At 67.8% G+C, this 57,671-nt stretch carries 51 protein-coding genes (2 of these 51 cut by a window edge); 21 read left to right on the forward strand and 30 right to left on the reverse strand.

The window, feature by feature from the left end:
• Window positions 1–485: the 3' end of a DUF1611 domain-containing protein gene (locus tag OC372_RS04120; protein WP_029263285.1), read on the forward strand. 673 nt of this gene lie to the left of the window's left edge; 485 of the gene's 1,158 nt are visible here — the last part of the coding sequence; the start codon falls outside the window, past its left edge; its stop codon occupies window positions 483–485.
• Here the strand turns inward: OC372_RS04120 and OC372_RS04125 are convergent.
• The 3 genes from OC372_RS04125 to zapE form a co-directional block, all read right to left on the reverse strand.
• Complete coding sequence (locus OC372_RS04125) at window positions 451–1,032, reverse strand: type II toxin-antitoxin system PemK/MazF family toxin (protein ID WP_262000997.1); 582 nt, start codon at window positions 1,030–1,032, stop codon at window positions 451–453. The genes OC372_RS04120 and OC372_RS04125 overlap by 35 nt on opposite strands.
• 20 nt (window positions 1,033–1,052) lie before the next feature.
• Window positions 1,053–2,291, reverse strand: coding sequence for an ammonium transporter (locus OC372_RS04130; protein WP_029263283.1), 1,239 nt, complete (start codon window positions 2,289–2,291; stop codon window positions 1,053–1,055).
• Window positions 2,292–2,425: 134 nt separating this feature from the next.
• On the reverse strand, window positions 2,426–3,463 hold the full coding sequence (gene zapE, locus OC372_RS04135) for a cell division protein ZapE (protein WP_029263282.1): 1,038 nt from the start codon (window positions 3,461–3,463) through the stop codon (window positions 2,426–2,428).
• 145 nt (window positions 3,464–3,608) lie between these two features.
• On the opposite strand from zapE, the gene OC372_RS04140 reads away from it, so the two are divergent.
• On the forward strand, window positions 3,609–4,502 hold the full coding sequence (locus OC372_RS04140; RefSeq protein WP_262000998.1) for a sulfurtransferase: 894 nt from the start codon (window positions 3,609–3,611) through the stop codon (window positions 4,500–4,502).
• Window positions 4,503–4,521: 19 nt separating this feature from the next.
• The gene (locus OC372_RS04145) at window positions 4,522–4,953 is read left to right on the forward strand and encodes a SufE family protein (RefSeq protein WP_029263280.1); all 432 of its coding nucleotides are present in this window, start codon (window positions 4,522–4,524) and stop codon (window positions 4,951–4,953) included.
• On the opposite strand, the gene OC372_RS04150 is transcribed toward OC372_RS04145, so the two are convergent.
• On the reverse strand, window positions 4,937–6,091 hold the full coding sequence (locus OC372_RS04150; RefSeq protein WP_105710022.1) for an alpha/beta hydrolase family protein: 1,155 nt from the start codon (window positions 6,089–6,091) through the stop codon (window positions 4,937–4,939). The two genes, OC372_RS04145 and OC372_RS04150, sit on opposite strands and share 17 nt — an antisense overlap.
• Window positions 6,092–6,116: 25 nt before the next feature.
• Here OC372_RS04150 and OC372_RS04155 point away from each other — a divergent pair, with 25 nt between their 5' ends.
• From OC372_RS04155 to OC372_RS04170, 4 genes are all read left to right on the forward strand, one after another.
• Window positions 6,117–6,698, forward strand: a complete 582-nt coding sequence (locus tag OC372_RS04155) for a DUF3000 domain-containing protein (protein WP_262000999.1) — start codon at window positions 6,117–6,119, stop codon at window positions 6,696–6,698.
• Window positions 6,691–7,884 (forward strand): ribonuclease D, encoded by a 1,194-nt coding sequence (locus OC372_RS04160; RefSeq protein WP_262001000.1) that lies wholly within the window; start codon window positions 6,691–6,693, stop codon window positions 7,882–7,884. Before OC372_RS04155 ends, OC372_RS04160 begins: the two co-directional genes overlap by 8 nt.
• Window positions 7,885–7,956: 72 nt before the next feature.
• Window positions 7,957–9,162 carry a thiolase family protein gene (locus OC372_RS04165; protein WP_021200670.1) on the forward strand — a complete coding sequence of 402 codons (1,206 nt, stop codon included), beginning with the start codon at window positions 7,957–7,959 and terminating at the stop codon, window positions 9,160–9,162.
• An 8-nt stretch (window positions 9,163–9,170) separates the two neighbouring features.
• Window positions 9,171–11,315: a 3-hydroxyacyl-CoA dehydrogenase NAD-binding domain-containing protein gene (locus OC372_RS04170; protein ID WP_262001232.1), complete on the forward strand. Its 2,145-nt coding sequence runs from the start codon at window positions 9,171–9,173 to the stop codon at window positions 11,313–11,315.
• Between the two features lie 64 nt (window positions 11,316–11,379).
• Here the strand turns inward: OC372_RS04170 and OC372_RS04175 are convergent, their stop codons facing one another.
• From OC372_RS04175 to OC372_RS04185, 3 genes are read right to left on the reverse strand one after another with little or no spacing between them, the layout of a single operon-like run.
• Window positions 11,380–13,002, reverse strand: coding sequence for an FAD-dependent oxidoreductase (locus OC372_RS04175; RefSeq protein ID WP_262001001.1), 1,623 nt, complete (start codon window positions 13,000–13,002; stop codon window positions 11,380–11,382).
• The gene (locus tag OC372_RS04180; protein ID WP_262001002.1) at window positions 12,995–13,900 is read right to left on the reverse strand and encodes a YegS/Rv2252/BmrU family lipid kinase; all 906 of its coding nucleotides are present in this window, start codon (window positions 13,898–13,900) and stop codon (window positions 12,995–12,997) included. Before OC372_RS04180 ends, OC372_RS04175 begins: the two co-directional genes overlap by 8 nt.
• A 1-nt stretch (window position 13,901) precedes the next feature.
• Window positions 13,902–15,341 (reverse strand): FAD-binding oxidoreductase, encoded by a 1,440-nt coding sequence (locus OC372_RS04185; RefSeq protein WP_262001003.1) that lies wholly within the window; start codon window positions 15,339–15,341, stop codon window positions 13,902–13,904.
• A gap of 203 nt (window positions 15,342–15,544) precedes the next feature.
• Here OC372_RS04185 and OC372_RS04190 point away from each other — a divergent pair, with 203 nt between their 5' ends.
• From OC372_RS04190 to OC372_RS04200, 3 genes are all read left to right on the forward strand, one after another.
• A complete protein-coding gene (locus tag OC372_RS04190) occupies window positions 15,545–16,123 on the forward strand; it encodes a TetR/AcrR family transcriptional regulator (protein ID WP_262001004.1) in 579 nt (192 codons plus the stop codon).
• Between the two features lie 47 nt (window positions 16,124–16,170).
• On the forward strand, window positions 16,171–17,571 hold the full coding sequence (locus tag OC372_RS04195) for a glycerol-3-phosphate dehydrogenase/oxidase (RefSeq protein WP_262001005.1): 1,401 nt from the start codon (window positions 16,171–16,173) through the stop codon (window positions 17,569–17,571).
• Window positions 17,572–17,711: 140 nt separating this feature from the next.
• Window positions 17,712–18,407 (forward strand): SPFH domain-containing protein, encoded by a 696-nt coding sequence (locus tag OC372_RS04200; protein ID WP_262001006.1) that lies wholly within the window; start codon window positions 17,712–17,714, stop codon window positions 18,405–18,407.
• Window positions 18,408–18,446: 39 nt separating this feature from the next.
• Here OC372_RS04200 and dxs read toward each other — a convergent pair whose 3' ends face one another.
• From dxs to dut, 5 genes are all read right to left on the reverse strand, one after another.
• The gene (dxs, locus tag OC372_RS04205; RefSeq protein ID WP_105710029.1) at window positions 18,447–20,387 is read right to left on the reverse strand and encodes a 1-deoxy-D-xylulose-5-phosphate synthase; all 1,941 of its coding nucleotides are present in this window, start codon (window positions 20,385–20,387) and stop codon (window positions 18,447–18,449) included.
• A 156-nt stretch (window positions 20,388–20,543) separates the two neighbouring features.
• The gene (locus OC372_RS04210; RefSeq protein ID WP_105710030.1) at window positions 20,544–23,378 is read right to left on the reverse strand and encodes an aconitate hydratase; all 2,835 of its coding nucleotides are present in this window, start codon (window positions 23,376–23,378) and stop codon (window positions 20,544–20,546) included.
• Between the two features lie 153 nt (window positions 23,379–23,531).
• Complete coding sequence (locus OC372_RS04215) at window positions 23,532–24,266, reverse strand: DUF3159 domain-containing protein (RefSeq protein ID WP_029263267.1); 735 nt, start codon at window positions 24,264–24,266, stop codon at window positions 23,532–23,534.
• Complete coding sequence (locus tag OC372_RS04220; RefSeq protein WP_029263266.1) at window positions 24,263–24,850, reverse strand: DUF3710 domain-containing protein; 588 nt, start codon at window positions 24,848–24,850, stop codon at window positions 24,263–24,265. The genes OC372_RS04215 and OC372_RS04220 overlap by 4 nt, the downstream gene beginning before the upstream one ends.
• Window positions 24,847–25,317 (reverse strand): dUTP diphosphatase, encoded by a 471-nt coding sequence (gene dut, locus OC372_RS04225; protein ID WP_029263265.1) that lies wholly within the window; start codon window positions 25,315–25,317, stop codon window positions 24,847–24,849. Before dut ends, OC372_RS04220 begins: the two co-directional genes overlap by 4 nt.
• 12 nt (window positions 25,318–25,329) lie before the next feature.
• On the opposite strand from dut, the gene OC372_RS04230 reads away from it, so the two are divergent.
• Window positions 25,330–25,794 carry a DUF3093 domain-containing protein gene (locus tag OC372_RS04230; RefSeq protein WP_029263264.1) on the forward strand — a complete coding sequence of 155 codons (465 nt, stop codon included), beginning with the start codon at window positions 25,330–25,332 and terminating at the stop codon, window positions 25,792–25,794.
• Between the two features lie 75 nt (window positions 25,795–25,869).
• Here OC372_RS04230 and OC372_RS04235 read toward each other — a convergent pair whose 3' ends face one another.
• Window positions 25,870–26,163 (reverse strand): DUF4193 domain-containing protein, encoded by a 294-nt coding sequence (locus tag OC372_RS04235; protein ID WP_029263263.1) that lies wholly within the window; start codon window positions 26,161–26,163, stop codon window positions 25,870–25,872.
• 196 nt (window positions 26,164–26,359) lie between these two features.
• Between OC372_RS04235 and sepH the strand changes: the two genes are divergently transcribed.
• A complete protein-coding gene (gene sepH, locus OC372_RS04240) occupies window positions 26,360–27,403 on the forward strand; it encodes a septation protein SepH (RefSeq protein WP_262001007.1) in 1,044 nt (347 codons plus the stop codon).
• Window positions 27,404–27,450: 47 nt separating this feature from the next.
• Here the strand turns inward: sepH and OC372_RS04245 are convergent, their stop codons facing one another.
• Window positions 27,451–28,572: an alkaline phosphatase family protein gene (locus tag OC372_RS04245; RefSeq protein ID WP_262001008.1), complete on the reverse strand. Its 1,122-nt coding sequence runs from the start codon at window positions 28,570–28,572 to the stop codon at window positions 27,451–27,453.
• Window positions 28,573–28,616: 44 nt separating this feature from the next.
• Between OC372_RS04245 and OC372_RS04250 the strand changes: the two genes are divergently transcribed.
• Window positions 28,617–31,058 carry a DNA topoisomerase (ATP-hydrolyzing) subunit A gene (locus OC372_RS04250; RefSeq protein ID WP_262001009.1) on the forward strand — a complete coding sequence of 814 codons (2,442 nt, stop codon included), beginning with the start codon at window positions 28,617–28,619 and terminating at the stop codon, window positions 31,056–31,058.
• A 59-nt stretch (window positions 31,059–31,117) separates the two neighbouring features.
• On the opposite strand, the gene OC372_RS04255 is transcribed toward OC372_RS04250, so the two are convergent.
• Window positions 31,118–33,244: a type IIA DNA topoisomerase subunit B gene (locus tag OC372_RS04255; protein WP_374956807.1), complete on the reverse strand. Its 2,127-nt coding sequence runs from the start codon at window positions 33,242–33,244 to the stop codon at window positions 31,118–31,120.
• A 181-nt stretch (window positions 33,245–33,425) separates the two neighbouring features.
• On the opposite strand from OC372_RS04255, the gene OC372_RS04260 reads away from it, so the two are divergent.
• A complete protein-coding gene (locus tag OC372_RS04260) occupies window positions 33,426–33,644 on the forward strand; it encodes a hypothetical protein (protein ID WP_029263258.1) in 219 nt (72 codons plus the stop codon).
• 6 nt (window positions 33,645–33,650) lie between these two features.
• Here the strand turns inward: OC372_RS04260 and OC372_RS04265 are convergent, their stop codons facing one another.
• Window positions 33,651–34,691 (reverse strand): alanine racemase, encoded by a 1,041-nt coding sequence (locus tag OC372_RS04265; protein WP_105710034.1) that lies wholly within the window; start codon window positions 34,689–34,691, stop codon window positions 33,651–33,653.
• Window positions 34,688–35,392: an alanine racemase gene (locus OC372_RS04270; RefSeq protein WP_262001010.1), complete on the reverse strand. Its 705-nt coding sequence runs from the start codon at window positions 35,390–35,392 to the stop codon at window positions 34,688–34,690. Before OC372_RS04270 ends, OC372_RS04265 begins: the two co-directional genes overlap by 4 nt.
• A gap of 80 nt (window positions 35,393–35,472) precedes the next feature.
• Between OC372_RS04270 and OC372_RS04275 the strand changes: the two genes are divergently transcribed.
• Entirely contained in the window at window positions 35,473–36,489 is a 1,017-nt protein-coding gene (locus OC372_RS04275; protein ID WP_029263255.1) for a sugar-transfer associated ATP-grasp domain-containing protein, read from the forward strand.
• A 63-nt stretch (window positions 36,490–36,552) separates the two neighbouring features.
• Here the strand turns inward: OC372_RS04275 and OC372_RS04280 are convergent, their stop codons facing one another.
• From OC372_RS04280 to OC372_RS04290, 3 genes are all read right to left on the reverse strand, one after another.
• A complete protein-coding gene (locus OC372_RS04280; protein ID WP_029263254.1) occupies window positions 36,553–37,248 on the reverse strand; it encodes a coenzyme F420-0:L-glutamate ligase in 696 nt (231 codons plus the stop codon).
• Window positions 37,245–38,483: an RNA polymerase sigma factor gene (locus OC372_RS04285; protein WP_029263253.1), complete on the reverse strand. Its 1,239-nt coding sequence runs from the start codon at window positions 38,481–38,483 to the stop codon at window positions 37,245–37,247. The genes OC372_RS04280 and OC372_RS04285 overlap by 4 nt, the downstream gene beginning before the upstream one ends.
• Window positions 38,484–38,651: 168 nt before the next feature.
• A complete protein-coding gene (locus OC372_RS04290) occupies window positions 38,652–39,593 on the reverse strand; it encodes a proteasome assembly chaperone family protein (protein ID WP_262001011.1) in 942 nt (313 codons plus the stop codon).
• Window positions 39,594–39,707: 114 nt separating this feature from the next.
• Here OC372_RS04290 and OC372_RS04295 point away from each other — a divergent pair, with 114 nt between their 5' ends.
• The 3 genes from OC372_RS04295 (at window position 39,708) to sucB (ending at window position 44,388) form a co-directional block, all read left to right on the forward strand.
• On the forward strand, window positions 39,708–41,180 hold the full coding sequence (locus OC372_RS04295; RefSeq protein WP_262001012.1) for a leucyl aminopeptidase: 1,473 nt from the start codon (window positions 39,708–39,710) through the stop codon (window positions 41,178–41,180).
• Between the two features lie 3 nt (window positions 41,181–41,183).
• Window positions 41,184–42,557: a dihydrolipoyl dehydrogenase gene (gene lpdA / locus OC372_RS04300; RefSeq protein WP_262001013.1), complete on the forward strand. Its 1,374-nt coding sequence runs from the start codon at window positions 41,184–41,186 to the stop codon at window positions 42,555–42,557.
• 67 nt (window positions 42,558–42,624) lie between these two features.
• The gene (gene sucB, locus OC372_RS04305) at window positions 42,625–44,388 is read left to right on the forward strand and encodes a 2-oxoglutarate dehydrogenase, E2 component, dihydrolipoamide succinyltransferase (protein WP_262001014.1); all 1,764 of its coding nucleotides are present in this window, start codon (window positions 42,625–42,627) and stop codon (window positions 44,386–44,388) included.
• A gap of 13 nt (window positions 44,389–44,401) precedes the next feature.
• Here sucB and OC372_RS04310 read toward each other — a convergent pair whose 3' ends face one another.
• Window positions 44,402–45,901 (reverse strand): hypothetical protein, encoded by a 1,500-nt coding sequence (locus OC372_RS04310; RefSeq protein ID WP_262001015.1) that lies wholly within the window; start codon window positions 45,899–45,901, stop codon window positions 44,402–44,404.
• 164 nt (window positions 45,902–46,065) lie between these two features.
• Here OC372_RS04310 and OC372_RS04315 point away from each other — a divergent pair, with 164 nt between their 5' ends.
• On the forward strand, window positions 46,066–46,776 hold the full coding sequence (locus OC372_RS04315; protein ID WP_105710038.1) for a DUF4191 domain-containing protein: 711 nt from the start codon (window positions 46,066–46,068) through the stop codon (window positions 46,774–46,776).
• Window positions 46,777–46,836: 60 nt separating this feature from the next.
• Here OC372_RS04315 and OC372_RS04320 read toward each other — a convergent pair whose 3' ends face one another.
• Window positions 46,837–48,024: a RimK family alpha-L-glutamate ligase gene (locus OC372_RS04320; protein ID WP_029262827.1), complete on the reverse strand. Its 1,188-nt coding sequence runs from the start codon at window positions 48,022–48,024 to the stop codon at window positions 46,837–46,839.
• A gap of 20 nt (window positions 48,025–48,044) precedes the next feature.
• Between OC372_RS04320 and OC372_RS04325 the strand changes: the two genes are divergently transcribed.
• On the forward strand, window positions 48,045–48,536 hold the full coding sequence (locus tag OC372_RS04325; protein WP_029262828.1) for an ATP-dependent zinc protease: 492 nt from the start codon (window positions 48,045–48,047) through the stop codon (window positions 48,534–48,536).
• A gap of 9 nt (window positions 48,537–48,545) precedes the next feature.
• Here the strand turns inward: OC372_RS04325 and OC372_RS04330 are convergent, their stop codons facing one another.
• A complete protein-coding gene (locus OC372_RS04330; protein WP_029262829.1) occupies window positions 48,546–48,974 on the reverse strand; it encodes an RDD family protein in 429 nt (142 codons plus the stop codon).
• 146 nt (window positions 48,975–49,120) lie between these two features.
• On the opposite strand from OC372_RS04330, the gene glnA reads away from it, so the two are divergent.
• A complete protein-coding gene (glnA, locus tag OC372_RS04335) occupies window positions 49,121–50,545 on the forward strand; it encodes a type I glutamate--ammonia ligase (RefSeq protein WP_029262830.1) in 1,425 nt (474 codons plus the stop codon).
• 70 nt (window positions 50,546–50,615) lie between these two features.
• On the opposite strand, the gene OC372_RS04340 is transcribed toward glnA, so the two are convergent.
• The 7 genes from OC372_RS04340 to OC372_RS04370 all read right to left on the reverse strand — a co-directional run.
• On the reverse strand, window positions 50,616–51,506 hold the full coding sequence (locus OC372_RS04340) for a hypothetical protein (protein WP_029262831.1): 891 nt from the start codon (window positions 51,504–51,506) through the stop codon (window positions 50,616–50,618).
• Entirely contained in the window at window positions 51,503–51,940 is a 438-nt protein-coding gene (locus OC372_RS04345; RefSeq protein ID WP_262001016.1) for a hypothetical protein, read from the reverse strand. Before OC372_RS04345 ends, OC372_RS04340 begins: the two co-directional genes overlap by 4 nt.
• Window positions 51,941–51,969: 29 nt before the next feature.
• Window positions 51,970–52,266, reverse strand: coding sequence for a hypothetical protein (locus OC372_RS04350; protein ID WP_262001017.1), 297 nt, complete (start codon window positions 52,264–52,266; stop codon window positions 51,970–51,972).
• Window positions 52,267–52,410: 144 nt separating this feature from the next.
• Window positions 52,411–53,727 carry a hypothetical protein gene (locus OC372_RS04355; RefSeq protein WP_262001018.1) on the reverse strand — a complete coding sequence of 439 codons (1,317 nt, stop codon included), beginning with the start codon at window positions 53,725–53,727 and terminating at the stop codon, window positions 52,411–52,413.
• 215 nt (window positions 53,728–53,942) lie between these two features.
• Window positions 53,943–54,668, reverse strand: coding sequence for a helix-turn-helix domain-containing protein (locus OC372_RS04360; RefSeq protein ID WP_262001019.1), 726 nt, complete (start codon window positions 54,666–54,668; stop codon window positions 53,943–53,945).
• Window positions 54,669–54,802: 134 nt separating this feature from the next.
• Window positions 54,803–57,106 (reverse strand): arylsulfatase, encoded by a 2,304-nt coding sequence (locus tag OC372_RS04365; protein WP_262001020.1) that lies wholly within the window; start codon window positions 57,104–57,106, stop codon window positions 54,803–54,805.
• A protein-coding gene (locus OC372_RS04370) for a tyrosine-protein phosphatase (protein ID WP_262001021.1) crosses the window boundary here: on the reverse strand, window positions 57,103–57,671 show its 3' portion. It continues 274 nt past the right edge of the window; 569 of the gene's 843 nt are visible here — the last part of the coding sequence; its start codon lies off the right edge, out of view; its stop codon occupies window positions 57,103–57,105. Before OC372_RS04370 ends, OC372_RS04365 begins: the two co-directional genes overlap by 4 nt.

Raw genomic sequence — 57,671 nt, forward strand, 5'->3', positions numbered from 1 at the left:
GCTACGGCGTCGCGCTCGACGCACTCGTCCCGCAGTTCTGCTCGGGCGAGGTCGAGAATCAGGTGGTCGCCGCGTACGAGGGCGAGCACCCCGACGTGATCATCGTCGAAGGCCAGGGCGCGCTCAGCCACCCGGCCTACATCACTTCGGCGCACATCCTCCGCGGCAGCCAGCCCGAGGCAGTGATCGTGCAGCATGCACCTGGTCGCACGGTCCTGGGCGACTTCCCGATGGTCGCGATGCCGACCGTCACGAGCGAGATCGCTCTGATCGAGGCCTTCGCCGACACCCGCGTGATCGGGGTGACCGTGAACCACGAGAACCTCTCCGCGGATCAGCTGGCCGGAGCGATCGACGAGATCGAGCTCGACACGGGCCTCCCGGCGACAGACCCCCTGACTCGACCGCTGTCCGAGCTCGTCGAGATGGTCCTCCAGGCATTCCCCGCTCTCACCCCGCGACAGACCACCCGTACAGCCGCGTGAGAGCGGCTCCGACCCGGTCGTAACGGCGCCTGTCGAGGACGGCGGCCTCCCGCCGCAGTCCTCGCTCGTGCACGCTGTACAACTGCTCCACGTCGACCCACGACTCACGCCCCTGCGAATCCCACGCCCCCGTGCCGATCGACAGGTAGTCGCGATCGCGGTCATGCGGCTTGCTCGTCATGCGCACGGCATACACGCGGTCCGCCGATTCGCGTCCGATCACGAGAACGGGGCGATCTTTGCCGCGTCCGTCGTTCTCCTCGTACGGGACCCAGGTCCAGACGATCTCGCCCGCATCCGGAGCTCCGTCCCGCTGGGGTGAATACGCGACCTGGAGGTCGCGGATCCGGCTGGGATCGATGCGCACGGTCGCGGTGCCACGCTCCTGCGCCGGCCCCGACGAGGTCGCGGCGCCGGTTCGCTCCTGCGCTGTGCGCAGACGCGCGTCCGGGCGTCTCGGATCTGTCGTCCGAGACGCCCGGCCGGACCCCACTGCCTTGAGCAGGATGTCCACGAGTGCTGTCAGGATGCCGTTGGTCTTGCTCACACGGTCACCCTAACCGCAGATCATGCGTCGGCGAGTGCGTAGCCCTCCTCGCCGTGCACGACCTGGTCGACACCGGCGATCTCGTCCTCGTTCGTGACACGGAATCCGATCGTCTTCTCGATCGCGAAGCCGATGATGAAGGCGACCACGAAGGAGTAGATCAGGACACCGAGCGCCGCGATGACCTGCACCGCGAGCTGACGGGCGTCGCCACCGACGAACAGGCCGGTCTCGCTGGCGAAGAAGCCGAGGTACAGGGTGCCGATGAGTCCGCCGACGAGGTGGATGCCGACCACGTCGAGCGAGTCGTCGAAGCCGAGACGGAACTTCAGTTCGATCGCGAGGGCACAGACCACACCGGCGAGGGCGCCGAGCAGCAGTGCCCAGCCGGGCGTCAGGTTGGCACACGCCGGGGTGATGGCGACGAGACCCGCGACCGCACCGGAAGCAGCGCCGACCGACGTGGGCTTGCCGTCCTTGATCTTCTCCACCAGGATCCAGCCGAGGATCGCTGCAGCCGTGGCACCGAGGGTGTTCAGGCCGATGAGTCCGACGCCGCCCATGTCCTCCGCCAGCCACTCTGCACCGGCGTTGAATCCGAACCAGCCGAACCACAGCAGTGCGGCGCCGAGCAGCGTCAGCGGCACGTTGTGCGGCTTGAGGATGCCCTTCTGGAAGCCGATGCGCTTGCCCAGGACCAGCGCAAGGGCGAGGGCGGCCGCACCCGCGTTGATGTGCACCGCGGTACCACCGGCGTAGTCGATCACGCCGATGCCGCTGTCCTCCCCGAAGAGCGTGGTGCCGAGGTTCATGATCCAACCGCCACCCCAGACCCACGCGGCGACCGGGAAGTAGCCGACCGTGGCGAAGATTCCGGCGAAGATCAGCCAGCTGCCGAACTTGGCGCGGTCCGCGATCGCGCCGGAGATCAGCGCGACGGTGATGATCGCGAAGGTCGCACCGTAGGCGACGCCGAGGAGGGCGACATTCGATCCCTCACCGGACGCCAGGCTGGAGAGCCCGAAGTCGGCGAACGGGTTGCCGGCGAAGGCGGTCGGGCTGTCGACGGCGCTCATCGAGAAGCCGAAGAGAATCCACAGCACGGCGACAAGACCGATCGAGCCGAAGCTCATCATCATCATGCTGACGACGCTCTTCGCCTTGACGAGACCGCCGTAGAAGAAGGCGACGCCGGGCGTCATGAGCAGGACCAGCGCTGTCGCGGTGATCGCCCACGAGATGTTGCCGGGAGCATCCATAGGAAAACCTCACATCCGAAGTAATTGAGAGCTTCAGTGTGACGACGCGCCGTTTCGCGCATGCGTGAGGTTTGTTTCCCCGCTGTTACAGGGCTGCCCCGGGTGTGAACATCGCGTTACGCGGGCCTTAGGGGTTACGCAGAATGCGTCAGGGCGTTGAGCCGAGAGACCGCTCGCAGGTACTTCTTGCGGTATCCGCCGGCGAGCATCTCGTCGGAGAACACCGAGTCGAGTCCCAGGCCGGTCGCGATGATCGGTATCTGGGCGTCGTATACGCGGTCCACGAAAGCGACGAACCGCAGAGCCTCGGACTGGTCCGTGAGTTGACGCACGCCGCGCAACCCGACCTGGCCGAGCCCCTCGATGAGTCGGATGTAGCGCGACGGGTGCACCTGGGCCAGGTGGCGGATCAGGTCGTCGAACCGGTCGTCCGACGCGGCGCTCCCCTGACCGGCCGCGGCCGATGCGGCCTCATAGGCGTCGTCATCGAGCACCACGGCGTGACCGTCGAGCGCGCGCTGACGGAAGTCGACCCCATCGATGCGCAGCGTCTGGAAGCTGTCGGACATGGCGTGGATCTCGCGGAGGAAGTCCTGCGCCGCGAAGCGGCCCTCACCGAGGGCGTTCGGCGGGGTGTTGGAGGTGGCGGCGAGGCGCGTCCCCGTCGGCACGAGTTCGCCGATCAGCCGGGTCATCACCATCGTGTCGCCCGGATCGTCGAGCTCGAACTCGTCGATGCAGAGGAGGTCGGCGCCCTTGAGCAGGTCGACCGTGTTCTTGTAGCCGAGCGCCCCGACCAGTGCGGTGTACTCGATGAACGAGCCGAAGTATTTCCGACGTGCCGGCATCGCGTGATAGATGGATGCGAGCAGGTGGGTCTTGCCGACTCCGAAACCGCCGTCCAGGTAGACGCCCGGCTTGAGCTCGGGTTCCTTCTTCGCGCGGCTGAAGAATCCGCCGCGCTTGACCGGGGCTCCCCGACCGGAGAAACGCATCAGCGTCTCCTTGGCCTCCTCCTGGGACGGATAGGCGGCATCGGCCCGGTAGCTGTCGAACGTCGCCGTGTCGAACTGGGGCGGCGGCACCAGGCTCGCGAGCATCTCCGGTCCGGTGACCGTCGGCTGACGATCGGTGAGGTGCACGATTCCGGTGCGGCTGGTCGGGTCGGTCATCACAGTCCTGAATCGGGTGCTCGCCTGTGTCGAAGTCTTACGAATCGGGCGCAGGGTGCTCGGCGGGGATCTATCGTCGAAGGGACGGATCAACACTACGCCGTCTGCACCCGCACCCTCGTCCGCTCAACGCTTCGGAGACCCCATGGCCATCGAGTTCGATTCCTCCTCCCCCAAGTTCGCCGAGTACGCCGAGCCCGGCCGACTCGTCACCACCCAGTGGCTCGCCGAACGGCTGGGAACGCCGGGGCTCGTGGTGGTCGAGTCCGATGAGGACGTGCTGCTGTACGAGACCGGCCACATCCCCGGCGCGGTGAAGGTCGACTGGCACACGGAGCTCAACGATCCCATCGTGCGGGACTACGTCGACGGCGAAGGCTTCGCCGCGCTGCTGAGCCGCAAGGGCATCTCGCGTAACGACACCGTCGTCATCTACGGCGACAAGAACAACTGGTGGGCTGCGTACGCCCTGTGGGTCTTCTCACTCTTCGGCCACGAAGACGTCCGTCTGCTCGACGGCGGCCGCGACCGCTGGATCGCCGAGGGTCGCGAGCTGACCCGCGAGCCCGCGAACCGCCCGGCGACCGAGTACCCCGTCGCGGAGCGCGACGACTCCGTCATCCGCGCCTACAAGGAGGATGTGCTCGCGCACATCGGCAACCCGCTGATCGATGTGCGCTCGCCCGAGGAATACAGCGGAGAGCGCACCACGGCTCCCGCCTACCCCGAGGAGGGGGCGCTGCGCGCCGGTCACATCCCCACGGCGCAGAGCGTGCCGTGGGCGAAGGCCGTGGCCGAGGACGGCGGATTCCGCAGCCGCGCCGAGCTCGACGCCATCTACCGCGAGGGCGCCGGTCTCAACGACGGCGATGACGTCGTCGCATACTGCCGCATCGGTGAGCGCTCGAGCCACACCTGGTTCGTGCTCAAGCACCTGCTCGGCTTCGAGAACGTGCGCAACTACGACGGTTCCTGGACGGAGTGGGGCAGCGCCGTTCGGGTGCCGATCGTCACCGGCGCCGAGCCGGGATCCATCTGAACGTGGGACAATGACAGGGATGAGCGCGAGCGAAGTTCCTGAGGCACTGGCCGAGATCCGAGACGGTTTCCTGGAGACCCCGGAGTCCGATCGGCTCCTGCTGCTGCTCGAATACTCGGACGAGCTCCCCGACGTGTCCGACGAGGTCGCCGCGCACCCCGAGATGTACGAGCGGGTCGCGGAGTGCCAGTCCCCCGTGTACATCCACGTGGAGGTGGACGACGACATCGTCACGATGCACGCCACGGCTCCGCCGGAGGCTCCGACCACGCGCGGTTTCGCGAGCATCCTGGTGCAGGGCCTCACCGGACTCACCGCCGACGAGGTGCTGGCGATCCCGAACGACTACCCGCAGTCGATCGGTCTGACCAAGGCGGTCTCCCCGTTGCGGATCGGCGGCATGACGGGAATGCTCATGCGCGCGAAGAACCAGGTCATTCAGAAGCGCTGAGCCCCTGTGCATCCAGCCAGTCGGTGATCGCCGTGCTCCACCCGGTCTCGTCGTAGTTCCAGAGCTTGGTGTGCCGCGCGACGGTGAACCTCGGCATCGTGACGAGGTCGGGGCGTGCCTCCTGCAGCGCGTGCGAGGAGTCGGCGGGAACGAAGCCGTCGTCGTCGCTGTGCAGGATGAGGATCGGTGCGGTCAACTCATCGGCGCGGGCGACCATGTCCAGCCGGTCGAACAGGATCGGCTCATCGGCTCCGCTCAGGCGTGCGGTGAGCGGAGATTGCAGGGCGCCCATCGCGAGGGCCGGCAACGGTGCGCGCACTCCGGCCATCCGAGCTTGGAAGCGCAGCACAGTCCGCCAGTCGACGACAGGGGACTCGAGGATGATCCCCGCGATGCGGTCGCGATGCCCGGAGGTGACTGCGGCCTGCAGCGAAACGGCGCCGCCCATCGACCACCCCATCAGGATCACGCGCTCCGCGCCGTGTCGGAGCGCGTAGGCGATCGCGGCATCGACATCCCGCCATTCCGATGCGCCCAGCGCGTAGGCGCCGGCCCGGGTGCGGGGCGCCTCGCCGTCATTGCGGTACGACACCACGAGGTTGGGCAGACCGGCCGCGTGCAGCACCGGCACGGCCCGCAGGCACTCCGCACGCGTGGCACCGCGCCCGTGCACCTGGATCACCCAGGTCGATGACGACGCAGGGAAGTACCACGCGGGGCAGGGGCCCGCAGGAGAACCGATCAGTACGTTCTCCCAGCGCAGATGAAGCTCACTGGGCGACGAGTAGTAGTACCCGCTGAACGAGGCTGCGCGGTCCACCCGGGAACCCGGCTCGATCTGCGTGAGCAGCTTGCGGCGCACACTCTTGCCGTCGGCACTGAGCACGGCGCCGAGTTTGACGTAGCCATAGGTGCCGGTGGTGAAGAGTCCGTACCGGCCGGGCAGCTCGGTATCGAGGGTGCGCTCCAGCTCGATCGTCTGGGCTCCCGTGTCGACGGCCAGGATCTCGGTGTCCGTCGGGCGGCGCATGGGCGTGACCACCCGCCGGGCGACGGCGAACACGAGAAATGCGAACGCCGCTCCGAAGGCGAGCAGGGCAGGGACAAGGAGCGTAACGGCGTGCCTGAGACTCTTCATCGCTTCCTGACTCTAGCCTGTTGCCGTGACCGCACACCCCGAAGCCGGGACACCCTTCGACAGCGCTGTGGCTGAGCTGCGCGAGACCACGTTCCGCGATGACATCACGGTGCGCGAGATCGCCACCCCCCAGGGCCTCGCTCCGTTCGCCCTCGCGCTCGCCGCGCACGTCCGGCCGGAGGACCACGGGGAGTCCGTTTACGGCACCGGCCGATTCGTGCTGCTGCACGATCCCGACGAGCCGGGCGCGTGGGGAGGATCCTGGCGCATCGTCATCTTCGCGCAGGCGCCGCTCGAGACCGAGATCGGCACCGACCCTCTTCTGGCCGACGTGACGTGGTCCTGGCTGGTCGATGCACTCGACTCGCGCGATGCCGTCTATCACTCGGCATCGGGCACCTCGACGAAGACTCTGTCGAAGGGTTTCGGAGGGCTCGCCGTCGAAGGCGACGGTGCCCAGATAGAATTACGGGCGTCCTGGACTCCGGAGGGCCCGTTCCGACCGCACGTCGAAGCATGGGCCGAGCTGGTCGGAATGCTGGCGGGGCTTCCGCCCGGCTCCGAGGGCATCGCCGTGATCGGCGCGCGAAAGGCTGTACGTGACTGAATACTCCGTGATCTCGGATGCCGAGGAGTTCCGCGCGGCTTGCGCCGTGCTCGCCGCCGGCACCGGCCCCGTCGCCGTGGACGTCGAGCGTGCGTCCGGTTTCCGCTACTCGCAGCGGGCCTACCTCGTGCAGGTCTTCCGCCGCGATGCGGGCGTCTTCCTCTTCGACCCGCCGGCGATCGGCGACTTCGCCCCGCTCCAGGAGGCGATCGGCGACGTCGAGTGGGTGCTCCACGCCGCGAGCCAGGACCTGCCGTCGCTGCGCGAGCTGCACCTCGAGCCGCCGGTGATCTTCGACACCGAGCTGGCCTCCCGACTGCTCGGCCATGAGCGCGTCGGACTCGGCGCGGTCGTCGAGGACACGTTGGGCATCGTCCTCAAGAAGGAGCATTCGGCATCCGACTGGTCGACGCGTCCGCTGCCGGACTCGTGGCTCGAGTACGCGGCTCTCGACGTGCTCCACCTGATCGATGTCCGAGACGTCCTCGTCCAGGAGCTCGAGGAGCAGGGCAAGACCGCTTTCGCCGCCGAGGAGTTCGCCGCGACCCTCGCCCGGGCTCCGAAGCCGCCGCGCGAGGATCCGTGGCGTCGACTCAGTGGACTGCACCAGGTGCGCGGCTCCCGCAATCTCGCCGTGGCCCGCTCCCTCTGGCAGGCCCGAGAGGCCTACGCGCAGGCTCAGGACGTCTCTCCCGGCAGGCTCGTGCCCGACCGCTCGCTGGTCGCGGCTGTCATGGCGAATCCGACGTCGAAGCAGGCGCTCGCCGGAGTCAAGGAGTTCCAGGGCCGCGCCAGCCGCAGCCAGCTCGACCGCTGGTGGCAGGCGATCGTCGACGGCCGCGCATCGGAGGATCTGCCCCGCGAGCGCGTGCCGAGTGACACCCTTCCGCCCCCGCGTGCCTGGGCGGACCGGAATCCGGAAGCCGATGCCCGCCTGAAGGCCGCGCGTCCGGTCGTCGAAGCGGTTGCCGAAGAACTGGGGATGCCCACCGAGAACCTGCTCACGCCCGAGTACCTGCGTCGCGTCGCGTGGGATCTTCCCGGTGAGACTCCGGAAGAGATCTCCGCAGCACTCGCGACCCTCGGAGCGCGCCCCTGGCAGATTGCACAGACTGCACAGAAGATCGCGGACGCCTTTGTAGAGGCGGCGCAATCGCCCGACACCACCCCGGCGGACGCTTCGTAGGTTCGATCCAACCGATTCCTCCCTGTTTCGCGCGCTTCATAGACTGAGGCCACGCACTAACTTGGAGGCAGAGTGGCCGAGATCTCGGACGTCTTCTTCGTCGATGGAGTACGCACCCCTTTCGGGCGCGCCGGCGAAAAGGGCATGTACTGGAACACCCGCGCGGATGACCTCGCCGTGAAGGCGACCATCGGCCTGATGGAGCGCAACGCTGCCGTCCCGGCCGACCGCATCGACGATGTGGCGATCGCCGCGACGAGCCAGACCGGCGACCAGGGGTTGACCCTCGGTCGCTCGGTGGCGATCCTCGCGGGGCTGCCGCAGACCGTCCCCGGACTCGCCGTCGAGCGCATGTGCGCCGGCGCGATGACCAGCGTCACCACGATGGGCGCCTCGATCGGCGTCGGCATGTACGACTTCGCCCTCGCCGGCGGTGTCGAGCACATGGGTCATCACCCGATCGGGGGCAACGCCGACCCGAACCCGCGCTTCGTCGCGGAGAAGATGGTCGATCCCGGCGCGCTCAACATGGGTGTCACCGCCGAGCGCATCTTCGACCGTTTCCCGCACCTCACCAAGGAGCGGTCCGACCGGTTCGGCATGCTCAGCCAGCACAAGGTGCAGGCCGCCTACGATGCCGGCAAGATCCAGCCCGACCTCGTGTCCGTGGCCACCAAGGGTGCCGACGGCGCCTGGGGTCTTGCCACCGAGGACGAGGGTCGTCGCCCGCAGACCACCATGGAGGACCTCGCGGCGCTGAAGACGCCGTTCCGTCCGCACGGGCGCGTCACCGCGGGCACCTCCTCCCCGCTCACCGACGGCGCGACGATGTCGCTGCTCGCCGGCGGCGGCGCGGTGAAGGAGTTCGGACTCGCGCCGAAGATGCGGATGGTCTCGTTCGCCTTCGCCGGTGTGCAGCCGGAGATCATGGGCATCGGCCCGATCCCGTCGACCGAGAAGGCCCTCAAGAAGGCCGGTCTGACGATCGCCGACATCGGCCTGTTCGAGCTGAACGAGGCGTTCGCCATCCAGGTGATCTCGCTGCTCGACCACTTCGGCATCGCCGACGACGATCCCCGCGTGAACCAGTGGGGCGGCGCGATCGCGCTCGGGCACCCGCTCGCGGCATCCGGTGTGCGTCTCATGATCCAGCTCGCGGCGCAGTTCGCCGAGCGCCCCGACGTCCGCTACGGTCTGACCGCGATGTGCGTCGGCCTCGGCCAGGGCGGTTCGGTCATCTGGGAGAACCCGCACTACGACGGCAAGAAGAAGAAGTGAGCGCGAACGTGACGAACTACGACGACATCGACTTCTCCCCCATCCAGGCGCTCACCGAGGGCGAGGTCATCACGCAGTCGCCTGTGCGCGACATCCGACTGGCCTCGGGCAAGGTACTAGCCCTGATCACGCTCGACAACGGTCGGGACCACACGCGCCCGAACACGCTGGGGCCGGCCACTCTCACGCAGCTGGGCGAGACCCTGGACGGTCTCAAGGCACGTGCGGCGAACGGCGAGATCCAGGCCGTCGGCATCACCGGCAAGCAGTACATCCTCGCGGCCGGCGCCGATCTGTCCGACATCAGCAAGGTGGGATCGCGCGACAACGCGCGCCTCATCGCGCAGCTCGGCCACAAGGTGCTCGGCAAGCTCGGTGACCTCGGGGTGCCGTCGTTCGCCTTCGTGAACGGCCTCGCCCTGGGCGGCGGCCTGGAGATCGCGCTGAACTCCAGCTACCGCACGGTCGATTCCTCCGCCGCGGCCGTCGCACTCCCCGAGGTCTTCCTCGGCATCATCCCCGGCTGGGGTGGCGCCTACCTGCTGCCGAACCTGATCGGCATCGAGAACGCCCTCGAGGTCGTCATCTCGAACCCGCTCAAGCAGAACCGCATGTTGAAGCCGCAGCAGGCGTTCGATCTGGGCATCTTCGATGCGATCTTCCCCGCGGCCAACTACCTCGAGAACTCGTTGTCGTGGGCGGATGCGGTCCTCGGCGGCAAGAAGGTCGAGCGCAAGAACGAGCCCGGCAAGATCGAGCGCCTCACCAAGTGGCCGATCGCCATCAAGATGGCGCGCGGCATGCTCGAGTCGAAGATCGGCACCGTGCCCAAGTCGCCCTATGCCGCGCTCGAACTGCTCGACAAGGCGAAGAGCGGCACCCAGGCCGAGGGCTTCGCCCGTGAGGACGAGGCTCTCGCCGAACTCGTGACGGGCGACCAGTTCGCCGCGTCGATGTACGCCTTCGATCTGGTGCAGAAGCGGGCGAAGCGACCCGTCGGCGCTCCCGACAAGCAGCTCGCGAAGAAGGTCACCAAGGTCGGCATCATCGGCGCCGGCCTCATGGCGAGCCAGTTCGCGCTGCTCTTCGTGCGCAAGCTCCAGGTGCCCGTGCTCATAACCGACCTGGACCAGGCGCGCGTCGACAAGGGCGTCGCCTACATCCACGAGGAGATCGGCAAACTCGAGGCCAAGGGTCGTCTGGACTCCGACTCCGCCAACAAGCTGCGCGCCCTCGTCACCGGCACCACCGACAAGAGCCTCTACGCGGACTGCGACTTCGTGATCGAGGCCGTGTTCGAAGAGGTCGGCGTCAAGCAGCAGGTGTTCGGGGAGATCGAGCAGATCATCGCCGAAGATGCCATCCTCGCGACCAACACCTCGTCGCTGTCGGTCGAGGAGATCGGCTCGAAGCTCGCACACCCCGAGCGTCTGGTCGGCTTCCACTTCTTCAACCCCGTCGCGGTGATGCCGCTGATTGAGATCGTGAAGACGCCGACCACGTCGGAGGCGGCGCTGTCGACGGCGTTCGTCGTGGCGAAGAACCTGGGCAAGAACGCGGTCCTCACCGCTGATGCGCCCGGGTTCGTCGTGAACCGCCTTCTCGCCAAGGTGATGGGCGAGGCCGCTCGTGCGGTCTACGAAGGCACTCCGATCGCGGATGTCGAGAAGGCCTTCGGTCCGCTCGGGCTCCCGATGGGTCCGTTCCAGCTGATCGACCTGGTCGGCTGGAAGGTGGCCGCTCACGTCCAGGACACGATGGTGCAGGCGTTCCCCGACCGGTTCTACGCGAACGAGAACTTCCACGCTCTCGCCGAGCTCGACGCGGTCGTGGAGAAGGACAAGGGCGGGCGCGTCATCGGCTGGACCAAGGAGGCCGAGAAGGTGCTGAAGCCCGCCGTGGGCAAGTCTCCCGCTTCCGCGGCGACGATCCTGCAGCGCGTGCAGGACGGCCTCGCACAGGAGATCAAGCTGATGCTCGACGAGGGTGTGGTGCCCGAGGTCGAAGACATCGACCTCTGCCTGATCCTCGGTGCCGGCTGGCCGTTCATCGACGGTGGTGCGTCGCCGCATCTCGACCGCGAAGGTGCTTCCGAGCGGGCCTTCGGCGGCTCGTTCCACACGCCGCAGATCCGGGGCGTCGAGCACCGCTGATCATCATCCCCGAAGGGGCCGCATCGGGAGATGCGGCCCCTTCGTCGTCTCCGGAGGCAGCCGCCTACGGCGACGGGCGGGTATCCGCTTCGCCGCGACGCGGCCAGTACGACAGAGCCCGTTCGGCCAGAGCGGTGATCGTGAGCGAGGGGTTCACGCCGGGGTTCGCCGGCACAGCCGAACCGTCGACCACGTGCAACCCCGGATACCCCCAGACGCGGTGATAGGGATCGACCACGCCGTCTTCGGGCGCAGCAGAGATCACCGCACCGCCGAGGAAATGCGCGGTGAGCGGGATGCCGAAGACCTCCGGCCAGGATCCGCGTGCCTCCGCCGGCTCTCCCCCCTCCTGCTCGACCCGGGCCGCAATCGCCGCAGCGGCGCTGTGCGCTTGAGGGAGGTAGCTCGGATTCGGCTCGCCGTGTCCCTGTGCGCTGGTCATCACGAGTCGACCGAAGCGCCTGCGCAGGGACAGGGTCAGAGAGTTGTCCGCCGTCTGCATCACGAGCGCGATGATTCCGCGCTCGCTCCACCGTCTGAGGTTCCCGAGACGGAACTGCCGTACCGGAGAGCGGAGCACCTGTGTCATGAGGCTGCGCAGACGCACGCCGAGGCGACGATCGCCGGGGACGAGTACGGTCGCCAGCGCACCCATCAGGTTCGAACCCGGGCCGTAGCGGACGTTCTCGACGTGGGTGCGCTCATCGACGTGGAACGAGGTGGTGATCGCGATGCCTCGCGCGAGCTGCAGGGATTCGGGAACCCTCGTCGCCACCGCACCGTCGAGTGCTTCCGAGTTGGTACGGGTGAGACGCCCCAGGGCATCGGAGAGGTGTGGCAGCGCGCCCGACGCCTTCATCCGGTGCAGCAGCTGTTGCGTGCCCCAGGTTCCGCCGGCGAACACGACCTGCTCTGCCGTCACCGTCCGGCGCGCGCGACGGAACCAGGCACCGCTCTGCTGCGTCGTGACCGCGAAACCGCCGCCGGGGAGTTCACGCACCTCGGTCACCGTGCGCAGCGCCTCGATCGCGACGCCTCGACGCTCCGCGAGAGCGAGGTAGTTCTTCATCAGCGTGTTCTTCGCGCCCACGCGGCAGCCCACCATGCAGTTGCCGCAGAGTGTGCAGCCGGTGCGGTCCGGTCCCTGGCCGTCGAAGAACGGATCGGGCGCACGCTCCCCCGGCTTCCCGAACCACACCCCGACGGGGGCATGCCGGAAAGTCGAGCCGACCCCCAGATCCTCGGCAGCCCCGGCCATGATCCGCTCGACAGGTCCGGTGTGCGGGTAGTGCTCCACGACGCCGAGCATCCGCTTCGCTGTGACGTAGTGCGGCGACAGTTCCGACTCCCACTCAGCGATACCCCGCCACTGCACGTCCTGGAAGAAGGCGGGGCCCGGCTGATAGAGCGTGTTGGCGTAGTTGAGCGACCCGCCGCCCACGCCCGCACCCGCCAGGATCATCACGTGGGGAAGGCGATGGATGCGCTGCACGCCGAAGCATCCGAGCATCGGCGCCCACAGGTAGCGACGCAGATTCCAGCTCGTCTTCGCGAAGTCCTCGTCCTCGAAGCGGCGGCCGGCCTCGTAGACGCGCACCCGGTACCCCTTCTCCGTCAGTCGCAGCGCGGCGACGGACCCGCCGAACCCGGAGCCGACGATCACGACGTCCTCGTCGAAGTCAGCCATCGCTCTCCCCCGGGACCAGCATCGTCAGCGCTCCGGGCAGCACCGCGATCGTGCATTCATCTTCACCGATCCGCTCACCGTCGGCGTAGACCACGAGGCCGGGCGCCGCGACCGTCACGGTGCGTGCTCGGCGATGGACGACCTCCGGTCGACTCAGATGCGTCCCCCGCAGCAGCAGCGGAAAGAGCCGCAGCAACCGCAGTCGGCCGAGCGGAGCGACGTGCACGATGTCGAGCAGCCCGTCGTCCGGCACTGCGCCCGCGCAGATCGGCATCCCGCCACCGTAGCTCGATGTGCTGCCGACGGCGATGAGCGTGCCCGACGATCGCGTGGGCTTTTCGCCGTCGACGGCGAGTGTGAAGTCCATCGGTCGCAGACGCACGAGTTCGATCAGCAGCGCGAGGTAGTAGCGCGGTGCACCGTGAGGCCAACGGAGCCGGTTGGTGCGGTCGCTGACCTTCGCATCGAATCCCAACGCCGCGATCGTGAGGAACTTCCGTCTTCCACCTGTCGTCGTGACCTCACCGACGTCTATCCGTCGCGGCACGCCCCTGAGTGCGAGCTCCGCGGCGGCAGCAGCATCGTTTCGCGGCAGTCCGAGAGCACGTGCGAGGTCGTTCCCCGTGCCGGCCGGAATAAGGACCACCGGGACGGCTGACGCGCACACCGTGTCGAGAATGCCCGACAGCGTGCCGTCGCCGCCGACCACCACCAGTGCACGCGGATCGTCCACCAGAGCTGCGACGGCGAGCCGGGCGGTATCGGCCGCGGACGCGCCCGCGTAGGCACGCACCTCGGCACCGCGATCTCGGAGGTGCAGGACGGCGGCGTCGGCTGCTCTCCCGCCCCGGCCCTTGCCGGAGAACGGATTCGCGAGCACCGCGATGTGCGCGGCCACGTCAGTCGTTCCGATCGAGGGGGATCACGGCGCCGGGGTTCAGGATGCCCGCCGGGTCGAGCTCGCGTTTGATCGCCGAGAGGATGCGCATACCGGTCTCACCGATCTCCTGACTCAGCCAGGGGGCGTGATCCCGACCGACCGCGTGGTGATGGCTGATCGTGCCGCCGGCGGCGATGATCGCGTCGCTGACGCGCGCCTTGACGGGTTCCCACGCCCCGAGCGGATCGGCCCGGACGCCGGCGAGCACCGTGAAGTAGAGCGACGCTCCCGTCGGGTAGATGTGCGACACGTGGCACATGACATACGATTTCGCCCCGGCCGCGGAGAAGCCGCCTTTGAGCGCCGTCTCGACGGCTGACCGCAGCGTCTGCAGATTCGTCCAGGTCGTCGCGGTCTCCAGCGTCTCGCAGAAGACCCCGGCGTCGAGCAGTGAATCCCGCAGGTAGGGACCATCGAACCGGCCTTTCAGCCAATCCTCCGCCGGGCCCGTCCCCGACGAGATGCCACCGGCGGCAGCGAGGTGCGCGCTGACACGGGTCCGGCGTTCATCGATCCCCTCGCCCTCGTACACGGTGACGACGCTGGCGCCCTTCGCGAGGACCTTCCCGATCTTGCCGACCTGGGCGAGGCTCACTGCCGTCTCCGCCTCATCGGACAGCCGGATGACCATGGGGCCGTTGCCCTGCTGCGCCACTCGCCGCAGACCCTCGACCCCGCTGGTGAAGTCGGGGAACGACCACGACTCGAACACGCGCTCGCGCGGGATCGGATGCACCCGCACCCGCACCTCGGTGATGACACCGAAGATGCCCTCCGACCCGAGGAACACCCGGATCAGGTCGGGCCCGGCGGCGGAACCCGGCGATCGTCCGAGCTCGATGTCGCCGGTCGGGGTCGCCACTCTGATGCCGGTCACCATGGTGTCGAAGCGGCCGTTCCCCGCCGAGTTCTGTCCCGACGAGCGTGCGGCGGCGAAGCCTCCGATTGTCGCGTAGCGGAAGCTCTGCGGGAAGTGTCCGAGTTCGAGCCCGTGCGCGGACAGCAGCGCTTCCGCCTCCGGCCCCGTCGTCCCCGCAGCGAGCACGGCCTCGCCACTGACCTCGTCGAGCCTCACGAGACCACTGAGACGCCGGAGGTCGAGGCTCACGACCGCATGATGCGCTCCCCGCTCCGGGTCGAGTGCGCCGACAACGCTCGTACCGCCGCCGAACGGGATGACCGCGATCCCCCGCGCGACCGCGACGTCGAGACACGCCCGGACCTCGTCGTGATGGGCGGGACGAACCACCGCATCCGGGGCGTCTTGATCGGGCTCACGGCGACGGAGGAGGTCCGGCGTCGAACGCCCACCGGCATGACGGATCCGTGCCTCTGTCGTGACGTCGACGTGCGCGGGGCCGACAGCTGCGGACAGTGCGGCGTGGTCCTCAGCGGTCAACCGTGATGGCGCCAACCGCACGTCCTCGATTTCGACGGCCGCTGCAGGTCTGCGTACGCGTCCCAGCAGTATCGGCAGCAGTGCGCGCACCGGCAGGGGAAGTTCTTTAGCCTTGGCCGGATCGCCCCAACCGTTCCATCTCATCGACGGGTCCGCATCGACCCTGCCATTGTCTTGGCCCATGCGTTACAGTGTGACACATCATGGAAGAACGTCAACCTTTGTGGGACGCGACGCAGACGAGGATCCTCGATGCCGCCGACGCGCTGATCGAGCGCCGGGGCGTGCACGGCGTCACGATCGCCGAGCTCGCCCGGCGCGCCGATCTCAGCCGTCCGACCATCTATCGCAACTGGAGCGATGCCGACGATGTCGTCAGAGCAGCTCTGCTGCGCCGGGTCGACGGCATACTCCGGACCTTCTCGGCCGATGCGCGTACGAGGACCGCTCTCGTCGACGACGTGCTGCGTTTCACGACGCTGTTCCGGAACGACACCCTCTACAGGCGTCTGCTCGCCGACGAGCCCGAAGCCTTCACGCGGTACACCCTGCAGCGGGTCGGATCCAGCCAGCGCCTGATCCTCGGATGGCTCGCCACCGCCATCGACGCCGCACAGACCGAGGGCTCGGTGAGACAGGGCGCACCGCAGGAGATCGCGGTCATGCTGTTGCTGATCGCGCAGTCCGCCGTCCTCTCCCACGCAACAGTGGCCGACCTCATCTCGGAAGACGCGTGGGAACGTGAGCTACGAGCCGCACTCGACGGACTGCTCCGCCCATGACCGGGCATTCATCCGCGCTCAATGTCGCGCGACGGAGGATCGATCTCATGCACGCGGCCGATGAGCAGGTCGACGTGCTCGTCGTCGGAGGCGGGATCACGGGCGTGGGAGCCGCACTCGACGCGGCATCCCGCGGCCTCAGCGTGACACTGATCGAAGCCGAGGACCTTGCCTTCGGGACCAGCCGTTTCAGCTCGAAGCTCGTGCACGGCGGCCTGCGCTATCTCGCCACGGGTGACGTCGCGACTGCGAGGGAAAGCGCACACGAGCGCCATCTCCTCATGACCACGATCGCCCCGCATCTGATCCGCCCGCTCGGGCAGCTCCTGCCCTTCTCCCGCGACGTGACGTTCCGGCAGCGCACCGCGGGAGCCGTCGGCATGGGAATGGGCGATCTGCTCCGGATGCGGGCACGCACACCCCGCTCGGTGCTGCCTGCCCCTACCCTCGTGACGGCACGCACGGCCCGCCGGCTCGTGCCCGCTCTCGATCGTCATGGTCTGCGCGGGGGAATGCTGTCCTACGACGGTCAGCTGGTCGACGACGCGCGCCTCGTGGCGACCGTGGCCCGCACGGCCGCGGCCCTCGGCGCCCGCATACTCACGCGGGTTCGAGCCATGACCCTGCACGGAGACGGTGCCGCCGTCGAAGAAGCCATCACGGGCGAGCGGTTCGAGATCCGCGCCCGTGCCGTCGTCAACGCGACGGGTGTCTGGGCCGGTGCGCTCGACGAGGCGATCGGCGTGCGTCCGAGCCGGGGAACCCATATCGTGCTCGATGCCGCCGACCTCGGGATCTCGTCGACGGCACTCACGATTCCGCACGAGGGCTCGATCAGCCGCTACGTCTTCGCGCTGCCGCAGGCGTACGGCCGCGTGATCGTCGGGCTCACCGACGAAGACTCTCCCGGTGCCGTGCCCCGAGTCGCTCAACCGACCGAGCCGGAGATCGACTTCCTGCTGAGAAGCCTCAACCGCGTGGTCACGGCACCGGTCGGACGTGATCGGGTGCGTGGCGCGTTCGCGGGTTTGCGGCCGCTGGTCGACAGCCGCACGGCCTCCACCGCCGACGTCTCGCGCAGGCACCTGGTGACGACATCCGCTTCAGGCTTCGTCACCGTGCTCGGCGGAAAACTGACGACCTATCGACGTATGGCCGAGGATGCCGTCGATCTCGTCTCCCGGACCCGCGGCCTCCAGGCGGCACCGAGTCGGACGGCGTCGGTGCGGCTCGTCGATCGCGTGGTGCCCGACTCCGGAGAGCCGCTCGACGACGCGACGGGGCTGACCACCGCCGAGGTCGAGTTCGCCGTGCGGGTCGAGGGGGCGATGACCGTCGACGATGTCCTCGACCGCCGCACGCGGGTCGGCCTCGTGGACGCCGATCGCGCACGCTGTCATGCCGGGGTCGAGGCCGTCGTCGCCCGTACCGTGGCCGACCTCATCTGAGCCTGTCCCCGGGCGGCTCCGAGCCGCCGCGTATCCACCGCACAGCGACCCGGAGAACGCGTGGCGAACAGCGCATGAACTCCCCCGAACCCTGGCGCCCGATGGCGCGCCGGCACGCCGCGACCCGGCACAGTGGTGTCATGGACATGCTCTTCACGATGCTGGGCGGCAAGGGGATGTCAGGGCTCCTGAAGACCGGCACAGCGGTTCTCACCCTGCTCCTGGTCCTTCCCGCGCTCCTCAAGCTCTTCGTCGTCACGGTCGATGAAGGCTGGGCCGCGATCCGGACCCGAAACGGCAAGCCCATCATCCGCAACCGTCCGCAGCGCCGTCCGACCGCTCGCGGCGGGGCTGTCGGGGAGGTCGTCGTCCTCGACCCCGGCTCACATGGCGCTTTCCCCCTGTTCTACTGGTATCGACTCATCGATGTGCGCTGCCGGGCGACCGACCTGCCCGTCCGCGAGATGGGCGGTGCGAGCGGACACCAGCATCGCGTGCACGCGTCGTTCGAATGGCGCCCGATACCGACGGGACGCGATCTCCGGGTGTTCGAGCTCGACGTCGTGAACGTCAAGGAGCGCGCCTCGAACATCGTCGGGGCTGCCCTGCGAGACGTGATCCGGGGCCTCGACGGCACGGAGCTGCCGCACAACGACGAGATCAACGCGCGCGTGATCGCAGCCAGCGCCGAGGAGATCCGTCGCGCCTGCGGGGTGGAGCTCGTGCGCGTGATGGTCACCGGCGACGCGTTGACCGACGGATACCTGATGTCGACGGCGCTCCGCGACGTGGATCGCGGCGCGCAGGCCGTCGCCGCACTGCACGCCCTGAACTGACGCTCCCCCTCGATTCGGACCGGCGGGTCCTTCAGCGCATCAGTGGCGTTCGTGGAGGGGCAGGTCGATCGTCCCCGTCTCGCCCGCATCCCGCGCCTTCGGGATCCTGGTACCGAGCACCTGCGACACGATGTCCTGGGCGATCTTCGGCGCCGTGAGTCCCGCATCCGCGAGGATCTGGTCCCGAGAGGCGTGATCGATGAACTCGTCGGGCAGGCCGAGCTCGTCCACCGCCGTGTCGATGCCGGCCTCACGCAGGACCTGACGCACCCGCGTGCCGATACCGCCGACGCGGATACCGTCCTCGAGCGTGATGACGAGTCGGTGGTGGGCCGCCATCTCGATGACGGACGGTTGCACCGGGATCGCCCAGCGCGGATCGATCACGGTGGCCCCGATGCCCTGCGCCCGAAGACGCTCTGCGACGTCGAGCGCGAGTTCGGCGAACGGGCCGATGGCGACGATCAGCACGTCCTCCGACTCCCCCCGGGCGAGCACGTCCACACCGTCTTTCAAGCGCTCGATGGCGGGAAGGTCGGCGGCGACCTCACCCTTCGGGAACCGGATGACCGTCGGCGCGTCGTCGACCTGAACGGCCTCGCTCAGCGCTTCGGTCAGACGCGCGCCGTCCCTGGGAGCGGCGATGCGGATGTGCGGGACGATCTGCAGCATGGCGAGATCCCACATCCCATGGTGGCTCGGACCGTCGGGGCCGGTCACGCCGGCACGGTCGAGCACGAAGGTCACGCCCGCACGGTGCAGTGCGACATCCATCAGCACCTGATCGAAGGCCCTGCCCATGAACGTGGCGTAGAGCGCGACGACGGGGTGCAGTCCGCCGTACGCCAGCCCAGCGGCGGAAGCCACCGCGTGCTGCTCGGCGATCCCGACGTCGTACACGCGATCGGGGAACCGCTCGGCGAACGGGGCGAGGCCCGTCGGTCGCAGCATGGCGGCCGTCATCGCGATGACATCGCTGCGCTGCTCCCCCACCGAGACGAGGGCGTCCGAGAACACGTCGGTCCAGCCGCGACCGCCGGAAGACAGCGTCTCACCCGTCGCGGGGTCGATCTTCCCCACCGCATGGAACTGGTCGGCCTCGTCGTCTCGGGCGGGCTGGTACCCGCGTCCCTTCTCGGTGATCGTGTGCACGATGACCGGGGCGCCGTACGACTTCGCCAGCTCGAGCGTCTCGAGCAGGGCGGGGAGATCGTGTCCGTCGATGGGACCGAGGTACTTGATGTCGAGGTTGGAGTAGAGCGCCTCATTGTTGGTGAAGCGGGAGAGGAAGCCGTGGGTTCCGCCGCGAACCCCGCGGAACACCGCCCGGCCCACGGGACCGAACGCACGGAACAGGCGGTCGGAGCGCTGGTGCAGATCCTTGTATGCCGCTGCAGTGCGCACGCGGTTCAGGTACCGCGACATCCCGCCGATGGTGGGCGCGTATGAGCGACCGTTGTCGTTGACGACGATCACGAGGTTCCGGTCGTTGTCATCGGAGATGTTGTTCAACGCCTCCCACGTCATTCCGCCGGTGAGGGCCCCGTCCCCGACGACGGCGACGACATGTCGATCCGCGCGACCAGTGGCGGTGAGTGCGCGGGAGATCCCGTCCGCCCAGCTCAGCGAGCTCGAGGCATGCGACGACTCCACGACATCGTGCGCGCTCTCGCTGCGCTGCGGGTAGCCGGCGAGGCCTCCCCGCACGCGTAGGCCGGAGAAGTCCTGGCGACCCGTGAGGAGCTTGTGCACGTAGGACTGGTGCCCCGTGTCGAAGATGAACGGATCGTCCGGAGACGAGAAGACCCGGTGCAGGGCGATCGTCAGTTCGACGACGCCCAGGTTCGGGCCGAGGTGACCGCCGGTCTGCGAGACGTTCTCGACCAGGAATGTGCGGATCTCGGAGGCGAGCTCCTCCAGTTGAACGGTCGATAGCGCGTCCAGATCACGGGGTCCTGAGATGCTCGGAAGAATGGGCATCTGCGCCTCCTCACAGGCTTCGCCAGAAGCGCCCGACGAGGGTGCGGACGCCCGTCGATCCTACCGCGCCAGGTGGGGAGAACCCGGTGAGCGCCGCCCCCCTTGACATGACGAAGGGACTCCGATCCATGGATCGGAGTCCCTTCGTCTGTGCGATCAGACCAGCGAACGCAGCACGTACTGCAGGATGCCGCCGTTGCGGTAGTAGTCCGCCTCACCGGGTGTGTCGATGCGGACGACCGCGTCGAACTCGACCGGCTGCTTGCCTTCGGGCGAGTTCTCGCTCGGGGTGGCCGTGACCTTGACCGTCTTGGGCGTGACACCGTTGTTGAGCTCTTCCAGCCCCGTGATCGAGACGATCTCGGTGCCGTCGAGGCCCAGCGACTCCCAGCTTTCGCCGGCGGGGAACTGCAGCGGGACGACGCCCATGCCGATCAGGTTCGAGCGGTGGATGCGCTCGAAGCTCTCGGTGATGACCGCCTTGACGCCCAGCAGGCTCGTTCCCTTGGCCGCCCAGTCGCGCGACGAACCGGAGCCGTACTCCTTGCCACCGAAGATGACGAGGGGCGTGCCCTGCTCCTGATAGTTCATGCTCGCGTCGTAGATGTACGACTGCGGGCCGCCCGGCTGCGTGAAGTCACGCGTGAAGCCACCCTCGACGACCTGTCCGTCGTTGACGGCCGCGACCATCGCGTTCTTCAAACGGATGTTCGCGAAGGTTCCGCGGATCATGACCTCGTGGTTGCCGCGACGCGAACCGAAGGAGTTGAAGTCCTTGCGATCGACGCCGTGCTCCGTGAGGTACTGGGCCGCCGGCGTGCCGGCCTTGATGTTTCCGGCGGGCGAGATGTGGTCGGTGGTGACCGAGTCACCCAGAGTCGCCATGACACGTGCGCCCTCGATGTCCTTCACCGGGGTGAGCTCCATCGTCATGCCCTCGAAGTACGGCGCCTTGCGGACGTAGGTCGAGTTCTCGTCCCACTGGAAGATCGCGTCATCCGGCGTGGGCAGGCTGCGCCAGCGCTCGTCGCCGTCGAAGACCGTCGCGTACTGCTTGATGAACTGCTCGCGCGAGATCGAGGAGTCGACGAGTTCCTGCACCTCGGCCGGAGTCGGCCAGATGTCCTTGAGGAAGACGTCTTCACCGTCGGTGCCCTTGCCGAGCGCGTCGTTCTCGAAGTCGAAGTGCATCGACCCGGCCAGCGCGTAGGCGATGACCAGCGGCGGGCTGGCGAGGTAGTTCATCTTCACGTCGGGGCTGATGCGCCCCTCGAAGTTGCGGTTGCCCGAGAGGACAGCCGTGACGGCGAGGTCGTGGGAGTTGATCGCCTCCGACACCTCTTCGATCAGAGGACCGGAGTTGCCGATGCAGATCGTGCAGCCGTAGCCGACCGTGTAGAAGCCGAGGCCCTCGAGGTCCTTGTCCAGGCCGGACTTCTCGTAGTAGTCGGTGACGACCTTCGAGCCGGGGCCGAGCGTGGTCTTGACCCACGGCTTCTGCTTCAGGCCCTTCTCCAGCGCCTTGCGTGCGACGAGACCGGCGGCGATCATCACCGACGGGTTCGACGTGTTGGTGCACGAGGTGATGGCGGCGAGCGTGACGGCGCCGTTGTCGAGGATGTACTTCTCCCCCGACGGCGTCGTGACCGGCACGGGCTTCGAGGCGTTCGCCGGAGCGCCGCTGTTGATGTGCACCGGACGCGTGGTCGGCTCCTCTTCGCCGGGGACAGAGCCCGGGTCGGATGCCGGGAAGGAGTGCTTCGACTCCAGGTCGACGATGTCGTCGGAGGTCGACGCCGTCGTGTAGCCCAGGATGTCGTGCTCGAACTGGGCCTTCGCCTCGGAGAGGAGGATACGGTCCTGCGGGCGCTTCGGGCCGGCGATCGACGGCACGACGGTGCCGAGGTCGAGCTCGAGGTACTCGCTGAAGGTCGGCTCGACGCTCGCGTCGTGCCAGAGCTTCTGCTCCTTGGCGTACGCCTCGACCAGCGCGACGGCCTCTTCGCTGCGGCCGGTCAGGCGCAGGTACTCGAGGGTCACGTCATCGATCGGGAAGATCGCCGCCGTGGAGCCGAACTCGGGGGACATGTTTCCGATGGTGGCGCGGTTCGCGAGCGGCACAGAGGCGACGCCCTCACCGTAGAACTCGACGAACTTGCCGACCACGCCGTGCTTGCGCAGCTGGTCGGTGATCGTGAGCACGACGTCGGTCGCGGTCACGCCGGCGGGGATCTCGCCGGAGAGCTTGAAACCGACGACACGCGGGATCAGCATCGACACGGGCTGGCCGAGCATGGCCGCCTCGGCCTCGATGCCGCCGACACCCCAGCCCAGCACGCCCAGGCCGTTGACCATGGTGGTGTGCGAGTCGGTGCCGACGCAGGTGTCGGGGTATGCGCGGAGCACGCCGTCGACATCGCGGTCGTAGATGACCTTGGCCAGGTGCTCGATGTTCACCTGGTGGACGATGCCGGTTCCGGGCGGGACGACCTTGAAGTCGCTGAAGGCCGTCTGGCCCCAGCGCAGGAACTGGTAGCGCTCGCCGTTGCGCTCGTACTCGATCTCGACGTTGCGCTCGAGGGCGTTCTCCGAGCCGAACAGGTCGGCGATGACGGAGTGGTCGATGACCATCTCGGCGGGCGAGAGCGGGTTGATCTTGTTCGCGTCACCGCCGAGGGCCGTCACGGCCTCGCGCATCGTGGCCAGGTCGACGATGCAGGGCACACCGGTGAAGTCCTGCATGACCACGCGCGCGGGCGTGAACTGGATCTCGGTATTGGGCTCTGCCGCGGCATCCCACGAACCCAGCGCCTCGATCTGCGCCTTCGTCACATTCGCACCGTCCTCGGTGCGAAGCAGGTTCTCCAGGAGGACCTTGAGACTGAAGGGGAGCTTCTCGAAACCGGGCACCGTGTCGATGCGGAAGATCTCATAGTCGGTGCTGCCGACTGTCAGGGTGCTCTTGGCACCGAAGCTGTTCACCGTGGACACGAATCCGTCTCCTTCTATTCGGATGGGAGCGACAGGCGCCTCCATCTTGCTCGCCAGCGAGCCCCTGCGGCTAGCAAGGCGGACCTAACCAGTCTGCTCCGCGCAGCTCACCGGCGAAAGCCTGCGATTTATCTTGATGTCAAGATAAATCTATCATGCCTCGGCGGCGTCTTCGCGCGACGGACCACGCGGATGGAGAGCGCGTACGACGAGCCAGGTGACCGCGATCAACGGCGCGAAGAGCGGGAGGCCCATGATGAGCTTGAGCGTGCCGAGTGCGGTCACATCGCCTGCGAGGTACAGCGGGAGCTGCACGGCGAGTCTGGCGAAGAACAGCGCAGCCCACGCGATCCCGAGCCAGAAGTAGGCGCGGCGCTTGCGCCGATCGTTCCGCCAGGTGGTGCCCTCCCCCATCAGGAAACCGACCGCGAGGCCGATCAACGACCACCCGATCAGGGCCGACACGAGGATGACCGAACCGTAGACCGCGTTGGTGATGAGACCCGGGACGAAGTTGTCTGCTCCGCGACCGGTCCACAGCGCGAGCGCAGCCGCGGCGGCCGCGGCGACGAGTCCGCCGATCGCCGCGGAGGGCGGCGACTTCTGCACGAGGCGGACGATCGTGAAGACCGCAGCGAGGCCGACCGAGATACCGAGCGACAGGATCAGCGGCTCGGGGCGGATCGTGAAGATGATCACGAAGGCCAGGCTCGGCAGCACCGATTCGAGGATGCCGCGGACCCCGCCGATCGCCGACCAGACGACCTTGTGCGTGCTGGCGGTCTCCGCCGGGTCGAGCCCGGCACGGCGGGCGGCGCTGCCGAGAGCCGCCCCGAGGATCTCGGAGGTGCTCTTCTCGCGTTCCGGGTCGGGTTCTGGGACGCTCACGCGGAGCCCGGGGTCGCCGGCATCTTGAGTGGGATCAGATCACGCGGGGGCATCGGAGAGCCACCGCGGACGACGACGATCGAGCGGAACAGATCCTCGACCTTGGCGCCGGCCTCGGGATCCGACGCACCCGCTCCGCCGATCACGCCGCGAAGGAACCAGCGGGGACCGTCGATGCCGATGAATCGGGCGAGGCGCAGTCCGGAACCTTCGCTCGCGGTCGCCGGGACCTCGGCGAGGAGCTCTTTGCCCAACGGGCCGTCGCGTTCTTCGACGCGGCCGCCCTGCGCCTTGACCTGGTCGCGTAGCTGCACGCGCGTCTCATCCCACAGTCCGCCGGAGCGCGGCGCCGCGAACGGCTGCACCTGCAGCGAGGATTCCGCATAGTCGAGGCCGACGGCGACGATGCGCTTGGTCTGCTCTTCCACCTCGAGCCGGAGGTTCAGCCCCTCGCGTGGAAGGATCTTGATCCCGCCCAGGTCGATGTACGGGCGAACCGGGTTCGCCTCGGAGTCGTCGAAAGGTCCGTCGGTGCCGCGGTTCGCGGGTGCCGACTTGGAGGGGGTCGCGTTGTTGTCAGTCATCTGTTCTGTCCCGCTTCGTTCTGCGTGAGCCCCGCCTGGTACCCGGTGGAGCCGAAACCGCCGGCGCCGCGGACGCTGTCCGGCAGCTCGTCCACCGAGATGAACGTGGCGCGTGTCACCGGCATGATGATCAGCTGCGCGATGCGATCGCCGACGGCCACATCGTACGCGCTCCTGTTATCGGTGTTGATCAGGCTCACCTTGATCTCGCCCCGGTATCCGGCGTCGACCGTCCCCGGCGAGTTCACGATCGAGATCCCGTGCTTGGCGGCCAGCCCGCTGCGCGGAACCACGAAAGCCGCATAGCCGTCGGGAAGCGCGATCCTGACTCCGGTGGCCACGAGAGCGCGCTCGCCCGGTTCCAGATGCACGGCCTCCGCCGCGACCAGATCGGCGCCGGCGTCGCCCGGATGCGCGTATCCGGGCACCACTGCAGCGATAATGGGGACATCAACGGAATCGGTCACCCCATGAGGCTAATGCAGAACCCCGCCACAGACGCACGTGTCCGCTATCGCGAACGACTCTCTCCCAGCCTCTGGCTGCTGGTCACCGTCGCGGTCGCAGGACCGATGGTGTCTCTCGTCTTCGTGCCCATCGGGTCGACCGTCGCGCTCATCGTCGGCGCCGCCGTCTCCGCGCTCCTGGTGCTCGGCTTCATCGCGGCGACGCCGGTCGTGTCGGTGGAGGGCCGCATCCTGCGCGCCGGTCGCGCACACATCGATGTCGAGCACCTCGGCGAACCGCTGGCGCTCGTCGGCGAAGAAGCCCGACAGGCACGCGGTCCCGGTCTCCCCGCACGCGGCTGGCACCTGATCCGCGGCGGGATCGACGGAATCGTCGTCGTTCCGAATCTCGACGCGGACGACCCGGTCGACACGTGGAGCATCTCGACCCGAACGCCGGACCGACTCGCGGCGGCCATCCGCGCTGCCCGTTCCTGACGGGCCCGCCCGCATACGACAGCGCGCCCCTGACCGAACGGTCGGGGGCGCGTGAGACGTCGCTCGGAGGACTGCTTACGCAGCGCACTCCTTGCAGATGGGCCCGGATGCGCCCTCGTGGTCGAGCTGTGACTGGTGCTTCACGAGGAAGCAGCTCATGCACGTGAACTCGTCCTGCTGCGCGGGCAGCACGACGACGTCGAGCTCGAGGTCGGAGAGGTCGGCACCCGGAAGGTCGAAGTTCGACGGGTTGTCGGAGTCTTCGTCCCCGCTTGAGCCGGAAGATTTGTCCGGCACACGCTCCTTGAGGGCTTCGATCGACTCGGAGTCGTCTTCGCTCTTTCGGGGGGCGTCGTAATCGGTTGCCATGCGGTAGATCTCCACTTTCATGGTGCGAGTGGGTGGTGCGCCGTCGGGTATCGGCGGCCATAGTTTGCACGACCCGGAGACATAACGCAAATGCGGTCCGTGCGACAGAGCAAACTCACGGCACGCCCAGGGTATTCCCGGCCCAGACGCCGCATGCGTGACACCATGAACGGACACCCATCAGAGGGGCATTCGCATGGAAAACGTCACCATCGTCGGCACAGAAGCAGGAGTCCTCGTACTCGCGACCGAGTCGGGCGAGCGGTTCTCGCTGCCCATCGACGACGTGCTGCAGCGTGAGATCCGTCGCGCCACCCGCCAGGCAGAGCCCACCGCGCAGAAGCTCGCCGCGAGCCCGCGCGAGATCCAGGCGCAGATCCGCGCCGGACTCACGGCTCCCGAGGTCGCCGAACTGCTGGGAATCAGCGTCGACGACGTCGCCCGCTTCGAAGGTCCGGTCCTCGCCGAGCGCGAGCACATCATCGGCCAGGCACTCGCGGTTCCCGTGCTGATCGGCAGCGAGGTCGAACCAGACGCCCAGCCGACCTTCGGCGTCGCGGTCCGCGCGAAGCTCGCCGAGGTCGCAGCGACGGCGGAGCGGTGGGCGAGTTGGAAAGAGGATTCCAGCTGGACGATCAAGCTCGAATTCACGGCGAACGACGTCGACCACGATGCCCGCTGGAGCTTCGACCCTCGCCGCAGCGCTCTCTCGCCGCTGAATGCCGACGCCACCCAGCTCTCGCGCCAGGGATCATTGCCCGAAGGGCTCATCCCGCGCCTTCGTGCCGTGGATGCGGAACGCACCAACTCCCCCTACAAGGACGAGAGCCGGTTCGACTCCGGCGCCTTCGGTCCGCGTCTGCTTCCGGCGCCGGAAGCGGAGTTCGAAGACCCCTCGCTCCCGGAGCGCTCCGACATCGCCGCGCAGGATGCCGCCATCAAGCGCGCGCCTTCCGCGCAGAACACGAGCCCCGAGACCGCAGACCTGCTGGAGGCGCTCCGTCGCCGTCGCGGTCAGCGCGAGACCGCTCCGCTACTCGACGAGCCCGACGATGACGAGCACTCCGACCCGATCTCGCTGTTCGACGCCCTCGAGCAGCCCGATGACGAGCCCGAGCCGGCGCAGCCTTCGGCCCAGGCCGCCCCTTCCGACGCCGGCGACTCCGGCGGTCGCCGCCGCCGCCGCAATGCCATGCCTTCGTGGGACGAGATCGTCTTCGGAGCTCGCACCGACGAGTGAGCGGCGCCGAGGAGTGACGGCTCCTCTGCCGGTTCGCGCTGGCAGCGTCAGCGCGCGAACGCGCCGAGCCTGATCAGGGGCACCTGCCGCTCCTCGGGCGTGAGCGCTCCGTGCTGCCCGATCATGCCGCGCCCGCGCTGGTCGGCCGCAGTGCCGTCGTAGAGGGCCCAGGTGCCGCGGGCGATGGCGAGCAGGTCGCCGATCCGTGCCGACGCTGCTGCGGTGACAGTCGCGCCGAACAGTCCGCCGCGGGTGGCTTCCTCGCGGGTGACGACGTCGGCGACCCCCTCCAGATCCGCCCGCCACCGAGCAGAGACCGCCGCGGCGTCGGCATCGGGGTCGAGGTAGACGTGCAGCATCCGCGGCTCGCCACCGACGTGATGCACGCCCCGCAGATGCGACTCTTCCAACACGACCTGGCGATCCGCTCCGACGTCGACCATCCCGTGGTCCGACGTGACGAGCACCCCGACGGCCGGTGGCACCCGCGTGGCCAGAGCGGCATCGATGTCCTCGAGCGCCGCGACCCACTCGCGAGACGCGATCCCGTGCTTGTGGCCGGCCTTGTCCACCTCGGGCAGATAGCAATAGACGAGGGATCCCGGGTGGGTCTGGGCGAGCGTGTACGCGGCTTCGATGCGCGCTGCCGCCGTGGTCGCGGCGACGAACTCCGCGCCTCGGAGCGTGGCTTTCGTGAATCCACTGTGCGCGTATCCGGCGAATCCGACCGCGAAGCTCTCGTGTCCGTCGCGACCTGCCCGTTCGAAGATGGTCGGCACCGGCTGCCAGGTGAGTGGGTCGATCCCGTCGGTCTCCCAGCCGCTGAGCTGATTGACGAGCACGTCGCGGCTCACATCGAGCACCCGGTAGCCGACGAGGCCGTGCTCCCCCGGCCACACTCCCGTGACGATGCTGGTGAGTGCGGCGGCCGTGGTCGAGGGGAACACCGACTGCGCGACATCCTTCTTCGCCATGCCGGCCGTCAGCGTGCGGGCGTGACCAGCATGTGCGCGGAGGCTGATCGCCCCGAGACCGTCGACGACGACGAGGACGACGGAGCCCGCACGCGGAAGCACCTCGGATCCGCCTCGGAGCGCCGCGAACAGGTCGTCCGCCACCCCGACGACGCTCCGGGCGCTGGGCGACGCGGACGGTAGCATGAGGGACATCCGAGCCAGTCTGACACAGGCTCCCGTACGCCCTCAGGAAGTCCATGCCGAAAACCCCGCCGCCCGAGCCCGTCGAGGAGCGCATCCAGGACATCGATCTCTCCGCCGAGATGCAGGGTTCGTTCCTCGAGTACGCGTACTCGGTGATCTACTCACGCGCTCTGCCCGATGCCCGTGACGGTCTGAAGCCGGTGCAACGCCGCATCCTGTACCAGATGGCCGAGATGGGGCTGCGCCCCGACCGCGGCCACGTCAAGAGCGCCCGTGTCGTGGGCGAGGTGATGGGAAAGCTCCACCCTCACGGCGACTCCGCGATCTACGACGCGCTGGTTCGTCTCGCGCAGGAGTGGGCGCTGCGTGTGCCCCTGATCGACGGCCACGGCAACTTCGGATCCCTCGACGACGGTCCGGCGGCTGCGCGGTACACCGAGGCCAGGCTTGCCGCGGCGGCGCTCGCCCTCACCGAGAACCTCGACGAAGATGTCGTCGACTTCATCCCGAACTACGACGGTCAGTTCCAGCAGCCGGCTGTGCTGCCGGCCGCGTTCCCGAACCTCCTCGTCAACGGCGCCAGCGGTATCGCCGTGGGCATGGCTACGAACATGGCGCCGCACAACCTCATCGAGGTCGTGGCGGCCGCGACCCACCTGCTCGAGAACCCGGATGCCACCACCGAGGAGCTGATGGAGTTCGTCCCCGGTCCCGATTTCCCCTCGGGCGGCATCCTGATGGGTCTCGACGGCGTCAAGGACGCGTACGCGAACGGACGCGGAGCGCTCAAGGTCCGCGGTAAGACGTCGATCGAGCCCCTGGGTCCGCGGCGCACCGGGATCATCGTCTCCGAGCTGCCCTACATGGTGGGCCCGGAACGCCTGATCGAGAAGATCCGCGACGCCGTGCAGGCGAAGAAGCTGCAGGGGATCAGCGACGTCACCGATCTGACCGACCGCAACCACGGGCTTCGCGTCGCGATCGGCGTCAAGACCGGGTTCGACCCGAACGCGGTCCTCGAGCAGCTGTACCGCCTGACCCCGCTCGAGGACTCGTTCAGCATCAACAACGTCGCACTCGTCGACGGCCAGCCGCGCACCCTCGGCCTGAAGGAGATGCTGAGCGTCTACGTGGGCCATCGCCTCGAAGTGATCACGCGGCGGAGTCGCTACCGCCTCGCGCGCCGCGAGGAACGTCTTCACCTCGTCGAGGGCTTGCTCATCGCGATCCTCGACATCGACGAGGTCATCCAGGTCATCCGCTCCTCCGACGACTCGGAGCAGGCGCGCACACGTCTGCGCTCGGTGTTCGATCTGAGCGAGCTGCAGGCCGAGTACATCCTCGAGCTTCGACTGCGTCGCCTGACCAAGTTCTCACGCATCGAGCTCGAGACCGAGCGCGATGCGCTGCTGGCGGAGATCGCCTCGCTCCGTGAGCTGCTCGGCAGCCCGGTGCTCCTGCGCGGCGTGGTCGCCAAGGAGCTCGATGCTGCGGCCGATGCCTACGGCACACCGCGCCGTACGCTTCTGATGAACGCCGCTCCGCCGAAGCCACGAGCGACCAAGGGAGCGGTCGATCTGCAGATCGCCGACGCCCCCACGGTCCTTGTCCTCTCCACCACGGGCCGCGCCGTGCGGGTCGACCTCGGTGAGGGGCAGGAGCTCACGATTCCGGCACGCCGCAGCAAGCACGACGCGATCCTGACGACGGTCGAGACGACGGTCCGCGCGGAGATCGGGGCTCTCACCAGCCTCGGCCGTGTCGTGCGCTTCTCCCCCGTCGACCTGCCCTCCGTCCCCGCGACCTCCGTCCAGCTCGCTGCGGGGACACCGCTGCGTGACTACCTCGGGATCACGACCAGGAACGAGCGGATCCTCGGGTTCGTGCGTTTCGACAGCGAGACGCCGATCGCCCTCGGGACGGCGCAGGGAACGGTGAAGCGCATCGTCCCGTCGTCGCTGCCGGTGCGCCCCGACCTCGAAGTCATCGGCATGAAGCCCGGCGACACGGTCGTGGGAGCAGCGGAGGCCCGCGACGACTCCGATCTCGTGTTCGTCACGAGCGATGCCCAGCTGCTCCACTTCCCCGCCGCGAACGTGCGCCCTCAGGGAGCACCTGCGGGCGGCATGGCCGGGGTCAAGCTCGGCTCCGGTGCGACCGTGCTGTTCTTCGGCGTCGTCGACCCCACGGCGGAGGCCGTCGTGGCGACGGTCTCCGGTGGCGAGAGCATCCTGCCCGGCACGGACCCGGGACGTGCGAAGGTCTCGGCCTTCACGGAATACCCGGCGAAGGGCCGCGCGACGGGCGGCGTGCGCGCGCACTCGTTCCTGAAGGGCGAAGATCGGCTCACCGTCGCCTGGGTGGGACCGAACCCCCCGCTGGCTGTCGACCCGACCGGTGCCGTGCGCAAGCTCCCCGAGTCCGGAGCACGACGTGACGGCTCTGGTCAGCCCATCGACGGCGTGATCGGCAGCATCGGCCGCACGCTCGTCTGAGAACGGGAGGGGGCCGCGGATGTCCGCGGCCCCTCTCCCGTTTCTTCACCCGATCGGGGTCAGGCGTCGATCGATTCGCGCGACAGCCGGTCGGACGAGTCGATGATGAACTCGCGGCGCGGGGCCACCTCGTTGCCCATCAGGAGCTCGAAGACACGGCCCGCGGCCTCGGCATCCTCCATGCGCACCCGACGCAGCAGACGGCCGGAGCGGTCCATCGTCGTGTTCGCCAGCTGTTCGGCGTCCATCTCACCGAGACCCTTGTAGCGCTGGATCGGCTCGTGCCAGCGTTTGCCGGCCTTGCGGAGCTTCGTCAGGAGCGCGTGCATCTCCTGCTCGCTGTACGTGTAGATCGTCTCGTTCGGCTTCGACCCCGGGTTCATCACGATGACCCGGTGCAACGGCGGTACGGCGGCGAACACGCGACCATCCTCGATCAGCGGTCGCATGTAGCGGAAGAACAGCGTCAGCAGCAGCGTGCGGATGTGCGCGCCGTCGACGTCGGCGTCGCTCATCAGGATGATCTTCCCGTAGCGAGCGGCGCTGAGGTCGAACGTCCGCCCGGAACCGGCACCGATCACCTGGATGATCGAGGCGCACTCGGCGTTCGACAGCATGTCGCCGACGGAGGCCTTCTGCACGTTGAGGATCTTTCCTCGGATGGGCAGCAGCGCCTGGAACTCACTGTTGCGCGCGTTCTTCGCGGTACCGAGGGCCGAGTCGCCCTCGACGATGAAGAGCTCGCTGCGGTCCACCTCGTTCGTTCGGCAGTCGACGAGCTTCGTGGGAAGAGTCGACGACTCGAGGGCGTTCTTGCGGCGCTGCGTCTCCTTGTGAGCTCGCGCCGATACGCGCGCCTTCATCTCGGAGACGATCTTGTCGAGCAGCTGCGCCGCCTGGTTCTTGTCGTCGCGCTTGGTCGAACTGAAGCGCTCCCCCAGGTCCTTGCGGATCACCTGGGCGACGATCGCGCGCACCGCCGGCGTGCCCAGGATCTCCTTGGTCTGGCCCTCGAACTGCGGCTCCGGGACGTTGACCGTCAGGACCGCCGTGAGACCGGCCAGGACGTCGTCCTTCTCGAGCTTGTCGTTACCGACCTTGAGGCGGCGCGCATTCTGCTCGACCTGGGCTCGCAGCACCTTCAGGAGCTCCTGCTCGAAACCCTGCTGGTGGGTTCCGCCCTTGGGCGTGGAGATGATGTTGACGAACGAACGGACGCGGGTGTCGTAGCCGGTGCCCCAGCGCAGCGCGATGTCGACGGCGCACGTTCGCTCCACCTCGGTGGAGACCATGTGCCCGTCGGCCTGCAGCACGGGAACGGTCTCCTTGAACGTTCCCTCCCCCTGGATGCGCCAGGTGTCCGTGACAGGAGGATCGGTCGCCAGGTACTCGACGAACTCCGAGATGCCGCCTTCGTACAGGTAGGAGGTCTCGACGGGGCCGAGCGTGGTGGTCTCACCGTCGGAATCAGGGATCGGGACGACCTGACCGGCAGCGCGCTCGTCCTTGACGACGATCTCGAGCCCCGGAACGAGGAAGGCCGTCTGGCGCGCCCGCGTCTCGAGCTCCGCGAGTTGGAAGGCCGCATCCTTCGTGAAGATCTGACGGTCGGCCCAGTAGCGCACGCGGGTCCCGGTGACGCCGCGAGGCGCCTTGCCGATGACGCGGAGCTCGCTGTTCTCCTGGAACGGTGTGAACGGGGCGTCGGGGCGCTTCTCTCCCGAATCCTTGAAGATGCCGGGCTCGCCGCGATGGAACGACATCGCATAGGTCTTCCCGCCGCGATCCACCTCGACGTCGAGGCGCTCCGAGAGCGCGTTCACGACCGATGCGCCGACGCCGTGCAGACCACCCGATGCGGCGTAGGAGCCACCGCCGAACTTCCCGCCCGCGTGCAGCTTGGTGTAGACGACCTCGACGCCGGTGAGGCCGGTACGCGGCTCGACGTCGACGGGGATGCCGCGGCCGCGATCATGGACCTCGACGCTGCCGTCGGCGTGCAGGATGATGTCGATCTTCGTGCCGTTGCCTGCCACCGCCTCGTCGACGGAGTTGTCGATGATCTCCCAGAGGCAGTGCATGAGGCCCGGCGAACCGTTCGACCCGATGTACATGCCCGGGCGCTTGCGGACAGCTTCGAGCCCTTCAAGCACCTGGAGATGGTGGGCAGAATACTCGGCATTCACAATCTCTGAGTCTATTCTCGCGACCTGCGCTCCAGCCGCAGACACTCCCCGCGCGCGTCCAGTCCGTTCCCGTCCCGTACGCGCTGAGCGAAACACGCCGCAAACCGGGCATGCACACAGGTGCAGCGTGGTTGTATTGACCAAATCAGCAAGCGAAGCCGACACCCGAGGAGGCACCGAGATGAATGCAACGACCGAACGTGACACCTCCACCATCGAGTTCCGTCTGACGGCCATGGATCGTTGCGATTCCTGCGGCGCTCAGGCGTACATCGCCGCCGAGGTGAACGGCTCCGAGCTCCTGTTCTGCGCCCACCACGGCCGCAAGTACGAAGAGAAGCTCCGCAGCATCGCGACCAGCTGGCACGACGAGACAGCACGCCTGATCCAGGCCGTCTGACGCCCGTCAGTCCTGTACGACCCGGCGGACCCGAGCGGTCAGCCGGGTGAGGATCTCCTCGCCCACCGTGTCGATACGCTCAGCGAGAGTGGTTGCCGACGATTCTCCGCGCTCACCCGCGCCGAACAGGGTGACCTCGTCCCCCACCCTGAGGCCCGGCCACCCGGCGACGACCGACGTCGTCTGATCGACGGCCATCAGATTCCGGGCACCGTCCGGCGTCCCCACGTCGACACCCCTGAGGGTCGAGGGGAAACCGTCGAAACTGCCGATCGAGATCACGGCGTCGCCTGCGTCGACATCGACCACGGTCGCCACCAGACTCGCCACCGGACGGACGCCCGGCAGCTCAGGGCCGTCGGCGGAACGGATGCCGTAGCAGAACGCTCCGATTCGCGACACCGTGCCGCGCATCTCGGGACGCCACCAGGATGCCGCTGAGGCCGTCAGGTGCAGCGAAGCGGGGACCGGCCCCGACTCCCCCACGACGCGCACCGCGTCCAGGAACACCTCTTGCGCATCGTCGTCCTCCTCGTCGCTCGCCTCGGCGATGTGACTCCACACGCCATCGAGCTCGAGGAGTCCTGCGCGCTCCGCCGCCCGGGCCTCCGCCACCGTCGCGGCCCAGTCCTCCGGCAGGATCCCGTTGCGGTGCAGCCCCGTGTCGATCTTCAGGTGCACGCGCGCACACACGCCGAGGGCTTCGGCGCGGGTGATGATCCGCCGCAGGTAGGCGGTCGTTCCCACTCCGAGATCGATCTGCTGCAGGAGGGCGTCGTCGACCTCAGCATCCGTCGATGTCGCCCATGCGAAGATCCGCGCATCCCCGCCGGCGATGCGTCGAACGCTCAGCCCACCGGCGATGTCGTAGCTGCCGAACCGCTCGACGCCTGCCTGGACCGCCGTCTCGACGGCCCACGCGAGTCCGTGTCCGTATGCGTCGTCCTTGAGCACGAGCATGAGGGCCGACGGCGCGATCCGCGTGCGCACGGCCTCGATGTTCGTGCGGAAGACGCTGCTGCTGACGCGCAGCTCCGGGCGGCTCATGCCTCCCACCCCCGAACCGCGTGTGCACCGGCCACCGTGACGAGCTCCGCCGCCGCCATCCGGGTGACCGCGCTCCATCGGGCGAGTCCGTCCGCAGCGGTGCCGTGTCCACCGAAGTAGGTGACCTCCGCGCCGGCTTCGACTTCGGAGCCGGCGAGGTCGACGACGCAGACATCCATGGCGACGCGCCCGATGATGGGTCGCGCGACACCGTCGATGTCGACGAGCCCCTGGTTCCCGAGCGCTCGCACGATGCCCTGTGCGTAACCGCCCGTCACGAGCGCCACCGTCGTGTCTGCGGACGCGCGGTAGGTGTAGCCGTACGAGACTGCGTCGCCGGCACGAAGGCGCTTGGTGGACAGCACGCGGCCGGTGAGGCGCATCACGGGCTCCGTCACGAGGACGCCTGACTCATCAGGAAGTCCGTACAACAGAGTCGGATCGATATCGGCGTCGCCGGAGGTCACCCCGACGATCCCCTCCAGACGCAGCGCCTCGACCTCTCCGTCGGCGTCGACCAGCACCTGCTCCGCGCCGGCGGCGGTCACCGCCTGAGCGACAGCGAGCACGCCGTGCCCCCAGGCATCGCGACGCAGATCGGCGACGCGCCCGCCGGCGATCACCGCCGCTGACGCCCCTGCAGCCAGGGCAGACCGGGAGATGATCGCTCGCGGCAGGGCGCTGGAAGTCGTCTCACACACGTCCTCCACCCTAGCTTCCGACTCCCAGGTGGACCTGCGCGGCCCCCGTAGACTGGTGGAGACCCCGACCCTGGAGCCATATGTCTCGTCTTTCCCTCACGCCCCGCATCCGCTACCTGCTGGGACGTGCCCGCCGCATCGATGTCGGATCGGTGGTGGAACGAGCGAAAGAGGCTTCGGAGCAGCACCACAAGGCCGTACCCGGCATCATCGTCGACATGCTGTGGTCCGCCGCCCGTCACAACGTCGGCTTCCAGGACTACATCGACTACGACTTCGCCATGCTCACCAAGGCCGAGCGCGAGACCTACATGACGCATCCGGTGTCGAACCAGCTCTCGCAGCGGTACGACCACCCGGACTACCGCTGGATCTTCCAGGACAAGGTCGAGTTCGACAAGCAGTTCTCCGCGTTCCTGAAGCGCGAGTGGATGGTCGTCGAAGAAGGCAACGCCGACGCCGTGCGTGAGCTCACCCAGCGCCTCGGCACGATCGTGACGAAGGAGCCGGTGGGGCAGGCCGGCACCGGAGTGCACCGCTACCACGCTGCCGACATCGAGGACTGGAACGAGTTCCACCGCGGACTGCTGGAGCGCGGCGAACTGCTCATCGAAGAGGTCATCCGTCAGCACGACGCCCTGGCGGCCGTGTGCCCCGGCACCGTGAACACCACCCGTATCACCGCGTTCTTCGACGGCGAGAAGGCGCACATCCTCGCGATGGCGCAGAAGTTCGGCCGCGGCGAGGTCAGCGATCAGATGACCTTCGGCGGCTTCTACACGATGCTCGATGAGAACGGCCACGCCGTGGGAGCCGGGTACGACTCGCACGGGCACGTGCACGAGACGCACCCCGACTCGGGTTTCCGCATCGCCGACTTCCAGTTGCCGTACATGGACGAGGTGCGGGCATTCATCGATGAGGTCGCCCGTGTCGTGCCGCAGGTGCAGTACGTCGGCTGGGACATCGTCGTGTCCCCCGACGGCCCCGTGCTCGTCGAGGGCAACTGGGGCGCCGGCGTCTATGAGAACAAGCCCAGCGTCACCGGCATCCGCACCGGTCACAAGCCCCGCTATCGTGAGGTCATCGGCTTCTGAACCATGAAGAGAAAGGCCCCGGATGCTCGAGCATCCGGGGCCTTCTTCGTGAGTTCCGAGAGATCAGATCGCGCGGACGATACCGAGCGGCGTGGACTCGAGGCCCTGGCCGAGCGGGTTGTCGCCGAGGATCTTCACCAGGCGGCGCTCACCGTCTTTGTCGAGCGTCGAACCGAGGATGTTGCCACCGAGATCGTTGATGTCGACCACGGCGACCTCCGCGTGACCGCCGACGAGCTTCTTGAGGCGGGCCGCGACACCGTCGGGATCCTTCGGCCCGAGCACGACCGCCTCGTTGTACGGCGGGATCGTGTGCTTGGTCGGTCCGTCGATCGCGCGTGCCTTATCGCCCGCGATGCGATAGAAGTCTCCCCGGCGACCGAACGCCTTGGTGACCGCCGCCACGGCCGAAGCGAAGAGGATCCGCGGCGTACCGCACTCCCGCAGCGCCATCTCCATCGTCTCCGGCATGCCGAGCCCGATGCCGTACGGCGTGCGTGTGACGTACTTCGACAGGAACAACGCGAGCTTGCGCGGCTTGATCTCATCGAGACGGTACGACCGCCCCTGCGTGATCGCCACGATCTTCTCGGTCACGAACAGCAGGTCGCCCGGCTGCACCGCGTCCTTGGCGTACTCGGTGATGATCGCATCGAGGTCGTCCTCGGGCATGACCACGCGAGTGCGCAGCGGGATGCGCGCATAGTTCTTGCCGTCGACGCTCGCCTCGAGAGCCTTGCCGTCGTTCGCCTGGCTCATTCGAGGTAGTCCCGCAGGGACTGCGAACGGCTCGGGTGACGCAGCTTCGCCATCGTCTTCGACTCGATCTGGCGGATGCGCTCGCGCGTCACGCCGAACGTGTCACCGATCTGGTCGAGGGTCTTCGGCTGACCGTCGCCCAGGCCGAAGCGCATGCGGATCACGCCTGCTTCGCGCTCGGAGAGCGAGTCGAGCAGCTGTTCCAGCTGACGCTGCAGCATGGTGAATCCCACGGCGTCTGCGGGGACCACGGCCTCGGTGTCCTCGATCAGGTCGCCGAACTCGCTGTCGCCGTCCTCACCGAGCGGAGTGTGCAGCGAGATGGGCTCGCGGCCGTACTTCTGCACCTCCACGACCTTCTCCGGCGTCATGTCCAGCTCGCGGCTGAGCTCTTCCGGAGTGGGTTCGCGACCGAGGTCCTGCAGCATCTGACGCTGCACGCGGGCGAGCTTGTTGATGACCTCGACCATGTGCACCGGGATGCGGATCGTGCGGGCCTGGTCGGCCATGGCACGGGTGATCGCCTGGCGGATCCACCAGGTGGCGTAGGTCGAGAACTTGAAGCCCTTGGTGTAGTCGAACTTCTCCACAGCGCGGATCAGCCCGAGGTTGCCCTCCTGGATCAGATCCAGGAACTGCATGCCGCGGCCCGTGTAGCGCTTCGCGAGGGAGACGACGAGACGGAGGTTGGCACCGAGCAGGTGGCTCTTCGCGCGCTGGCCGTCGCGGGCTACCCACTGCAGGTCGAGTCCGAGCTGGCTCGTCTTCTCGGCCGCCGTCATCGCCGACAGCTTCTCTTCGGCGAACAGACCCGCCTCGATGCGCATGGCGAGCTCGACCTCTTCGGCCGCGTTCAGTAGCGCGACCTTTCCGATCTGCTTCAGGTAGTCCTTGACGGGGTCAGCCGTCGCACCGGTGATCTGCGTCGAGTAGACCGGGACGTCTTCATCGTCGTTCGACGAGATGACGATCGCGCCGGTCGGCAGCGGCTCGGTGAACTTCGGCTTGGCGTCTTCGTCCTCGTCGTCGTCGACAGCGGCCACGGCAGGAGCCTCGTCTTCTTCGACGACGTCCTCGGCCTTCTTCTTCTTGACGGGGGCGCGCTTTGCGGCAGCACGCTTCGCCGCGCTCAACGGCGCGGGCTTCTCGGGCGCATCGGCCTCGACCGGAGCGTCGGCGGTCGTCTCTTCGGCAGCCTTCTTCGTCCGGGTGTTCTTCGTCGTGGCAGGAGTCACGTTTCGCCTTTCACGGAGCTGCTGTGTAGCCCCGGGACATTTCGGACACTAGTAAGACCCTTGTCAAGTCCAGCGTTCGAAAACACTGATTGACAACGGGTCAGAGTCCTAGTATCGCACACGTGTGGCGATGCGGACGCATTCCGACGAAGTTCTGCCGTATCGATCTCACCCGCGACCGGGCTTGTCCTCGTCGCCGGAGGGACGAGAGGCGAGATAGCGCTCCAGCTCAGCCGCCAGTTCATCGGCGCTGGGCAGGTCGCGCTCGCTGAATCCGCCCTCGTCGTAGGAGTCGTCGTCGGGGTTACGCCCCGCCATATAGGCGTCGTATCGGCGCTCGAGGTTGTGCAACATCTGCTGCAGCTCGTCGTTCCCGGCGACCTGCTCCCCCACTCGGGTCAGGTAATCCTCGCGCCGCTCCTGCACCGCGTCGAGCATGAGCACCAGGCCCGTCGAGGCCATGAGCTTCTCGGCGGCGGCGATCACGGCATCGGGGTTCTCCGTCTCCGCGAGATAGTGCGGCACCAGGAGCACGAATCCGACGGCACGCTCGCCGCGTTCGATGAAGCGGTACTCGAGCAGGTGTCCCGCGGTGGCCGGCACCTGTGTGCGCGGCCTCCACACCGAATGCGCAACCGTGAGGTCGCGTCGGTTGCCACTCACCGTCGTGCCGATCGGACGCGTGTGCGGCACCGGCATGGCGATCGAGTGGACCCAGTGGAGCCCGGAAACCTCGAACTCCGCGGCCAGATCCAGCACCGTGCTCGCGAACGCGTTCCAGGCGAAGTCCGGCTCATAGCCGGCGAGGAGCAGGAAAGGCCGATCCAGGGCATCCGTCGCGAGGGAGAGCTCGAGCCGGGGCGGACGGAACTCGGTGAGGTGGTCCTGATCGAAGGAGATCACCGGACGGCGTGCGCGATAGTCCAGCAGAGCGTCGTTGTCGAAGACGACGACCGGCTCGGGCGACGCGGTCTCACGCAGGTGGTCGATGAGCCCGGAGACAGCGCTGCCCGCATCGGTGAAACCGGTGAGGAGAACCACCAGGGGCAGGCCGTGCGGCACTGTCGGCGCATTCGCGACACGTTCGTGGATCTCACCGGAGAAGGGCATGCCTCCATGCTACGAGCAGGTCCGGATACCGGGGCGCGACGCATCATGCTGAGAGCGAACACTCCCATGGGCGGCGGACGACCATGCTGCGGCGAAGATCCTAGGATGGAAGACATGACGCTTCCCGTGCTCTCGCACACCACCGCTCAGTTCCCCGGAAGCGCTGCAGATGCCGCAGTGCTCGTCGTCGCCACTCTTCCCGAGTCTGCGGAATCGCTGTCCGCCTACCCCGGCCTGGCGGACGCGCTGGCCGGCATCGGATTCACCGGCTCCGCCGGATCATTCGCCCGTGTGCACCTCCCCGAGGTCAGCACCTTGCCGTTCGCGGTCGTGGGAGCAGGCGACAAGCCCGATGCCGCCGCCGTGCGCAATGCGGCCGGCACCGCGCTGCGCTCCCTCACCGGATTCGACCACGTCGCGCTCGGTCTCGCCGACGGCCTCGAGGGGTTCGCCCCTGCAGCGGCCGAGGGCGCGGTCCTCGGCGGCCACCGCTTCGACGGATACCGTTCCGAGAAGGGCAAGACCCGCGCCACCGCGGTCACCCTCCACGCGGTGCTCACTGATGAGGAGGCAGCCCATGCCCAGACCATCGGCGATGCGGTGGCGCTGATCAAGGACCTCGTCAACGTGCCTGCCGAGTGGCAGAGCCCTGCGCAGCTCGCGCAGAGTGCCGCCGACAGCGTCGCCGACCTCGACGTCACGGTCGAGATCCTCGACGAGAAGGAGCTGGCGGAGAAGGGCTTCGGAGGCATCCTGGGCGTCGGACAGGGCTCCGACCGACCGCCGCGGCTCGTGCGCCTCGACTACTCCCCCGCGGGTGCGAATCGACACATCGCCCTCGTCGGCAAGGGCATCACATTCGACACAGGGGGACTGTCCCTGAAGCCCGCGGCGTCGATGGTCGGGATGAAGTTCGACATGGCGGGAGCGGCCACGTCTCTCGCGGCGCTCCGCGCGATCGCCGCGCTGCAGCTGCCGGTGCGCGTGACGGCGTGGCTCTGCATCACCGACAACATGCCGTCCGGGCGAGCACTCCGTCCCGGCGACGTCATCCGCATCCTCGACGGCACGACCGTCGAGGTCCAGAACACCGATGCCGAAGGCCGCCTCGTCCTCGCCGACGGCCTGGTCGCGGCGAGTCGCGAGCAGCCCGACGTGATCATCGACGTCGCCACTCTCACGGGTGCGATCGTCGCCGCCCTCGGGCACCGGCACACGGGCGTCTTCGGCGACGACGACACCGTCGCCGAGTTCCTCGCCGCCGCCGAGCAGGTCGACGAGCCCGCCTGGCACATGCCGCTGCCGAGCTACATGGAGGAGTCCCTCGAGTCGCCCATCGCCGACCTGCAGAACGCGAACATGGGTGACCGGATGGGAGGTGCCTCGTTCGCCGGTCTGTTCCTGCGCCGTTTCGTCGGCCGCACTTCCGAGGCCGAGGACGCCCCGCGCATCCCCTGGGTCCACCTCGACATCGCCGGCTCCGGCGAGCACGGCGGATCACCGTACGGCTTCACGGAGAAGGGCCCCACGGGGGCGATGGTCCGATCGATCGTCGCCTTCGCCGCAGCATCCCACAAGGAGGCATGACACATGACAACCCACACCTTCGACGTCGTCGTCCTGGGCGGCGGCAGCGGCGGCTACGCCGCGGCTCTGCGCGCGAGTGAGCTCGGCAAGTCCGTCGCACTCGTCGAGAAGGACAAGGTCGGCGGCACCTGCCTGCACCGCGGCTGCATCCCGACCAAGGCGCTGCTGCACGCCGCCGAGGTCGCCGAGCATGTGCGCGACGCCGCCTCCGTCGGCGTCACCGCGACGCTGGAGGGCATCGATCCGGCTGGTGTCCGGGCATACCGCGAGGGCATCGTCGCAAAGAAGTTCAAGGGACTCGAAGGCCTCGTGAAGGCCCGCGGCATCACGACCGTCGCCGGTCTCGGCCGACTGAACGCCGACCGCAGCGTCAGTGTCGGCGATGATGTGTACGTCGGCGCCGATGTGGTGCTCGCGACAGGCTCGTACAGTCGTTCACTTCCCGGCCTCGACATCGGCGGACGGATCCTCACGAGCGAGCAGGCGCTCGCGCTCGACGTCATCCCGGAGCGCGTCCTCATCCTCGGCGGTGGCGTGATCGGCGTCGAGTTCGCCAGCGTGTGGCGCTCCTTCGGTTCCGAGGTCACGATCATCGAGGCTCTGCCGCACCTGGTTCCGAACGAGGACATCGCCCTCAGCAAGGGCCTTGAGCGCGCATTCCGTCGTCGCGGCATCCAGTACTCGCTCGGTGTCCGCTTCCAGACGGCGACGCAGGACGACTCCTCGGTCACCGTCACGCTCGAAGACGGCAAGGAGTTCACGGCCGACTACCTGCTCGTCGCGGTCGGACGAGGCCCCGTCACCGCAGACCTCGGATTCGAAGAGGCAGGCGTCACCCTCGACCGCGGCTTCGTGACGGTCGACGAGAACCTGCGCACCGGCGTTCCCGGGGTCTGGGCTGTGGGGGACATCGTTCCCGGCCTGCAGCTCGCCCACCGCGGATTCCAGCAGGGCATCGCCGTCGCCGAACGCATCGCCGGTCTGTCCCCCGCGAACATCCCGGACGTGCAGATCCCCAAGGTCACGTACTCGAGCCCCGAGGTCGCCTCGGTCGGCATCACCGAGGAGGCTGCGATCGCCGAGCACGGTGCCGATGCGGTCGCCGCTTACGAGTACAACCTCGCCGGCAACGGCAAGAGTGAGATCATCGGGACGAGCGGGCTCGTCAAGGTCGTCCGGCTCAAGGACGGCCCCGTTCTCGGCGTGCATCTGCTCGGCGATCGCGTCGGCGAGCTCATCACAGAGGGACAGCTCGCTGTCGCCTGGGAAGCGCATCCTGAGGACATCGCCCCCCTGATCCACGCCCACCCGACCCAGAGCGAGGCACTCGGCGAAGCCTTCCTCGCACTGGCCGGCAAGCCCCTGCACGCCCTCTGAGCACCAACCGGTGCCCGAGTCACTAAGCTAGACAAGCGTCATACAACTTCTTGAAGGAGACTCAGTCATGAGCACATCCGTCGTCCTCCCCGCTCTCGGCGAGAGCGTCACAGAGGGTACGGTCACCCGCTGGCTCAAGCAGGTGGGAGACACCGTGCAGGCGGATGAGGGCCTGCTCGAGATCTCGACCGACAAGGTCGACACCGAGATCCCCTCCCCCGTTTCCGGCGTGATCGAGGAGATCCTCGTGGCCGAAGACGAGACCGTCGAGGTCGGTGCGCTTCTCGCGCGAATCGGCGATGGCAGCGAGTCGGCTCCTGCGGGAGACGCTCCTACTGCCGCCGAGGCTGCACCCGCTGAACCCGCGCCCGCCGAGGCCGCGCCCGCGGAATCCGCACCTGCTGCGGCCGAACCTGCCGCTGAGGCCCCCGCACCCGCCGCGGAGACGCCGGCTGCAGAATCCGCTCCCGCCGGCGACGCGACCGACATCGTGCTTCCCGAGCTCGGCGAGAGTGTCACCGAAGGCACCGTGACCCGTTGGCTCAAGCAGGTCGGCGACAGCATCGCCGTCGACGAGGCGCTTCTGGAGATCTCGACCGACAAGGTCGACACCGAGATCCCGTCGCCGGTCGCCGGTGTGCTCCAGGAGATCGTTGCCGGCGAAGACGAGACCGTCGCCGTCGGCGCTGTCCTCGCTCGCGTCGGTTCCGGCGCGGCAGCGGCAGCTGAGGCACCGGCCGCTGCGGCACCTGCTGCCGCCCCGGCTCCCGCTCCTGCCGCGGCGCCCGCACCCGCCGCCGCACCGGCACCCGCCGCCGCACCGGCACCTGCTGCCGCTCCCGCACCCGCCGCCGCACCGGCACCGGCTGCTGCTCCGGCTCCTGCCGCTGCTGCTCCGGCCGCACAGAAGCTCGCGCTGCCCACCGAGAACGACAACCTGTACGTGACGCCGCTGGTGCGCCGCCTCGCCGCACAGCAGGGCGTGGACCTCGCCTCCGTCACCGGAACCGGTGTGGGTGGCCGCATCCGCAAGGAAGACGTCCTCAAGGCTGCCGAGACCGCCACGGCACCCGCTGCGGCAGCCGCGTCGGCCCCGGCACCGCTCGAGGTGTCTCCGCTGCGCGGCACCACGCAGCCGATGTCGCGCCTGCGCAAGGTTCTGGCCAAGCGCGCCGTCGAGTCCATGCAGCAGACCGCTCAGCTCACCACGGTGGTCGAGGTCGATGTCACGGCGCTGGCCGACTACCGCGACAGCGTGAAGGCCTCGTTCCTCGAGAAGACCGGCGACAAGCTGTCGTTCCTGCCGTTCTTCGCGCTGGCGACCGCTGAGGCTCTGCAGGCGTTCCCGATCGTGAACGCGACGGTCGACGGCGAGAACATCGTGTACCCGGCGAGCGAGAACGTGTCGATCGCGGTCGACACCGAGCGCGGCCTGCTCACGCCGGTGCTGCGCGACGCGGCCTCGAAGAACATCGCGCAGATCGCACACGAGATCGCCGATCTCGCCGCCCGCACGCGCGACAACAAGCTGAAGCCGGATGAGCTTGCCGGAGGCACGTTCACGCTGACGAACACCGGTTCGCGAGGCGCGCTGTTCGACACTCCGGTCGTCTTCCTTCCGCAGTCCGCGATCCTCGGCACCGGCACGGTCGTCAAGCGTCCCGGCCTCGTGAAGGTCGGCGGTGCCGATGCCATCGCGATCCGTTCGTACGTGTACCTCGCGCTCTCGTACGACCACCGGATCATCGACGGTGCGGATGCAGCACGGTTCCTGGGTGCGGTGAAGGCCCGCCTCGAGTCGGCGCAGTTCGCCGCTCAGCTCGGCGCCTGACCGATAGAGCACCTCATGGCTGGTCCGCGACGTCATACACGTCGCGGACCAGCCATTTCTCTTCCGTCCGGATGAGGACGACCATCATGTGCGCCGGTTCCCGAGAGTTCACCTCTCCGGCCTCCTCATCGCCATGACCGACCTCGAGCCGCACGACGGCGACGTCCCCGTACTCGTCGACCAGCTCGACGGCGGTCCCCTCCGCAGCCCCGAGCTCTTTCACCACACCGTCAGACCCTGAGGCCACGGCCTCAGGGCACGCGACGTCGGCACGAGCACGGCAGGTCGTGATCGTCGTGAGCAGAGCTGCCGCTGCGGCCACAGGATCGGCTCCTCCCGACGAGCTGCTCCTGTCCCGATCTCCACCTGCCCTCGTCTCGTCCGCCGTCCCCTTCTCCGTAGACCCCTCGGATTCCTCGTGCGCCCCGGCGTCCTCCGACACGGGCGTGGCCGACGGCTCACCCCCCGAGGGTGCCGATGCCGATTCGGCCGCCCGCCGCCCTCCTGCATCAGCAGCCTCGCCCGGCTCGCCACCGTCCGGCCACAGCAGGCCCGCGGCTAGTACGACGACCGCCACGGCTGCCGCCACGATGAACGGACGTCGCCGCGAGTGCGACCGCGTGCCTTGATCCCCTGCCTCACCCGTCCTTCGGCCTCGCCGCCCCGGTACCCCCGCCGCGATCCGCGCGTACGCGACCCGGAAGGACTCCTTCGCGGCGTCGGCGAGCGTCACGGCTGTGGTCGCGATCCCCCGGCTCCTGCGGCGACGATCCGCCCGCAGACGCTGACCGTTCCGCGAAAGGACCGGTTGATGCGCCGTGATCACGCGCGCGACCTCCCTCGCACGCTCCGGCGCATGCGACCCGCGATCGAGAGGTTGTGGAGCAGCGACGCTCAGGAGCTCTTGCTCCCACACATCGAGGAGCCGACGCGGGATGCGCGGCTGTGTGGCGGCCTTCTCGAGCCCCTTCTCGATCACGCTGAGCGCCCGCGTGAGCACCTTGTCGGTGCTGTCTTCGCCCAGTCGCCGGACGATCTGCGCCGCTCCTTCTCGCGCATCCACCCCTGCTCCGAAGACGAACATCGGCCGTCCGCCGTCGGTCACCCACCATGCTCCGGTGCGTGTCCCCTCCGCACCATCGCCGATCTCGTCGAGACCGCGCAGCAGGCTGATCACGAGGGTGCAGCACTCCCCCGGTTTCAGCACTGCCCCCGTGGCCGATCGACGGATCAGGAGCCCCAGCGCCTGATCCGTGCACCACGGGAGCAGCACATCGTGGCCACCGCCTCGTCGGATGACGTCGATCGGTGCGGCCACATGCTCCGCCCCCGAGTACCGCCATCCGATCCATCCTCCGAGAGCCGAGGCGTCCACCCGCACCGCCACTGCGTCCCCCGAAGTGACCAGTGCGCCCTCGAACGGCCCCTCATCCGCGTCGAGAACCCGAACGACCCGATGCGCGGCCGGAAGAAAGGCCGTCCCCCGAGCGTCATGCGTGCCGATGTCTGTCATTCCTCCATCACAGCCCACCGCACACCGGAATCTGCGTGATCCGGGCCTCACCGAACGGGTTCCGGCCGATGCCGAGAATGTGCAGGAAGAGTGCCGTCACATCCGACTCCGCTTCACGCGAACGTCGACATCACGAGGGCTGCGGACTCGGTAGGCTGGTCCCCATGGCAAAGCGTGCTCCTGAACCCGAAAAGCGTCCTGGGTTCTTCTCCCAGATCAAGTCCCTCTTCCGGTTCACCCGTGAGGCCTACCCGTGGCTTCCGTGGGCTCAGCTCGCGATCCTGGTCGGCGGCGTTCTCATCGGCCTCGTCGCCGGCTACCTGATCCCGCCGTTCCAGATCTGGACGCTCGTCCTCTGGGGCATCACGGGTCTCATGCTCGGCGTCCTCGGCGCGCTGTTCCTCATGACCCGAATGTCGACTTCGGCCATGTACACGAAGATCGACGGCATGCCCGGCGCCACCGGCCACGTGCTCAGCACCAGCCTCGGACGCAGCTGGCAGGCGTCGGAGACGCCCGTCGGCATCAACCCGAAGACGCAGGAGGCGGTGTACCGCACCATCGGTCGCGGTGGCATCGTCGTCGTGGGAGAAGGTGCGCGGGGCCGCCTGACCCGCCTCGTCAACGAGGAGCGCAGCAAGGCCCAGCGCGTCGCGCACGGAGTTCCCGTCACGGTGCTCTACGTCGGGCACGGCGAGGACGAGGTCGCGATCGCCGACCTGGCGAAGACGATCAAGAAGCTCCCGAAGGCCATCGACAAGACCACGATGGCAGCGGTCATCCGCCGCGTGGACTCGGTCTCGCAGTCGCTGTCTTCGCTGCCGATCCCCAAGGGGATCGACCCGACGAAGGTGCGCTCGCAGCGACCTCGTTGAGCCCAGCACTCCGAAACGAAGAGCGCGGCCGTCCTCCTCTGAGGGCGGCCGCGCTCTCGTTCATTCGGAGAGCGGCTGCCGAGGCAGGCGACGGACCTTCGCACGCCGACGACGACGCTCGGGAACCATCGAACGCATCTCATCGAGCTTGCCGAAGCAGAACAGTCGGTCGTCCGCCTCGAGGACCACGTGCTTGCGCGGGTTCGGGATCACGCTCACGCCGCGGTGGAGCGTGAGGACCGTGATGTCGCGTTCCCAGAGGCCCGCCTCGCCCAGAGTCTTGCCGACCAGGTCGACGGCGCCATGCACCATCAGTTCCGCGACGCCGTATCCCGTCGAGACCGTGAGCCGCTGGCGCACATCGATCTCGGGGAACGCGACCTGACCGGCGATGTAGTCGATGATGGCGCCGGCGACATCGAGCTTCGTCGCCGTCTCGATGCCCTGCAGTCCCGGTGAGGAGTTGACCTCCATCACCAGTGGCCCGTCGTCGCCCTCGAGCATGTCGACGCCGGCGACCCGCAGCCCCATTATCTGCGCGGAACGCACGGCGGCGCGCTCATACACGGGGTCGAGTTCGACGGCCTCGACGGATCCCCCGCGGTGCACGTTCGAGCGGAATTCGTCTCCGGCGGCCGAACGCCGCATCGCGGCCACGACACGGTCACCGACGACGAGAGCCCGGATGTCGCGTCCGCGACTCTCCGAGATGAATTTCTGGATCAACACGTTCTGCTTGGTGGAGTGCAGCGTCTCGATGATCGCCTCGGCCACCTTCACCTGGGGCGCGAGGATGACTCCGATCCCCTGGGTTCCCTCCAGCAGCTTGATCACGACCGGCGCCCCTCCGACGCGCTCGATCGCCGGACGCACGTCTGCGCGATTGCGCACGAATGCCGTCGGCGGCATCGCGATGTTGTGCCGTGACAGGATCTGATTCGCGCGGAGCTTGTCCCGTGCGCTGGAGATCCCGTTCGCGGTGTTCGGCGTGTACACGTCCATCTGCTCGAACTGCCGCACCACGGCGGTGCCGAAGTAAGTGATCGAGTTGCCGATGCGGGGCAGGATCGCGTCGTAGTCGCTGAGCTGACGACCCCGATAGTGGAGGTCGGGTTCATCGGCCGTGAGATCGATCGCGAAGCGCAGCGTATTGAGCACCTTGACGTTGTGTCCGCGCTGAAGCGCGGCTGCGCGCAGTCGCTGGGTGGAGTACGCCTGCGGCGCACGGGAGAGCACTGCGATCTTCACGGGGGATTTTTCCTGCCAGGATGTATCAGGTGAGTAGGACTACCCCCCATTCAAACACCCTTACGGGGTGGCGAGAATGGGTGAGCCTGCCCGATCTCGGAGTCGACTGGCTGAAAGCCAAGATCGACACCGGTGCGCGCACCTCCTCACTGCACGCGTTCGACATCGTCGAGTTCGAACAGGACGCCCAGCCCTGGGTCCGTTTCAAGGTCAAACCCTGGCAGGACAGCCAGGAGGACGCCGTCGTCGTCGAGTGCCCGGTCCACGACCGGCGCGCCGTGCGCAGCTCGTCGGGGCACGCACAGGAGCGCCTCGTGGTGGAGTTGTTGATCCGCCTCGTCGACCGCGAAGTGCTCGCCGAGGTGACGCTGAGCAACCGCGACGAGATGGGCTTCCGGATGCTCATCGGAAGAGAAGCGCTGCGACAGGGATTCTCGGTCGACCCGGCACGATCGTTCCTCGGGGGACGAGCGCCCCGTGAAGCGCGTCGCCGCAACCGCGGCAAGATCTGAACGCTGCGTTCAGGCGCGGATGAGAACGGTGCCGACGGCCTTGTCATGCAGGCCGCGCTGATCGGCGTCCCAGATCACCGCCGGCACGACCACGACGAGCAGGAGGGTGCGCACGATCGGCCGCCACAGGCCGACCCAGGCACCGTCGCGGCGCACGAGCCGCATTCCGAGGATCCGGTGGCCCGGGCTGCCTCCCGCGGTAGGGATGAAGAGGATCTGCAGCACGGCGAACACCAGCATCGGCGCGAACTGCGTGAGCCCGGCTTCGGTGGGAAGCGCGAACTGGTCGTAGCCGAGGAACGCGGTGGCGATGATGGTCGCGGCGAGGTAATCGATGAGCAGAGCCCCGATGCGGCGGCCCGGCCGGGCTATGCTGCCGGGACCCGACTCCGGGAGTCCGAGTCGCTCACCGGGGTACGTGTTCACAGCGTCCGTCACTCCCCCAGCCTACCGAGAGCGAAATGCCGCATCGTCGCCGGGCTCCTGTAACACGCCCGAAACAAAGCGGATACCGTAGAGAAATCCCCCGTCCGTACTCTGCAGAGTGGCCGTGAAGCCATCGATCCGCATTACAGGAGTCGTACATGTTCAAAGATTCGTCCGAGGTACTGACCTACATCAAGGAGAACGACGTCAAGTTCCTTGACATCCGTTTCACCGATCTCCCTGGTGTGCAGCAGCACTTCAACATTCCTGCATCGACGGTCGACGAGGCTTTCTTCACCGACGGTCAGCTGTTCGACGGCTCCTCGATCCGCGGTTTCGCGAGCATCCACGAGTCGGACATGCAGCTCATCCCCGACGTCACCACCGCGTACGTCGACCCCTTCCGCGAGGCGAGCACCCTCGTGATGCTCTTCGACATCTACAACCCGCGCACCGGCGAGATCTACTCGAAGGACCCGCGTCAGGTCGCCAAGAAGGCCGAGAAGTACCTGACGTCGACGGGCATCGCCGACACCGCGTTCTTCGCCCCCGAGGCCGAGTTCTACATCTTCGACGACGTCCGCTACAACGTCACCTCGAACTCCAGCTTCTACAGCGTCGACTCGGAAGAGGGCGCCTGGAACACCGGCCGCGAAGAAGAGGGCGGCAACCTCGGCAACAAGACCCCGTACAAGGGCGGATACTTCCCGGTGAGCCCGGTCGACAAGACCGCTGACCTCCGCGACGACATCACCCTCAAGCTGATCGACGCCGGCTTCATCCTCGAGCGCTCGCACCACGAGGTCGGCACCGGTGGCCAGCAGGAGATCAACTACCGCTTCGACACGATGGTCCACGCGGCTGACGACATCCTGAAGTTCAAGTACATCGTCAAGAACACCGCCGAGGAGTGGGGCAAGGTCGCGACCTTCATGCCCAAGCCCCTCTACGGCGACAACGGCTCGGGAATGCACACGCACCAGTCGCTGTGGAGCGACGGCAAGCCGCTCTTCTACGACGAGGCCGGCTACGGTCAGCTCAGCGACATCGCACGCTGGTACATCGGCGGCATCCTGGCGCACGCGCCGGCCCTGCTCGCCTTCACCAACCCGACGCTGAACAGCTACCACCGTCTGGTCAAGGGCTTCGAGGCTCCGGTCAACCTGGTCTACTCGGCCGGCAACCGCTCCGCCGCGATCCGTATCCCGATCACGGGCTCCAACCCGAAGGCCAAGCGCATCGAGTTCCGTGCGCCCGACGCCTCCGGCAACCCGTACCTCGCCTTCGCCGCACAGCTGATGGCGGGCCTCGACGGCATCAAGAACCGCATCGAGCCGCACGAGCCGGTGGACAAGGACCTCTACGAGCTTCCGCCCGAGGAGGCCAAGGACATCCCCCAGGTGCCGAACTCGCTGCTCGACTCGCTCGACGCCCTGGCGGCCGACCACCAGTTCCTCCTCGAGGGCGGCGTGTTCACCAAGGAGCTCATCGAGACCTGGATCTCGTACAAGTACGAGAACGAGATCCTGCCGATGGCCCAGCGCCCGCACCCGTTCGAGTACGAGCTGTACTTCGGCGTCTGACGACCGCAGCGCATCGAGAAGAGCCCGCCTCAGCTTCGGCTGAGGCGGGCTCTTCCGCGTACAGGTCCCCTTAAACGACGCGGTACCGGGAGTGGATCACCACGTCACCGAGGAACGGAAGCCCACCCAGCGCGATGAGCGCCCGGTGCTGCTGGCCGTCTGCTCCGGCACCGCCCGGCCCCCAGAGAAGTGTGAACAGCTGCTTGCCGGTCCGTGCTTCTACCGTGACGGGGATGTCCGGATAAGCCGCGAGCAGCTGGTTGTTCTCCAGCGTCTTCACCCCCGGGTACCTCGTGCCGTTCACGGACAGCGGTACGGCCGCCACCACCGGGAGCGTCCAGAGGGGCAGACGCGACGAGACTTGCCCGTCATACGGCGTCTCGGTCGTGTTGCCGATGAAGATCGATGTCGTGCCGCCCGGTGACCCGTCACCGCCGGGCGTGACTGCAGCCCAGAGGTGCTGATACGGAGACGTGACCTCGGTGCTCCCGGTGGACGTGATCGTTCCTCGTGCAGGGTCGGTCACGACGGTGAGGGACTGTGTCTCCGGGGTCAGCGGGAAGGGGCCGGGCCAGGTGAGGTCCAGTGCGACCGTCTCGCCGGCCGGAACCGAGATCGACGGGACGGTCCACGCGTCTTCGTCGGCGCTGCGGCTGTGCACAGCACCGGCGAGCAGGAATGGGGCTGCGACGTTCATGCCGGGCATCCGGAAGGTGAGGGGCCCGGTGAAGTCGGCCGGACCGGAGTTCGAGATGCGCACGGAGCGGGTGCCGTAGGGAGCGTCTGCATCGACGAATGGACTGACCTCGAAGGTGAGCACCGGCAGCTCCGTCGAAGCGGCAGCGAGCGGCGTCGCGACAGCCATGGCCACGACCGGCGCACTCCACGCCGCGGCTCGCAGCACTGTTCGCCGGTCGATCCCCCGGCGGCGGTTGGTGAGCGGGGCATTCGAGTTCGTCAACTCTGTTCCTTTCGATTGCACGCGGCGGGCTCGCTGCGCATCATGGTCTTCGTGAATTCATCTGGTTCGCTCATGACGGCACCGGCGCCCACCAGGAACGAGCGCACCACCGCAGTGCGGCTCACCAACGAGAGCAACGGGAGCGAGACGGCTGCGGCGATCGTGACGCCCCAAGCCGAGGTCGAGGTGGCCGCGATCACAGAGCCGAGCGTGCTCACGACCCAGATTCCGGCGAGCCCCCAGCGCCATTCCGGCGCGAGAGGCAGACGAACGGCTCGCACGACGCCCAGCGCTGTTGCGGACAGCAAGGCGAGAAGCAGACTGACTGCACCGATCGCGACGAGGGTCTGGGCGGCATTCGGCTCCACGACCTCGGATGGGAATGCCGGCAGGATCGAGAACACCGTGACTGTCTCCTGTGCGGGGACGCGCATGAGAGGACCTTTCGTTTCAGACCGCCAGCTCATCGGGAGAGAAAGAGTGCGTACACGCACAGCAGTGAACTGATCACGAGGACCAGGATCAGAGTGGTCCGCTTCACCCGGGCCGCCCAGCGTCTCTCCGGGCGATGGGCGCGATACACGCGGCGGAGTCGCCGCTTCTGCCGGCGGCGACGACGCCGTTCCCTGCGCGACCCGACCGGCGTCGGACGCTGGGGTGGCACATAGGTGCTCCTCTTCAGACCGGTGCCGTCCTTCGCGAGGCGTGCGCCGTTCTTGGTGAAGCGGAAGGCATCGTCGAAGCCATCTACCCCGTTCACGGATCTCCCCTCCGTCGCTGTCGTCCCTTCCGGCACGCAGGCCCCCGCGACCGCGAGGACCTCCAGGAACGAGTCCGGCTGGGGGCCGAGCATCGTTCCCGAAGGTCCTCGCCGCTCTAGCCGGTCATTCGGGACCGGCGAGCATCACCACGTACAGGTTGGGGCTACCACGTACGGGGTGAAGGCATCGTCTCCTGCCGTCCTCGAAGGAATGCCCAAGGAGGACACGTTGACGGCGACGCGGGTGTTTCCCATCCAGTAATCGCCGTCCGGGGTCAAGAACGCGGCGTCACCGATTGCGACAGCATCGGCCGGGACATTCGGGAACGTTTGGGTCTGACCGGTCTGGCTGTTCCATCGGCTCGCGACGCCCGCCGACGAGATGAATGAAGAGGCCGAAACGTTGCTATCGAAACGGATGGGAACGCCGGCGGAGATGGTGCCTGCGGCGACGAGGGTGTTCCCAAACCAGAGGTCACCGTTGGGGGCTCGGAAAGTCGCGTCGCCGATCGCGACCGAGTCAGCGGGGACACTCGTGAACGATTCAATCTGACCGTCGCTGCTGCGGTACCGGCTCGCGACTCCGGTCGACGAGATGAAGGACGTGTACGAGACATCGTCCGAACGACGAACCGGAACTCCCGCGCTGAGGGTTTCTGTCGCGATGAGAGTGTTGCCGAAGTAGAGGTCCCCGTTCGGGGCGCGGAAGCTCGAGTCGCCCAGCGGTGTGGAGCCGAGGGGCACGTTCGGGAAGGTCTGAATCTGTTGGGTGCTCTGCACCCAGCGGCTGGCCACTCCGGTCGAGGAGATGAAGGGCATGACCGCGGTATTGCTCGCGAACCGTACGGGCGCGCCGGCTGCCGACACTCCTGTCGCGACGACGGTGTTTCCGAAGAATAGGTCCCCGTTCGGTGCGAGGAACGCACTGTCGCCGATCGCCGTGGATCCAGGCGGGACTGCCGCGAACGAGAGAAGCGCGCCGTTACTGAGCTGCCGTCGGAATGCCACCGTGACTTTGGGCGCAGACACGGGAGCTGATGCGTTGACAGCGCCGGCGGCCGCGACGAACGACGCAGCACCTCCCGTCGCCGGCACCCGAACAGCGGGCAACGTGACCTTGCCGCTCGCGTCGGTCGTTCCGGTGTACGTCGTGGACCCGTCGGCAAACGTGTAGCCGTCGGAGAGCGTGACGGTGACCGGCTTGCCGGCATCCGGCGCACCGGACGAGTTCGTGAGGGTGGCCTGGACGTTCGTGATCTCCGTGCAAGCGGTGCCGGCATAGGCAGGGAGCGTGAAGCTGAGGGCGCCGTCCCCCGAGGCTGCAGCGAGCGGCGTGGCAACGGCGGCCGCGATCACGGGGATGCTCCACGCGGCACCCTGAACCACGACACGACGGGAGAGGCCCGCTTTCGTCGTCGCCTGAGTGTCGTCGCTCGTGGATTCGGAGGGTGATTCATTCACAGCGCTGGTTGCCTTTCGTCGCAGATTCGGGTGCTGCTCCATCGCGGCTTTCCAGCGGCGGGGGGTGAAGCAGTGTCAGTTTCTCGACAGGACATTCCCGACTGAAGAGCGCGGGCCGCATCTGCGACAAAGAGGTTCCTCGTGACAGAAAATGTTCCGTCGAGGCTTGCCTTCGGGCACGCCGAGCCGCGAGGCAGCGACGAGCGTGGGAGCGGTCAGTTCCCGCGGGGCGCGCGATGTCCCGCCCTCGTGAGCGCACGTCGCATCGTGACGACGGAGGTGAATCCGGACTCGGCGGCGATGTCCGCCATCGAGGAAACGCGCTCCCCGTCGTCCAATGCGAGACGACGCAGACCCTCCGCGACGCGATGACGCTCGATCTCTCTCCGCGGGCTCATGCCCATCGGCTGATAGGCGCGATGCAGCGAACTGGCACTCACGGCGAGGTCTCGGCATAGCACCCCGACGGTCAGGGCGGGGTCGCGAAACCGCTCGGAGATGAGCGTCTGCGCGGCGAGGAACAGGCCATCTCGGTGAACAGGATCGGTGCGGGACCGGGACGAATGCTCATAGGCCGCAGCGGCGGCCAGATGCTCCATCGCGATCCGCGAGTGGATGGAGGGCTTCACCCCGGCCCGGTTCGCGTCGAGCGAGGTGTTGGCCACAGAGGTCATGGCGAGGAGGGACTCTCGCGTGATCGACCGCGGCTCACCCAACAGTCGGCGATATTCTCGCCCCCGCAGGATGCTGTCGCGGAAGAACCAGCCGTAGCGCGCCCACGGCTTCGGCGAATGTGCATGGAGTTCAGAGTCGCCGTCGAGCAGGATGATCTGTCCCGCCTCGATCTGCACTTTGCTGCCGTCCACCGTCACCTCGGCGGTTCCCTCCACGATTGCCGCCACGTGGACGATCCCCGCGCGGCTGAGGAGCGCGGTGCTCATCCCTCCACTCCACAGCCGCGCGAACCCGAAGTCATCGGTGGCCGTCTCGTCGTACTCGTAAACCTGCGGTCGAGCGTCGTAACTCCACCCGTGCCTGAGGCTCTGCTTCAGCACCTCCACCTCGACCGCCGGTGTCAGTTCGTATAGATCACGTCGACCGCGTGGATCTCACCGGTGAAGGCGAAGGGCGCACGGTCGAAGTAGTCGAGCGAGACGGAACCACCCAGGCAGACGCCGATGTCGAGACAGTCATTGGCGGTGAACAGCAGCGGAACGCTGACGGGCACGGTGCCCGTCGCTATCTGCCGGCCGTCGAGCGAGATGTCGATGCGCAGCGGTCCGGCCGGCCGCGCTTCGACGTAGCCGGTCTCCACGACGATCTCCGCGCGCCCCACGGGTAAGCGCTCTGCGGACCGGATCTTGGTGCGGTGCACGATGAACGTGTTGTACTCGTAGCAGAGGTAGCCGTCGTCCAGGTAGCACGTGAGGCCTCCTCCGGCGCCGCCCAGCGCGTAGAGCACTCCCTCGGCGTTCTCCGGCAGCGATGCGTCGATCGTCACCCTGTTCGCGCGGTTCCCGAGCGCCGGTGCGATGAACTCCGGCATCCGTCGCAGGTCGCCGGTGAAGCTCCAGCTCCGGTACGGCGTCGAGATGCGGAACTCGGGGTGGTAGATCGGCACCCAGAGGCCACCGCCGACCGGATAGACGCTGTTCTTCGCCGCCTCGATCGCGAACAGCTCCTTGAGCTGGGCGAGCTTGTCGGGGTGCGCGTCTGCGAGGTCATGAGCCTGCGTCCAGTCCTCGTCGAGGTGATACAGCTCCCAGGCATCCTGGTCTGGGCTCCAGTCGGCGATCCCCTCCGGCAGTCCGGGAACCCAGGGGGCTCGGGGACCGAAGGCCGACGCCATCCACCCGTCGTGATAGATGGCCCGGCTGCCGAGGATCTCGAAGTACTGGGTGACGTGTGTCTCCTCGGCCTCCGGATCCGTGAGCGCCGCGGCGAAGCTGGATCCGTCGATCGGATCCTGGTGCACGCCGCGGACCTCGCGAGGCGGAGTGATCCCGATCAGGTCGTAGAGGGTGGGGACCACGTCCGTGCAGTGCACGAACTGCGACCGCGGCGTGGAGTCCGGGGTGATCCGCGCCGGCCAGCGCACCGCCAACGGATTGCGTGTGCCACCGAGGTGGGAGGCGAGCAGCTTCATACCCTTGTACGGGGTGCTGCCCGCCCAAGCCCATCCCGCGTGGTACATGTTGTCGGCCTTGGCCGTGCCGAGAGCGTCCAGGCCGCCCATCTCGTTCATCGCCTGGATGTGCATCTGCACGGTCGACGGGATGCCGTTCTGGGCGAGCAGTTCGCTGATCGTGCCGTTCTGTCCCTCACCGGACGACCCGTTGTCTCCCCAGATGTACATGATCAGGGTGTTGTCCCCGTATCCGAGCGCCTCGATCTCGTCGATGACGCGTCCCGCCTGCACGTCGGCGTGCTCGCCGAAACCGGCGGCGATCTCCATCAACCGGGTCTGGAACTCCCGTTCGTCTTCGGGGATGTCATCCCACGCGGGCATCCGCGCGTCCCGCTCGGTCAGCTCCGCCGATTCGGGGATCCAGTTCTTCGCCTTGGCACGCGCGAAGACCCGCTCGCGGTATTCGTCCCAGCCGCCGTCGAATCGCCCCGAGTACTTGTCCGCCCACTCCTTCATGATGTGATGCGGGCCGTGCATCGCGCCGGACGCCCAGTAGAGGAAGAACGGCTTGTCCGGAGCCAGCGCCTTGTGGTCGCGGAGCCAGCCGATGGCATCGTCGGCGAGATCCTCACTGAGGTGGTATCCCTCGGCGGCGGTCTTCGGCGGCAGGACGCTCGTGGTGTTCCTCACGAGGTGGGGCTCGTACTGCGACGCTTCACCCGCGAGGAAGCCGTAGAAGTACTCGAATCCGATGCTGGAGGGCCAGTTGTGGAACGGCCCGGTGGCTCCCGTCTCGATCGCGGGCGTGTTGTGCCATTTGCCGAACGCGGCGGTCGAGTACCCGTAGTCCTTCAACACCTCGGCGCCGAGCGCACTGGAGCGCGGGATCTCGCCCGCGTACCCATCCCAGTCGTTCGCCAACTCGGCGATCTGTCCGTTCCCGATCCGATGGTGATTGCGGCCGGAGAGCAGCGAAGCCCGCGTCGGCGAACACATCGCGGTCGTGTGGAACCTGTTGAAGCCGATTCCCTCGTCGATCACGCGGGACAGTGTGTCGGTGCGCACCTCACCGCCGAAGGTGTCCGGAAGACCAGGTCCGGCGTCGTCGATCAGGACGATGAGGATGTTCGGCGCGTCATCGGGAAGCCGCGACGGAGCCGCCCTCTGGCCGTACACCGATTCCTGCATCGTGCGACCCGCGATGCTCGCGGACGGGGTCGGCGGGAACGGGAGGACGTCTTGCGGGTTCATGAGGAGTACCTTTCGCGGGTCGACGGCTGCGCCTCGCCGTCATGGAGGACGAGACGCCGACGCAGCGCGACGAGATCAGCGGGGTCGAGACCGAGCCCATCCACGGCGTAGCCCTCGATCCCTCCGAACCTCGTGTGCGCCTCGTCGATGGCTGCGTCGAGATACTCAGCCCGCACGCCGAGGACGGGAAGGAGCAATCTCGTGTCCACTCCCTTCGCCGCGGCGGCCGCGAGAAGCGGCTGCAGAGCGGGCAGCAGGTCGGTGTTGGTCTCGAGATAGTCAGCACGCACGTCGCCCTCGCTGACGCCGAGCAGCAGAAGCAGCGAAGCCGCCGCCCACCCCGTGCGATCCTTGCCCGTCGTGCAGTGGAACAGCGCCCCACCGCGACGAGCCGGATCGATGAGGTCGAGGTAGAACGCCCGGTAGGCCGCGAGTGCGGACGGGAGACTCACGATGTTCCGGTAGGAATCCCGCATCAGCTCGACGCCGCGCCCGTCTCCGAGCGTCGCAGCGAGCCCGGCCGGGTCGCTGGCGAGTTGGCCGACGCCCGCCGCGACATCCGTGG

Source organism: Microbacterium sp. Mcb102 (assembly GCF_024519805.1).
GTDB lineage: Bacteria > Actinomycetota > Actinomycetes > Actinomycetales > Microbacteriaceae > Microbacterium.

Coding starts and splice junctions, on each gene's coding strand:
- OC372_RS04190 (WP_262001004.1), top strand. CDS start 15,545: ATGGAAGAACGTCAACCTTTGTGGGACGCGACGCAGACGAGGATCCTC.
- OC372_RS04265 (WP_105710034.1), bottom strand. CDS start 34,691: ATGAGCCGCCCGGAGCTGCGCGTCAGCAGCAGCGTCTTCCGCACGAAC.
- OC372_RS04145 (WP_029263280.1), top strand. CDS start 4,522: ATGAGCGCGAGCGAAGTTCCTGAGGCACTGGCCGAGATCCGAGACGGT.
- OC372_RS04325 (WP_029262828.1), top strand. CDS start 48,045: ATGTATCAGGTGAGTAGGACTACCCCCCATTCAAACACCCTTACGGGG.
- OC372_RS04315 (WP_105710038.1), top strand. CDS start 46,066: ATGGCAAAGCGTGCTCCTGAACCCGAAAAGCGTCCTGGGTTCTTCTCC.
- OC372_RS04295 (WP_262001012.1), top strand. CDS start 39,708: ATGACGCTTCCCGTGCTCTCGCACACCACCGCTCAGTTCCCCGGAAGC.
- OC372_RS04250 (WP_262001009.1), top strand. CDS start 28,617: ATGCCGAAAACCCCGCCGCCCGAGCCCGTCGAGGAGCGCATCCAGGAC.
- OC372_RS04220 (WP_029263266.1), bottom strand. CDS start 24,850: ATGACTGACAACAACGCGACCCCCTCCAAGTCGGCACCCGCGAACCGC.
- lpdA (WP_262001013.1), top strand. CDS start 41,184: ATGACAACCCACACCTTCGACGTCGTCGTCCTGGGCGGCGGCAGCGGC.
- OC372_RS04130 (WP_029263283.1), bottom strand. CDS start 2,291: ATGGATGCTCCCGGCAACATCTCGTGGGCGATCACCGCGACAGCGCTG.
- OC372_RS04280 (WP_029263254.1), bottom strand. CDS start 37,248: ATGAGCCAGGCGAACGACGGCAAGGCTCTCGAGGCGAGCGTCGACGGC.
- OC372_RS04140 (WP_262000998.1), top strand. CDS start 3,609: ATGGCCATCGAGTTCGATTCCTCCTCCCCCAAGTTCGCCGAGTACGCC.
- OC372_RS04310 (WP_262001015.1), bottom strand. CDS start 45,901: ATGACAGACATCGGCACGCATGACGCTCGGGGGACGGCCTTTCTTCCG.
- sepH (WP_262001007.1), top strand. CDS start 26,360: ATGGAAAACGTCACCATCGTCGGCACAGAAGCAGGAGTCCTCGTACTC.
- OC372_RS04235 (WP_029263263.1), bottom strand. CDS start 26,163: ATGGCAACCGATTACGACGCCCCCCGAAAGAGCGAAGACGACTCCGAG.
- OC372_RS04360 (WP_262001019.1), bottom strand. CDS start 54,668: ATGAGCACCGCGCTCCTCAGCCGCGCGGGGATCGTCCACGTGGCGGCA.
- sucB (WP_262001014.1), top strand. CDS start 42,625: ATGAGCACATCCGTCGTCCTCCCCGCTCTCGGCGAGAGCGTCACAGAG.
- OC372_RS04150 (WP_105710022.1), bottom strand. CDS start 6,091: ATGAAGAGTCTCAGGCACGCCGTTACGCTCCTTGTCCCTGCCCTGCTC.
- OC372_RS04275 (WP_029263255.1), top strand. CDS start 35,473: ATGTCTCGTCTTTCCCTCACGCCCCGCATCCGCTACCTGCTGGGACGT.
- OC372_RS04175 (WP_262001001.1), bottom strand. CDS start 13,002: ATGGCTGACTTCGACGAGGACGTCGTGATCGTCGGCTCCGGGTTCGGC.
- dxs (WP_105710029.1), bottom strand. CDS start 20,387: ATGCCCATTCTTCCGAGCATCTCAGGACCCCGTGATCTGGACGCGCTA.
- OC372_RS04290 (WP_262001011.1), bottom strand. CDS start 39,593: ATGCCCTTCTCCGGTGAGATCCACGAACGTGTCGCGAATGCGCCGACA.
- OC372_RS04260 (WP_029263258.1), top strand. CDS start 33,426: ATGAATGCAACGACCGAACGTGACACCTCCACCATCGAGTTCCGTCTG.
- OC372_RS04200 (WP_262001006.1), top strand. CDS start 17,712: ATGGACATGCTCTTCACGATGCTGGGCGGCAAGGGGATGTCAGGGCTC.
- OC372_RS04245 (WP_262001008.1), bottom strand. CDS start 28,572: ATGTCCCTCATGCTACCGTCCGCGTCGCCCAGCGCCCGGAGCGTCGTC.
- OC372_RS04365 (WP_262001020.1), bottom strand. CDS start 57,106: ATGAACCCGCAAGACGTCCTCCCGTTCCCGCCGACCCCGTCCGCGAGC.
- OC372_RS04345 (WP_262001016.1), bottom strand. CDS start 51,940: ATGCGCGTCCCCGCACAGGAGACAGTCACGGTGTTCTCGATCCTGCCG.
- glnA (WP_029262830.1), top strand. CDS start 49,121: ATGTTCAAAGATTCGTCCGAGGTACTGACCTACATCAAGGAGAACGAC.
- OC372_RS04195 (WP_262001005.1), top strand. CDS start 16,171: ATGCACGCGGCCGATGAGCAGGTCGACGTGCTCGTCGTCGGAGGCGGG.
- OC372_RS04230 (WP_029263264.1), top strand. CDS start 25,330: ATGCAGAACCCCGCCACAGACGCACGTGTCCGCTATCGCGAACGACTC.
- zapE (WP_029263282.1), bottom strand. CDS start 3,463: ATGACCGACCCGACCAGCCGCACCGGAATCGTGCACCTCACCGATCGT.